Origin of the sequence: Mesorhizobium escarrei (assembly GCF_935825525.1) — a bacterium.
Classification (GTDB): Bacteria; Pseudomonadota; Alphaproteobacteria; order Rhizobiales; family Rhizobiaceae; genus Mesorhizobium; species Mesorhizobium escarrei.
In genome coordinates this window covers 1-56,348 of the sequence record NZ_CAKXZT010000129.1, presented here as the reverse complement: position 1 = coordinate 56,348, position 56,348 = coordinate 1, and the positions used below count along the sequence as shown (strand labels likewise).

General features: G+C 63.1%; 48 protein-coding genes and 1 pseudogene. 22 read left to right on the top strand and 27 right to left on the bottom strand.

The window, feature by feature from the left end; translation table 11 throughout:
* Positions 1-32: 32 nt before the first annotated feature.
* The 5 genes from NMG80_RS17695 to hemP are packed head-to-tail and all read right to left on the bottom strand — an operon-like array spanning position 33 to position 4,221.
* The gene (locus tag NMG80_RS17695) at positions 33-815 is read right to left on the bottom strand and encodes a heme ABC transporter ATP-binding protein (protein ID WP_254019280.1); all 783 of its coding nucleotides are present in this window, start codon (positions 813-815) and stop codon (positions 33-35) included.
* A gap of 58 nt (positions 816-873) precedes the next feature.
* Positions 874-1,974 carry a FecCD family ABC transporter permease gene (locus NMG80_RS17690; protein WP_254019279.1) on the bottom strand — a complete coding sequence of 367 codons (1,101 nt, stop codon included), beginning with the start codon at positions 1,972-1,974 and terminating at the stop codon, positions 874-876.
* An 11-nt stretch (positions 1,975-1,985) separates the two neighbouring features.
* The gene (locus tag NMG80_RS17685; protein WP_436798632.1) at positions 1,986-2,885 is read right to left on the bottom strand and encodes a heme/hemin ABC transporter substrate-binding protein; all 900 of its coding nucleotides are present in this window, start codon (positions 2,883-2,885) and stop codon (positions 1,986-1,988) included.
* A gap of 11 nt (positions 2,886-2,896) precedes the next feature.
* On the bottom strand, positions 2,897-3,958 hold the full coding sequence (locus NMG80_RS17680) for a hemin-degrading factor (protein ID WP_254019278.1): 1,062 nt from the start codon (positions 3,956-3,958) through the stop codon (positions 2,897-2,899).
* Positions 3,959-3,969: 11 nt separating this feature from the next.
* Positions 3,970-4,221: a hemin uptake protein HemP gene (gene hemP / locus NMG80_RS17675; RefSeq protein WP_254019277.1), complete on the bottom strand. Its 252-nt coding sequence runs from the start codon at positions 4,219-4,221 to the stop codon at positions 3,970-3,972.
* Between the two features lie 207 nt (positions 4,222-4,428).
* Here hemP and NMG80_RS37890 point away from each other — a divergent pair.
* The 4 genes and pseudogenes from NMG80_RS37890 to hmuQ all read left to right on the top strand — a co-directional run bounded on the left by NMG80_RS37890 (position 4,429) and on the right by hmuQ (position 8,598).
* Positions 4,429-6,683, top strand: a pseudogene (locus tag NMG80_RS37890) (TonB-dependent hemoglobin/transferrin/lactoferrin family receptor).
* Between the two features lie 5 nt (positions 6,684-6,688).
* A complete protein-coding gene (locus NMG80_RS17660; RefSeq protein WP_254019274.1) occupies positions 6,689-7,132 on the top strand; it encodes a hypothetical protein in 444 nt (147 codons plus the stop codon).
* A 307-nt stretch (positions 7,133-7,439) separates the two neighbouring features.
* Positions 7,440-8,216, top strand: a complete 777-nt coding sequence (locus tag NMG80_RS17655; RefSeq protein WP_254019273.1) for an energy transducer TonB family protein — start codon at positions 7,440-7,442, stop codon at positions 8,214-8,216.
* Positions 8,217-8,283: 67 nt separating this feature from the next.
* On the top strand, positions 8,284-8,598 hold the full coding sequence (hmuQ, locus tag NMG80_RS17650; protein WP_254019272.1) for a heme-degrading protein HmuQ: 315 nt from the start codon (positions 8,284-8,286) through the stop codon (positions 8,596-8,598).
* 386 nt (positions 8,599-8,984) lie between these two features.
* Here the strand turns inward: hmuQ and putA are convergent, their stop codons facing one another.
* Entirely contained in the window at positions 8,985-12,596 is a 3,612-nt protein-coding gene (putA, locus tag NMG80_RS17645) for a bifunctional proline dehydrogenase/L-glutamate gamma-semialdehyde dehydrogenase PutA (protein ID WP_254019284.1), read from the bottom strand.
* Between the two features lie 164 nt (positions 12,597-12,760).
* Between putA and NMG80_RS17640 the strand changes: the two genes are divergently transcribed.
* Entirely contained in the window at positions 12,761-13,213 is a 453-nt protein-coding gene (locus tag NMG80_RS17640; protein WP_254019283.1) for an Lrp/AsnC family transcriptional regulator, read from the top strand.
* A gap of 257 nt (positions 13,214-13,470) precedes the next feature.
* Here the strand turns inward: NMG80_RS17640 and NMG80_RS17635 are convergent, their stop codons facing one another.
* Together NMG80_RS17635 and NMG80_RS17630 are read right to left on the bottom strand one after the other, a co-directional pair.
* Positions 13,471-14,637, bottom strand: a complete 1,167-nt coding sequence (locus NMG80_RS17635) for a cytochrome-c peroxidase (RefSeq protein ID WP_254019282.1) — start codon at positions 14,635-14,637, stop codon at positions 13,471-13,473.
* A gap of 49 nt (positions 14,638-14,686) precedes the next feature.
* The gene (locus NMG80_RS17630) at positions 14,687-15,151 is read right to left on the bottom strand and encodes a FixH family protein (protein WP_436798633.1); all 465 of its coding nucleotides are present in this window, start codon (positions 15,149-15,151) and stop codon (positions 14,687-14,689) included.
* Positions 15,152-15,362: 211 nt separating this feature from the next.
* On the opposite strand from NMG80_RS17630, the gene NMG80_RS17625 reads away from it, so the two are divergent.
* Complete coding sequence (locus NMG80_RS17625; RefSeq protein ID WP_254019270.1) at positions 15,363-16,283, top strand: sugar kinase; 921 nt, start codon at positions 15,363-15,365, stop codon at positions 16,281-16,283.
* A 62-nt stretch (positions 16,284-16,345) separates the two neighbouring features.
* Here the strand turns inward: NMG80_RS17625 and NMG80_RS17620 are convergent, their stop codons facing one another.
* Positions 16,346-17,380 (bottom strand): class I SAM-dependent methyltransferase, encoded by a 1,035-nt coding sequence (locus tag NMG80_RS17620; RefSeq protein WP_254019269.1) that lies wholly within the window; start codon positions 17,378-17,380, stop codon positions 16,346-16,348.
* Between the two features lie 333 nt (positions 17,381-17,713).
* On the opposite strand from NMG80_RS17620, the gene NMG80_RS17615 reads away from it, so the two are divergent.
* Complete coding sequence (locus NMG80_RS17615; RefSeq protein ID WP_254019281.1) at positions 17,714-19,687, top strand: putative bifunctional diguanylate cyclase/phosphodiesterase; 1,974 nt, start codon at positions 17,714-17,716, stop codon at positions 19,685-19,687.
* A gap of 297 nt (positions 19,688-19,984) precedes the next feature.
* Here the strand turns inward: NMG80_RS17615 and NMG80_RS17610 are convergent, their stop codons facing one another.
* From NMG80_RS17610 to NMG80_RS17540, 15 genes are all read right to left on the bottom strand, one after another.
* The gene (locus NMG80_RS17610) at positions 19,985-20,773 is read right to left on the bottom strand and encodes a DUF899 domain-containing protein (protein WP_254019268.1); all 789 of its coding nucleotides are present in this window, start codon (positions 20,771-20,773) and stop codon (positions 19,985-19,987) included.
* A gap of 227 nt (positions 20,774-21,000) precedes the next feature.
* Positions 21,001-22,974: a D-apionate lactonase family protein gene (locus NMG80_RS17605; RefSeq protein WP_254019267.1), complete on the bottom strand. Its 1,974-nt coding sequence runs from the start codon at positions 22,972-22,974 to the stop codon at positions 21,001-21,003.
* Positions 22,971-24,065 (bottom strand): ABC transporter ATP-binding protein, encoded by a 1,095-nt coding sequence (locus tag NMG80_RS17600; RefSeq protein WP_254019266.1) that lies wholly within the window; start codon positions 24,063-24,065, stop codon positions 22,971-22,973. Before NMG80_RS17600 ends, NMG80_RS17605 begins: the two co-directional genes overlap by 4 nt.
* An 11-nt stretch (positions 24,066-24,076) precedes the next feature.
* Positions 24,077-24,925: a carbohydrate ABC transporter permease gene (locus NMG80_RS17595; RefSeq protein WP_128246859.1), complete on the bottom strand. Its 849-nt coding sequence runs from the start codon at positions 24,923-24,925 to the stop codon at positions 24,077-24,079.
* The gene (locus NMG80_RS17590; RefSeq protein ID WP_254019265.1) at positions 24,925-25,866 is read right to left on the bottom strand and encodes a carbohydrate ABC transporter permease; all 942 of its coding nucleotides are present in this window, start codon (positions 25,864-25,866) and stop codon (positions 24,925-24,927) included. The genes NMG80_RS17595 and NMG80_RS17590 overlap by 1 nt, the downstream gene beginning before the upstream one ends.
* 112 nt (positions 25,867-25,978) lie before the next feature.
* Positions 25,979-27,634, bottom strand: coding sequence for an extracellular solute-binding protein (locus tag NMG80_RS17585; protein WP_254019264.1), 1,656 nt, complete (start codon positions 27,632-27,634; stop codon positions 25,979-25,981).
* A gap of 114 nt (positions 27,635-27,748) precedes the next feature.
* Complete coding sequence (locus tag NMG80_RS17580) at positions 27,749-28,801, bottom strand: NAD(P)-dependent oxidoreductase (protein WP_254019263.1); 1,053 nt, start codon at positions 28,799-28,801, stop codon at positions 27,749-27,751.
* A 13-nt stretch (positions 28,802-28,814) separates the two neighbouring features.
* On the bottom strand, positions 28,815-29,591 hold the full coding sequence (locus NMG80_RS17575) for an HpcH/HpaI aldolase family protein (RefSeq protein WP_254019262.1): 777 nt from the start codon (positions 29,589-29,591) through the stop codon (positions 28,815-28,817).
* A 48-nt stretch (positions 29,592-29,639) separates the two neighbouring features.
* On the bottom strand, positions 29,640-29,945 hold the full coding sequence (locus tag NMG80_RS17570; protein ID WP_254019261.1) for a putative quinol monooxygenase: 306 nt from the start codon (positions 29,943-29,945) through the stop codon (positions 29,640-29,642).
* A complete protein-coding gene (gene nanR / locus NMG80_RS17565) occupies positions 29,945-30,652 on the bottom strand; it encodes a transcriptional regulator NanR (protein WP_254019260.1) in 708 nt (235 codons plus the stop codon). Before nanR ends, NMG80_RS17570 begins: the two co-directional genes overlap by 1 nt.
* 273 nt (positions 30,653-30,925) lie before the next feature.
* Positions 30,926-33,394 carry an adenylate/guanylate cyclase domain-containing protein gene (locus tag NMG80_RS17560; RefSeq protein ID WP_254019259.1) on the bottom strand — a complete coding sequence of 823 codons (2,469 nt, stop codon included), beginning with the start codon at positions 33,392-33,394 and terminating at the stop codon, positions 30,926-30,928.
* Between the two features lie 77 nt (positions 33,395-33,471).
* Positions 33,472-34,569: a branched-chain amino acid ABC transporter substrate-binding protein gene (locus NMG80_RS17555; RefSeq protein WP_254019258.1), complete on the bottom strand. Its 1,098-nt coding sequence runs from the start codon at positions 34,567-34,569 to the stop codon at positions 33,472-33,474.
* A gap of 489 nt (positions 34,570-35,058) precedes the next feature.
* Entirely contained in the window at positions 35,059-36,090 is a 1,032-nt protein-coding gene (locus NMG80_RS17550; protein WP_254019257.1) for an aldose epimerase family protein, read from the bottom strand.
* Between the two features lie 81 nt (positions 36,091-36,171).
* Positions 36,172-37,629, bottom strand: coding sequence for an NAD-dependent succinate-semialdehyde dehydrogenase (locus NMG80_RS17545; protein ID WP_254019256.1), 1,458 nt, complete (start codon positions 37,627-37,629; stop codon positions 36,172-36,174).
* A gap of 330 nt (positions 37,630-37,959) precedes the next feature.
* The gene (locus NMG80_RS17540; protein WP_254019255.1) at positions 37,960-38,907 is read right to left on the bottom strand and encodes an AEC family transporter; all 948 of its coding nucleotides are present in this window, start codon (positions 38,905-38,907) and stop codon (positions 37,960-37,962) included.
* 167 nt (positions 38,908-39,074) lie between these two features.
* On the opposite strand from NMG80_RS17540, the gene NMG80_RS17535 reads away from it, so the two are divergent.
* The 6 genes from NMG80_RS17535 to NMG80_RS17510 all read left to right on the top strand — a co-directional run bounded on the left by NMG80_RS17535 (position 39,075) and on the right by NMG80_RS17510 (position 44,694).
* On the top strand, positions 39,075-39,623 hold the full coding sequence (locus tag NMG80_RS17535; RefSeq protein WP_254019254.1) for a histidine phosphatase family protein: 549 nt from the start codon (positions 39,075-39,077) through the stop codon (positions 39,621-39,623).
* A gap of 166 nt (positions 39,624-39,789) precedes the next feature.
* Positions 39,790-40,071, top strand: coding sequence for an acyl carrier protein (locus NMG80_RS17530; protein WP_254019253.1), 282 nt, complete (start codon positions 39,790-39,792; stop codon positions 40,069-40,071).
* Positions 40,072-40,121: 50 nt separating this feature from the next.
* On the top strand, positions 40,122-41,309 hold the full coding sequence (locus NMG80_RS17525; protein WP_254019252.1) for a beta-ketoacyl-ACP synthase: 1,188 nt from the start codon (positions 40,122-40,124) through the stop codon (positions 41,307-41,309).
* Between the two features lie 19 nt (positions 41,310-41,328).
* The gene (locus NMG80_RS17520) at positions 41,329-42,600 is read left to right on the top strand and encodes a beta-ketoacyl-ACP synthase (protein ID WP_254019251.1); all 1,272 of its coding nucleotides are present in this window, start codon (positions 41,329-41,331) and stop codon (positions 42,598-42,600) included.
* Positions 42,601-42,634: 34 nt separating this feature from the next.
* Complete coding sequence (locus tag NMG80_RS17515) at positions 42,635-43,663, top strand: zinc-binding dehydrogenase (protein ID WP_254019250.1); 1,029 nt, start codon at positions 42,635-42,637, stop codon at positions 43,661-43,663.
* 38 nt (positions 43,664-43,701) lie between these two features.
* Positions 43,702-44,694, top strand: a complete 993-nt coding sequence (locus NMG80_RS17510; RefSeq protein ID WP_254019249.1) for a lipid A biosynthesis lauroyl acyltransferase — start codon at positions 43,702-43,704, stop codon at positions 44,692-44,694.
* Positions 44,695-44,842: 148 nt separating this feature from the next.
* On the opposite strand, the gene NMG80_RS17505 is transcribed toward NMG80_RS17510, so the two are convergent.
* Complete coding sequence (locus tag NMG80_RS17505; RefSeq protein WP_254019248.1) at positions 44,843-45,475, bottom strand: TetR/AcrR family transcriptional regulator; 633 nt, start codon at positions 45,473-45,475, stop codon at positions 44,843-44,845.
* 121 nt (positions 45,476-45,596) lie between these two features.
* Between NMG80_RS17505 and NMG80_RS17500 the strand changes: the two genes are divergently transcribed.
* Positions 45,597-46,196, top strand: a complete 600-nt coding sequence (locus tag NMG80_RS17500; RefSeq protein WP_254019247.1) for an SDR family NAD(P)-dependent oxidoreductase — start codon at positions 45,597-45,599, stop codon at positions 46,194-46,196.
* 437 nt (positions 46,197-46,633) lie between these two features.
* On the opposite strand, the gene NMG80_RS17495 is transcribed toward NMG80_RS17500, so the two are convergent.
* Positions 46,634-47,062, bottom strand: coding sequence for a L,D-transpeptidase (locus NMG80_RS17495; protein WP_254019246.1), 429 nt, complete (start codon positions 47,060-47,062; stop codon positions 46,634-46,636).
* A gap of 230 nt (positions 47,063-47,292) precedes the next feature.
* Between NMG80_RS17495 and NMG80_RS17490 the strand changes: the two genes are divergently transcribed.
* The 5 genes from NMG80_RS17490 to NMG80_RS17470 all read left to right on the top strand — a co-directional run bounded on the left by NMG80_RS17490 (position 47,293) and on the right by NMG80_RS17470 (position 53,653).
* On the top strand, positions 47,293-48,573 hold the full coding sequence (locus NMG80_RS17490) for an acetylornithine deacetylase/succinyl-diaminopimelate desuccinylase family protein (protein WP_254019245.1): 1,281 nt from the start codon (positions 47,293-47,295) through the stop codon (positions 48,571-48,573).
* A gap of 103 nt (positions 48,574-48,676) precedes the next feature.
* The gene (locus NMG80_RS17485) at positions 48,677-50,155 is read left to right on the top strand and encodes an ABC transporter substrate-binding protein (protein ID WP_254019244.1); all 1,479 of its coding nucleotides are present in this window, start codon (positions 48,677-48,679) and stop codon (positions 50,153-50,155) included.
* A gap of 23 nt (positions 50,156-50,178) precedes the next feature.
* Positions 50,179-51,126, top strand: a complete 948-nt coding sequence (locus NMG80_RS17480; protein ID WP_254019243.1) for an ABC transporter permease — start codon at positions 50,179-50,181, stop codon at positions 51,124-51,126.
* Positions 51,123-51,992 (top strand): ABC transporter permease, encoded by an 870-nt coding sequence (locus NMG80_RS17475; RefSeq protein WP_254019242.1) that lies wholly within the window; start codon positions 51,123-51,125, stop codon positions 51,990-51,992. Before NMG80_RS17480 ends, NMG80_RS17475 begins: the two co-directional genes overlap by 4 nt.
* A complete protein-coding gene (locus NMG80_RS17470) occupies positions 51,989-53,653 on the top strand; it encodes an ABC transporter ATP-binding protein (protein WP_254019241.1) in 1,665 nt (554 codons plus the stop codon). Before NMG80_RS17475 ends, NMG80_RS17470 begins: the two co-directional genes overlap by 4 nt.
* A 22-nt stretch (positions 53,654-53,675) precedes the next feature.
* On the opposite strand, the gene NMG80_RS17465 is transcribed toward NMG80_RS17470, so the two are convergent.
* Positions 53,676-54,107, bottom strand: a complete 432-nt coding sequence (locus NMG80_RS17465; RefSeq protein WP_254019240.1) for a TerB family tellurite resistance protein — start codon at positions 54,105-54,107, stop codon at positions 53,676-53,678.
* 478 nt (positions 54,108-54,585) lie between these two features.
* Between NMG80_RS17465 and NMG80_RS17460 the strand changes: the two genes are divergently transcribed.
* From NMG80_RS17460 to NMG80_RS17450, 3 genes are all read left to right on the top strand, one after another.
* The gene (locus tag NMG80_RS17460; protein WP_254019239.1) at positions 54,586-54,756 is read left to right on the top strand and encodes a hypothetical protein; all 171 of its coding nucleotides are present in this window, start codon (positions 54,586-54,588) and stop codon (positions 54,754-54,756) included.
* A gap of 100 nt (positions 54,757-54,856) precedes the next feature.
* Positions 54,857-55,690, top strand: a complete 834-nt coding sequence (locus NMG80_RS17455; RefSeq protein ID WP_254019238.1) for a helix-turn-helix domain-containing protein — start codon at positions 54,857-54,859, stop codon at positions 55,688-55,690.
* A gap of 105 nt (positions 55,691-55,795) precedes the next feature.
* Positions 55,796-56,215, top strand: coding sequence for a VOC family protein (locus NMG80_RS17450; protein ID WP_254019237.1), 420 nt, complete (start codon positions 55,796-55,798; stop codon positions 56,213-56,215).
* The last annotated feature ends 133 nt before the right edge of the window (positions 56,216-56,348 follow it).

Here is a 56,348-nt window from a genome sequence, read left to right as displayed (position 1 = left end):
GGCCTCACAAGGGGAGAAGGAAGAAGGGGAACTTACGCCGCTGACTGCGACGACGGCATGTCTCCGGCCGGCAGCACGCCGCCCCGCAGCCGGCAATCGAACACTTTTTCGATCAGATCGTCGCTCAGTACGTCCTGCGGTGAGCCGGTGGCGGCAAGCCTGCCGCGATGCATGACGAAGATCCGGTCGGCATACATGGCCGTCAAATTGAGGTCGTGCAGGATGGCGACAACGCCGCCGCCCCTTCTGACGAAATCGCGGGCGATGTTCATGATGATCAATTGGTGCTTGATGTCGAGGCTGGAAACCGGCTCGTCTAAGAAGAGATAGCGCGGTTTGCCGTCGAGGACCGGCGCCCAGACCTGGCAGAGCACCCGGGCCAACTGCACGCGCTGCTGCTCGCCGCCCGAAAGCTCCTGGTAGAAACGGCCGGCAAAGCCGTCGAGATCGACGCGCGCCAGCGCCCGTTCGGGCAGGCGCTCATCCTCGCCGGGCAGCGCGCCCGAGCGGCCGCCGAGCAGGCCGAACCTGACGATCTCGCGCACCGTGAAGGGAAACGACAGCGTCGTCGCCTGCGGCAGCACGGCGCGCAGCATGGCTGTCTCGACCGGTTTCATCGCCGACAGGTCGCGGCCGTTGATGGTGACCTCTCCGGAATAGGCAAGATCGCCGGACAGCGCCCTCAGGAAGGTCGTCTTGCCCGAACCGTTGGGACCGACGATGGCCGCGATTTCGCCAGGCCGCATGTCGAAATCGACATTGGCGACGATGCGCTTGCCGCCGATCGCCACCGAGACATCCCGCGCTTCGATCATGCCCGCACTTCGATCATGAAAAGTCCTCTCGCGGGTCCGCCACTCACAGGTCCCCCACTCACAGATCAACGACGCCACGCTTGCGCAGCAGGATCCAGAGGAAGAACGGGGCGCCGGCGATCGCGGTGACGATGCCGATCGGCAGCTCCGCCGGCGCCACGATGGTGCGGGCGACGGCATCGGCCAGCAGCAGCAGGCAAGCGCCAAGCAGGGCCGACGCCGGCAGCAGATAACGATTGTCCGGGCCGATGGCCAGGCGCAGCAGATGCGGCACGACGATGCCGACAAAGCCGATGCCACCGCTGACGGCGACAGACGCCCCGACTGCAGCCGAAACGCCGATGATGGCAGTGTATTTCAGCCGCTGCACCGGAATGCCGAGATGGCCGGCGGTGGCTTCGCCCAGCGCCAGCGCGTTGAGGCCGCGCGCCAGGAACGGCATCGCCGCCAGCGCCAGCACGATCACAGGCCCGACGGAGCCGATTTTCTGCCAGGTCGCGCCGGCAAGCGAGCCGAGCTGCCAAAAAGTCAGGTCGCGCAACTGCCGGTCGTCAGCCATGAAGATCAGGATACCGGTCAGTGCCATGGCAAGGGCCGCCAGTGCAATGCCGGCAAGCAGCATGGTGGCGACCGATGTTCGACCTTGCCTAGTGGCGACCTGATAAAGCAGCAATGTCGTCGCCAGCCCGCCGCAGAGCGCCGCCAGCGGCAGAGCGAGTGTGCCCAGCACTGAAATTAGCGGCGCCAGCACCGTTGCGCCAAGCACGATGACAGCCACCGCGCCGAGGCTCGCTCCTGCCGAAACGCCGATGAGACCGGGGTCTGCCAGCGGGTTGCGGAACAGTCCTTGCAGCACCGCGCCGGAGACGGCAAGCGCTGCGCCGATCAGCACACCGAGCGTGACGCGCGGCAGGCGGATGTCGTAGACGATCAGGCGGTCTCGCGCGCTCATCGCCTCATTGCCGGGTGCTGCACCCAACAGCCAATCGCCAATGACGCTGACGGCCGAGGCATCGGATGCGCCTGAGGTCAGCGACAACAGAACGGCAACGGCAAGTCCCAGGCACAAAAGCAGGATGACTATGCGCGCCCGCCGCGAACGGTCGCCATCGGATGCTGTCGCCATAGTGCCCGCACCAGCGATCGATTGATCCACCATCGGGCGCCCGCTCAGTCCGCGGCCTGCCCGCCATAAAGCGAGGCGGCAAGGTCGCGGATGACGTCGGCGGTGCGCGGCCCGAAGCCGAGCAGATAGCCGCCATCCATGCGGACCACCTTGCGCGCCGCACCCGCCGGTGTCGACCGGATGGACGGGTGCGCGAACAATTCGTCGTCCGATACGCCGGGACCGGCATTGTTCATCATCAGGATCACGTCCGGCCTGGCGGTGATGACAGCCTCGTCGGACAGTTGCTTGTAGCCGGAATAGCCGTCGATCGCATTGACGCCGCCAGAAAGCTTGACGATGCCGTCGGCGGCGGTGTCGCCGCCGGAAGCGAGAATCTTGCCGCCCTGCATCGACAGCACGAACAGCACGCGCTTGCGCTCCTTGATCGCGGACGTCTGCTTTTCGCCGGCCTTCAGCCTGGCGTCGATCTCGGCTGCAAGCGCATCGGCCTTGACGTCGGTGCCAAGCGCCTTGCCGACGATGCGGATCTTTTCGAGAATGCCTTCACGGTCGTAACGCTCGGGCACCTCGATGAACGGGACGCTCGTCTTCAGCACGTCGACGGCTTCCTTCGGGCCGCTGCCGTGCAGCGCCAGGATGCCTGACGGATTGACCGACAGCACGCCTTCCGGCGACAGCTGGCGCATGTAGCCGACGTCAGGCAGCCCGAGCGCCGCCTCGGGATAACGGCTGGTCGAATCGCGAGCGACCAGCCGGTCCTGCTCGCTGAGCGCAAAGACGATCTCGGTGATCGAACCGCCGATGGCCGCTATCTTCGACGGATCGGCGAAGACCTCCGTCGCTTCGGCAGCACGGGCCGGCAGCGCAAAGGCCACGCAAAGGCACATCGTGGCCCCAAGCGCCATTCTGAAAACACAGGCCCGTTTAAGCAAAGGAGCCATCGTCGTTTTCCTCAGGCTGACGTCGGGCTTGGAATGCGCGGCAGGTTCTCTGCCAGAAACCGCCAGTCCTCGCGTTCGCTTTCGCCTTCATGGCGCTTGCCGAAGAACTGGATGATCATCTTGCCGTCGGCGCCATAGGCTTCGAGAGACGTGACATGGCCGTCCTTGGTCGGCTTGCGCACGGCCCAGACCTCTTGGATGTGGTCGGTCCGCAGATGCAGGTGGAAGGCCTCGTCCAGCACGTTCATACACGGCCCCATCGGCTTGATCGACTTGATCGGGCCCGAATGGATCTGGATGCAGCCGCGATTGCCGACAAAGCACATGATCGGCATCTCGCCCTCGGCGGCATGATCAAACATGGCGCTGACGGCATCGTTGTCGAGCAGCCAGGCGAAATCCTGGCCAACCATGCGCATCGCCTGGCGGCGGTCGAGCTTCAGCGTCTTCAGCATGCCGAAGAACTGATGCACGTCGGTCAGCCGGCTCCAGCGATCGCGCAGATCGTCGACGTCAGCGGAAGCGTCGGAAGCCTCGGCCCCGCTTTCAAGCCCGCCTTCTGAGATCGAAACGGTCGACTCCTGGTTCGGCGATTCCAGTTCGCCCACCAGCTTCTGATAGGCATAGAGGTTCGACGCCGGCCGCAGATGCACCTTGTGCACCGCCTCGCCTGCCTTATCGAAGAACTGCAGGCTGCGCCTGATATCGCCGCCGTCGCGCTTTTCGACGGCAACGCCGTGCGCCCAGACTTTCGGGAAGATGCGCAGGTCGATGTTCTCGCCAAGCACCATGGCATTGTGGTTACCGGTCACGACCTTGTCGTAGACGCCGATCTTCTCGTGCACAGCGCTTTCATTGCGCGTCAGCGCCATGACCTCGCCGACGGCCTCGAGGCCGGTCAGAAGATCATTGACGCGCGGCTCGACGCGGACGACGCCGTCGCTGCAATGCGCGGCGACCAGCTCGGCCTCCGAAATGCCAAGCTGGGCGGCGAGATCGCGCTCGCGCGTCTTCGGATTGTCTGCCCGCGCCCGCCGGATCTCGTGCGGCGCGGGCTTTACGCGCTGGTCCATATTCTTATTACCTACTTGTTGAGGATGAGCTTGCCCTGGCGGGTGATCTTCAACCGGTAGAGCGCTCCGTGATGCTCGATGCCGATCTCGTGCTCGCCCTGGAACAGGGCGTTGCTGGACAGGGTCCTCACCGTCAACGGGACCCGATCGAAACGAGCCGAATTGTCGTCGGAACGGCGGACGCGATCGCGAAAGTCATTGCGGCGAACGTCTCTGGGCCGAAAGTCATTGGGCCGAAAGTCATTGGGATTGTGCGTGTTCATCTGGTTCGATCCCTTTCCTGGGCCGGGCCTGGTCGGCTGGCTCGACGCTTGCGTGAAATGCCGTTTAATTTCTTGAATTAAATACTCATGTTTATTAGTCAGTGCAATACCGGACTTGTAAAGTCAAGATTTAAGAAGCCGGACACGTCGAAAAGCCGGCAAGCGTCCAGCCAGCCAGCATCGAACCAGGACATTTGGAGTTGGGGCATGGGGTTGGCGAATTGGGGTCGGCCGGGTCTGGCGAATAGCAGCCCGGATCCTTGGCATAGAATTCTGGGGCATGGCGTTCTGGGGCATCGACCGATGCCAAACGGAATGGCGGCATTGCTGGCGGGTGCTGCGGCGATCGCGCTGCTCACCCCGTCAGCCAATGCCCAACAAGCCGCCCAAACCGCACCAGATCAGCAGCAGGCCAAACAGGCGCAGACGCCTGAGCAGGCTGTGCCGGCCGCGGCAGGCGCAACGCTGCTCGACCAGATTCTAGTCATCAGCCGCACCAGCGAGACGGCGATCGATTCCCTGGCCTCCGTCAGCCATGTCGATCAGGAGCAATTGGAACGCCGCATGGCGACGAGGCTTAACGACATGCTGTTGGGTGTGCCGGGTGTGGCGGTCCAGGCCGACGCGAGGCGCGTCAGTTCCTCAATCAACATCCGTGGCTTGCAGGATTTCGGCCGCGTCGCGGTGATCGTCGACGGTGCGCGACAGAATTTCCAGCGCTCCGACCACGGCCCGCAATCGACCTTCTATATCGACCCGGAGCTCATCAAATCCGTCGACGTCATTCGCGGCCCGGTCGCCAACACCTACGGCTCGGGGGCCATTGGCGGCGTCGTCCTGTTCGAGACCAAGGACGCGGACGACTATCTTCGCGACGGCGAGACATGGGCGGCGTCCGCGACCGGACGCCACGAGAGCAACGGCGAAGGCTGGACGACCAGCGCTGCCGGCGCCTACCGTTTCAACGAAAACTGGGATGTCCTCGGCAACATCGTCTATCGCGACTACGACGACTACAAGGATGGCGGCGGCGATACGGTCAACGGCACCGGCTTCGACGTTTTAAGCGGGCTTCTCAAGACCACCATCCGCCCGAGCGAAAACAGCGAGCTGAAGCTGGGCTGGAATGGCACGAGCGACGGCTGGAACGAGGTCAGCGGCGGCACACCGGTGAATGACGTCGACCTGGAGGCGAATACCTTCACGGCGCGCTACAACATCACCGATGAGGACAAGAGCTGGCTCGATCTCCACGTCAACGTCTCCTATAACAAGACCAACATGGAGATGACGAGCCTGGTTCCGCAAAACCGGTTGATCCGGTCACCGGTCTTCCCATCGTCCTGCCGGCGGGCTCGATGTCGACTTTCGATGTCGGCACTTCGGGCATCGACATCTGGAACACCTCGCGGTTCGAGACCGCCGGCATTGCGCACGAGCTGACCTATGGCGGCGACTGGGTTGGCGACGATGTCGAGACGGGTGGCGCCGCAGGCGGCGCCAGTTTCTATACCCCTTCGGGCAAGCGAAACGTTTCCGGCGCCTACATCCAGGACAAGCTCAGCTGGGACTGGCTCGAAATTATCGCCGGCCTGCGTTACGACAGCTACAGGCTCGAAAGCGATGTCGGCGAAACCTCCGGCGACCGGCTGTCGCCGCGCATCACCGTCGGCGTCTCGCCGTTCGAAACCGCCAGCCTTTCGGGACTGCAATTCTACGGCACCTATGCCGAGGGATATCGCTCTCCGTCGCTGTCGGAAACCCTCATCAGCGGCAATCATCCGGCAGGCGTCAGCTTTCCGTTTCTCCCCAATCCTGATCTGAAGCCTGAAATCGGCAAGACCGTCGAATTCGGCGTCAACTACAAGCACGACGACCTCCTCGAAGCCGATGACGCGTTTCGTTTTAAGGCGGCCTACTTCAACAACGATGTCGACGACTATATCGATGGTGTAACGCTTTCGGCATTCGACCCGACCAGCGGCTGCCCGTTCGGCCCCGGCATCCCGATCTGCTTCCAGTACCAGAACTTTGCAGAAGCCAGGATCCGCGGCTTCGAAATGGAAGCCGTCTATGACGCGAGCTGGGGTTTCGCCGGGCTTTCTGCATCGATCATCGATGGCCACACCATCTCTTACGACGGCGAGCGGGCAGACCTCGTCACCGTCCCCTCTTCGCAGGTCACCGGGCAACTCGGCTTCCGCTTTCTGAAGGACAAGCTGACCGTCGGCGGCGAGGTACAGTATAATGGCAAGCCGAAGGGCAACCCGGTGGCCAGGGACTACACGCTGGTCAACGCCTTCGCCAGCTACCAGGCGACCGACAATCTCAAGGTCGACTTCCGCGCCGACAATTTGTTCGACGTCAAATACACCAACCCGTTGAATGCATCGGCCACGAGTGTAGTTTACGAGCCAGGCGTCACGCTCAAGCTGGCGGCGACAATGCGATTTGGAGGCTGACGACAATGACACGCGTGACGGCATCGCTTCGCCTGCTGACCTCGGTGCTGGCCATGCCGCTTGCGATGGGTCCGGCGTGGGCGCAACAGTCCGCGCCGGCCCCTGCTCTCACGCTTGAGCTCAATGGCGCACAACCCTCCGACAAGGGCTGCCGTCTGACCTTCGTGGTCAACAATACGCTCGGCGCCGACCTCTCGAAGGCGGCGTTCGAGATCGCGCTGTTCAACGAGGCCGGCGTCGTCGACCGGCTGACCGTGCTCGACTTCAAGGACCTGCCGGCGGGCAAGACCAAGGTGACGCGTTTCGATCTTGCGGGCGCCGACTGCGCCAAGGTCAGCCGCGTGCTGATCAACAGCGCCACCGAATGCGCCGGCACCGGCATCAAGCCTGACGCTTGCATGCGTGGGCTGAAGACCGAGACCAAGACCGGCATCGCCTTCGGGGTCTGAAAAGGCAGTCTGGAAGCGGGTACGAGGCCGGCCTGTTGCCGCTGGGGCAAATGATGTTGATTTGACAAGTCCGCGCCGGTTGCGGCAGGTCTCGCCGCGAGCCATGCAGAACATCAGTCCCCTCCCCGACGCCGATGGCGAACTGGCGATTGCGCCGACCGGACCGCTTGCGCCTGCCACCCGACCGTCAGCCATGAGCCGCAAATGGACGGCGGCGATCGTCGCCTCCTGCCTGTTTCATGCCGCGGTGGCGGCCGCTTTTCTCATCGCACCTGCCGGCACGTTTGATGCCGGGGACGCTATCGAGATGGAAGGCGCCGATCGAACCGGCGCCAAAGTGGTCGGCAGCGACTTGAATGGTCGCGCCCCGGGCGCGATGGCCGTCACCCTGGTGCCCGACCCGCGGCCGGCCAAACCTGAGGTCAAGCCCGAGCCGCCTGCCGACCAGCCCACCGGGGACCGGCCCATCAGGGAAATGGCCGCGCAACCCCCCGCGCTTTTGCCGCAGATTGTCGAACAACCCACCGCCGTGCCAGAGATGATGGCCGACACCCCGCGCCTGGACGAGCAGAGCGTGGCTCCGAAGATCGAAACGCCGGCAGAGCCGGCTGCTCCGGCCGAAACCACCAAGGCCCCTCCTGCCGATATCGGACAGCCGCCGCTCCCGACGCCAAGGCCGCGCCCGACACCAGGTTCTCGCGGAGCCGGCGAAACGAACGGTGCCCGCGGCGCCGCGGATGGCGAGGAACGCGACGCGGTGGCTTCCAGCAAGGGCAAGAAGCAGGCGGCGTCAGGCAATGCGATAGAATCCCGCTACAGCGGTGAAGTTCAGAACAAGCTTGCCCGCGCTAACCGGCGTGTTTCGAAATCGATACAGGCGAGCGCTCGCAACAATGCCAGGGTCGTTTTCGTTGTCATGGCCGACGGCAGCATCAGCGACATACAGCTTGCCGAAAGCTCAGGTTCTGCGGAGCTTGATCAATTCGCTTTGACACTGGTGCGCAAGCAGGCGCCGTTCCCTCCCATTCCAAGCGAAACTGGCAGGTCAAGTTGGGTGTTTAAAGCGCGGATCGGTCCATTTTAACACCCGGCGCCTCATAGTTTCGGCCACCATCAACCGTCACAATTCACCAATGCTGAAAGGACCGCCAATGTACATCGCCATGAACCGCTTCAAGGTCCAGAATGGCTCTGAGGACGTCTTTGAGGACGTCTGGAGGAACCGTGATTCCAGCCTGTCCGAAATGAAAGGTTTCAAGGAACTTCATCTGCTGCGCGGTCCGCTCAACGAGGCCGAAGGCTACACGCTGTTCGCCTCGCACACGGTTTGGGCGAGCCATGAGGATTTTGTCGCCTGGACCAAATCCGAGAACTTTCGCGCCGCGCACCGCAACGCCGGCTCCACCAAGGTGCACTATCTCGGCCATCCGCAGTTCGAAGGCTTTTCCGTCGTCGAGGGCGCGTAATCAATCTCAGGCGACCCATGGTTCCCTTGGGCCTTTGCCGAACGATCACGGCAGCGCCCCGACCAAATAGGTGCCGTCGGCGAAGCTGCCAATCTCCCCCCTTGTGGGGGAGATGCCCGGCAGGGCAGAGGGGGGTGCTGTCCCGCCGGCCTGCTGATCAAAGGCATGCCTGCTCCCACCATGACTCTGTCGCAGAACTTGACGCGCACAACTCGATCAACTTGCAGACCGCAACGTTCGGCACATGGCGGGCAGAAAAAGCAAAGCCGGCGATCCTTCGCGCCCCCCTCTGTCCTGCCGGACATCTCCCCCACGAGGGGGGAGATTGGCCGTCATCTCGGCCTTCGCCAATCGCGGGAACGCAGAAAAAGTCATGGCCTGAAATCTCACGCCGCGGCCAGCAGGCTGGCATTGCCGCCGGCGGCCGTGGTGTCGACGCAGACGGCGCGCTCATGCGCATAGGCGGCCGGGTTGAGCACTTCGCTGACCAGCGGCACGATCGGCCCGGCGCGGTCGGCGATCACCTTTCGCACGATGCGAGCGGCCTCGGGCGTGCCGGAAAAGGCGACGACGTCGACACGCAGCGCGCGTGCCTCGACCGGGTCGGGCCTGCCGTCGATGGCCGCCAGCGGCAGGCCCTTGCCGGTCAGTGATGAAAGTGCCGCCGGCGCACCCGGCGCGACGGCCAGCACCGCATTGCCAGCGGCGAGCGCCTGGATGGTCTGGGCAAGCAGCGTGTCGGCGTCCGGTCCGAGGCAGAGCACGCGGCCGCGCGGCGACAGCGACAGCGTGTTGGCCTCGCCGGTCGGCCCGGGCAAATCGACCTGGCCGAAATCGATGCTGGCCGCGGCGCCGATGGCCGCGGCACCCTTGCCGCGCAAATGCTTCCTCAGCATGGCAACGCGGTCCGCCCGCGTCGACCAGCCGCCGAGCGCCGGGTCTGGCAGGTTGTCGGCGAGTTCGGTCGCCGTCACCTTGCGGCCGTCAGGAATAGGCATGCCCGCCTGCGGCCCCTTGCGCAACCGCCTGAGATAGTGCGGCCCGCCGGCCTTCGGCCCGGTGCCGGAAAGCCCCTCGCCGCCGAACGGCTGCGAGCCGACCACGGCGCCGATCTGGTTGCGGTTGACATAGATGTTGCCGGCATGGATACCGTCGACGAAATGCTGGGCGCGGCCTTCGATGCGGGTGTGCAGGCCGAAGGTCAGGCCATAACCCTTGCGGTTGATCGCCGCGATCACCCCGTCGATGTCGTCGGCGTCGAAGCTGGCGACGTGCAGCACCGGCCCGAACACCTCGCGCTCGATGTCCTCGATGCCCTTGACCCGAAAGACATGCGGCGCCACGAAGCGGCCATCCTTCGGCGCTTCGAGCTTGGCGATCAGCCGGCCCTGCAGGCCCATCTTAGTGCAATAGTCGCGGATCGATTTTTGTGCCTCCTCGTCGATGACTGGCCCGACATCGGTCGATATCCGCCAGGGTTCGCCGAGGCTGAGCGCTTCCATCGCGCCCTTCAGCATGTCCAGCATCTTCTTCTCGACGTCCTTCTGCACGTAGAGGACGCGCAGCGCCGAACAGCGCTGGCCGGCGCTCTGGAAGGCCGAGGCAAGGATGTCGCGCACCGCCTGCTCGGGCAGCGCGGTGGAATCGACGATCATCGCATTCAGCCCGCCGGTCTCGGCGATCAGCATGGCGTCGGGCGCGGCGGTCTCGGCCAGTTGCTTTTCGATCAGCTTGGCGACCTCGGTCGAGCCGGTGAAGCAGACGCCGGCAATGCGCGGGTCGGCGGTCAGCGGGCCACCGACCGAGGGACCGTCGCCGGGCAGAAGCTGGATGACGTCTTCCGGCACGCCGGCTTGGCGCAGCAATTCGACGGCGCGGAAGGCAATCAGCGGCGTCTGCTCGGCCGGCTTGGCGATGACCGAATTGCCGGTGACGAGTGCTGCCGCAATCTGGCCGGTGAAGATGGCGAGCGGAAAATTCCATGGCGAGATACACGCGATCACGCCGCGCGCCTCGGTTCCCGTTTCGGCATTGGCCGCCTCGGTCGCGTAATAGCGCAGGAAGTCGACCGCCTCGCGCACTTCGGCGACGCCGTCGGCCAGTGATTTGCCGGCCTCGCGGGCGGCGAGCGCGAAGAATTCGATGGCGTTGGCCTCATAGAGGTCGGCCGCGCGGTTGAGGATGGCGGCGCGCTCGGCGACCTGGCGTCTTGCCCAGGCCGGTTGCGCCTCCACGGCGATGCGCACGGCGGTCGCAACCTGCTTGGCGGTAGCCTCGCTGACCGTGCCGACCACTTCCTCGGGCTTTGCCGGATTGACCACCGGACGCTGCTTGCCATAGCCGGCGGCCCGGGTGATCGGCCTGGCGTGCCAGCGGTCCGGCCCCGCGAATTCAGCCCTTGCCTTGTCAATCGCGGCCAGCGTTACCGGATCGGTGATGTCAAATCCCTTCGAATTGCGGCGGGCAGCACCGAAGATCGCCGACGGGCTGGGGATCGCTGGATTGGCGGCCGGGCCCTGTTTCTCGACGGTTTCGAGCGGGTCGCGAGCAATATCCTCCGGCTCGACCTCCTCGTCGGTGAGCTGGTGGACGAAGGAGGAATTGGCGCCGTTTTCGAGCAGCCGGCGGACCAGATAGGCAAGCAGGTCGGAATGCGCGCCGACCGGCGCATAGATGCGGCAGCGCGTGCCCTCGGCCCGCCGCACCGTCTCGTGCAGCGCCTCGCCCATGCCGTGCAGGCGCTGGAACTCGAAGGAGTCGCGATCGCCGGCCATCGATAGGATGGCGGCGACGGTGTGGGCGTTGTGGGTGGCGAATTGCGGATAGATGCGGTCGGTCATCGACAGCAGCTTTTTCGCGCAGGCTAGGTACGACACGTCGGTGTTGGCCTTGCGGGTGAAGACCGGATAGCCGTCGAGGCCGAGCGTCTGCGCCCGCTTGATCTCGGTGTCCCAATAGGCGCCCTTGACCAGCCGCACCATGATGGTGCGGTCGTGCTTCTTCGCCAGCGCATAGAGCCAGTCGATGACAAAGGCGGCGCGCGGACCATAGGCCTGGACGACGACGCCAAAGCCGTTCCAGCCGGCAAGCTCCGGCTCAGCCAGCACCCGCTCGATGATTTCGAGCGACAGGTCGAGCCGGTCGGCCTCCTCGGCGTCGATGTTGAGGCCCATGCGCGAATGGCGCGCCGCCAGCGCCAGCGACAAAAGCCGCTCGGCCATCACAGGCAGCATCTTTTCCTTCTGCGTCATTTCATAGCGCGGATGCAGCGCCGACAGCTTGACCGAGATGCCGTGATTCTGGCGGATGTCGGGGCCGTTGGCGCCGGCGTCGAGCGACGAGATGGCGTCGGCATAGGCCTTGAGATAGCGCAGTGCGTCGGCCTCGGTGCGAGCGGCTTCGCCCAGCATGTCGAAGGAATAGAGATAGCCTTTCTGGGTCATCGGCCGGCCGCGCTTGACGGCCTCGGCAATGGTGCGGCCGAGCACGAACTGCTCGCCCATTTCGCGCATGGCGGCGGCGACCGCCTTGCGGATGACCGGCTCGCCCAGCCGGCGCACCATGGCGCGCAGCGTGCCTTCGATGCCGTCCTCGCCTTCCTCGAGCACTCGACCGGTCAGCATCAGCGCCCAGGTCGACGCATTGACAAAAATCGAGCTTGAGCCGCCCGAATGCGCCGACCAGTCATGCGGCGCGATCTTGTCGGCGATGAGGTCGTCCATCGTCTCGGTGTCGGGTACCCGAAGCAGCGCTTCGGCAAGACACATCAGCGCCACGCCCTCCTTGGTGGAGAGGCCGTAGGCGGACAGGAAGACCTCCATCAGCCGCGGATCGGACGAGTCGCGCACCGCCCCCACCAGATCGGCGGCGCGGGCCGAGATTGCCCTCCGCTCTTTCTCCGAAAGCCCTGTCGCCTCGGCCAGCCGCTTCACGGCCTCGTCTTCGTCAGGCAAATAATTGGCACGGATCTGCTGGCGGATAGCATCGAGCGCTGGCATGACGGTCCTGTAGAGAGCAAGCATCAGGAAGCGGTCCGGCGGTCACCGGACCGAATGGCGCAAGCTAGCACAAAGCTTGGATTCGGTCGGTCCAAAGAAATCGACACGGCAGGTCGATTGAACTATCATGGGCCGGATTTTCCCCCAGCTTGACCACAGACTCGATGAACGAAGACCAATTGGACCGCATCGACAGGAACATCCTGTCGGCGCTCGGCAGCGACGGCCGGCTTTCGATGTCGGAACTCGCGGCAAAGGTCGGCCTGTCGAAGACGCCGGTGCAGGCGCGCGTCAAGCGGCTGGAAAAAGACGGTATCATCCGCGGCTACCAGGCGATCATCGATCGCGAGCGCATCGGCGAAGGCCATGTCGCCTTCGTCCAGGTGAAATTGTCCGACACCCGCTCGGCCGCGCTCGACGCCTTCAACCGCGCCGTGCAAACGGTGCCGGAGATCGAGCAATGCCACATGATGGCGTCGAGCTTCGATTATCTCCTGAAAGTCCGCACCACCGACATCGCCGCCTACCGCCGCGTGCTCGGCGAGCGCATCTCCGCCCTGCCCCACGTCGCCCAGACCTCGACCTTCGTGGCGATGGAGACGGTGAAGGATCAGTAGGAGAGCGCTGATGCGGTGACGAACCTTTGATGCTGGCGGGACAGCGCCCCCCTCTGTCCTGCCCTCTTTGCCACCACTTGGCATCTCCCCCACTTGGGCGGAGATTGGCAGCTTCGGCGACAGCGCCCTTTTTTCAACGTTGAAAATTGGCGAAAGCCGAGGGGACAGCCAATCTCCCCTCTCGTGGGGGAGATGTCCGGCAGGACAGAGGGGGGCGCGAAGGATCGCTACCGAGCAGCCTTTATTCCGAGCCCTTTTCACTCCGCCAGCGTCTTCAAGAACGCCACCAGCGCCGCGCGCTCGCTGTCAGAAAGCTGCAGCGGGTGGATCTCGGATATGCCCTCGACGCTTGCCGGCGCCTTCGAATAATGCGCCACCACCTCGTTGAGCGAGGAAAACTGCCCGGCATGCATGTAGGGCGGACGGGTGGCGGCGCCGCGCAGCGACGGCGTCTTGTAGGCGCGGACGAGTTCCGGCCCGGCCTTGACCATGAAGCGCAGCTCGCCGCAGGCACTGGCGTCGCCATCGCGAAACGCGCCGAAACAGTTGAACGGATCGGCCTCGACCTGCGCCACCGCGTCTATGCGGCCGCGATCCGGAGGAAGACCCCTAACCGGCGGCACGCCGGTGTTGTGAAAACTGCCGTCGGTAAAACGCGGCCCGCTATGGCACGTCACGCAATTGGCCTTGCCGATGAACAGTTTTAGCCCGAGGATTTCTTCGGGCGAAAAGGCATCGTCGCCTTGCGGCGCCTGTACACCGGTATCCAGGGCGGCGGCGAACCGATCGAAGGGCGTCTGCGGTGGCGCGATCGATCGCTCGAAGGCGGCGATCGCCTTGCCAATATTGGCGAAGACGCGATTGACGTCCTCGGCTTGCGCGTCGGACATGGCATTCCAGGCAGCCTTCTCGGCATCGCTGCCGACCGGACTGGCATTGGCCGGCACATTTGAAAGGTCGGGCAGCGGCCCGAAGATGCGCTCGTAGCGCTCGCCGAATCGCGCCTTGATATAACGCGCGTAGGCGGCGCGGTTGCCGGCCTGCTCCAGCGGATTTTCCAGCGGCGCCAGCGCCTGCGCCCAGAGACTGTCGCGCCGCCCGTCCCAGAAGAACCATGAATCATGCGCAACGCCGGCCAGCGGCATGGTGCCCCGGTTGGTGCGGCCGACACCGACCGCTCGCGGCAGGTCGTCCTGGAACTGCCGGTCGATCTTGTGGCAGGTCGAGCAGGAAACCTTGCCGTCGCCGCTCATCCCGACGTCGAAAAACAGCGTCGCGCCGAGCGCGGCGGCGGCCGGCACGTCGGCGAAGCGGTTGGTGGTGTCGGCTTTCAGCGGTGGCAGCGCTGACAGCGCCAGCGAGGCGATGGTCTTCTTTTCGGCATCGGAAAACTCAGGCTTGCCGCAGCCGGCAAGCACAGCCATCGCCAGCAGCGCGAAAAGTCGCGAAAAGCGGTTCAACTTGCTCCAGCGCTCAGAGCAACACATTGAAGACCACCGTGTCTGATCCGGCCGCCGCGGAAATGGCGAAATGCAGCTGCCACAATCCGCTCATTGTGAATTTTACTCCGCCGATGCGATAGCGGCCATCGCCCAGATAATCGGTTGCCTGCGGGCTGGTCGGCAGACCGTGCCTGTGCTGCGGCATGCCGCCGGAAATCGTGATCGCAGCGCCCTCCACCGGGGTTCCCGCCTTTGTCCTCAGGGTCAGCAGCCAGGATTGCAGCTCGCCTTGACGGACAACACCCCGCTCCGGCTCGAAACTGGCTACGAACAGACCGTTCGCCGTCTTTTTCGAACGGGCAATCTCGGAGCCGGCCATCTCGGAACCGGCAAGTCGAGGCGCTTGCGGCGCGGTCAGATAGACGGCGGCGAGAATACCGGCCAGCAAGGCAGCCAGACCAACACCTGCCAGAACGTAGCGCCATAACGATGCCAAACCGGTTCCTCTTCCAGGAAATAACGTCCCGCTGGGCAGATCGCGTCCCGCAGCGCAGCTGAGAAAACGCCGCTGGTGTAAAAATCCGCTGACGCCAAGCATGGCGCTGCCGCTCGCAAAAAGCTACAGCACCGGGTCTTTGGTTTTGTGCATGTCGTTATCCTAAAACCGCCGCGCAAGCTGTGGGCGACATGCACCAGGAGAGAGATACATGGCAGGAAACGGCGTCGCATCGATCGGTGAATGCATGCTCGAGCTTTCAGGCCAGGCCGGGCCGAACTGGCGCATGGGCTTTGGCGGCGACACGTTCAATACGCTCTGGGCGCTGCATGCGCTGAGCGGCGACCGGCCGGCCACCTATGTGTCGGCCTTCGGCGACGACCCGTTCTCGCGCGACCAGATCGATTTCTTCGCGCAAAACGGCATCGGCATCGGCGCCAGCCCGATTATACCAGACGCCCGGCCTGGCCTCTATGCAATCACGCTGACCGGCGCCGAACGCTCCTTCACCTACTGGCGCGGCGATGCAGCCGCGAGGCAGCTTGCCTCCGACGCGGCCGCTCTGGAGAAAAGCCTTGAAAATCAGTCGCTTGTTTACTTTTCCGGAATCACTTTGGCAATTCTCGATCACGCCGCGCACAAGACACTTTTGGCGGCGGTGGCCAAGGCGCGCGCCACCGGCTCGCTTGTCGCCTTCGATCCCAATTATCGGCCGCGGCTGTGGCGCCGGCGTGAGGAAGCACAGACCGCGATCCTCGATGCGCTGGCAGTCACTGACATCGCGCTGCCGACCTTTCCCGACGAGCAGATGCTGTTCGGCGACGCAGCGCCGCAGAAAACCGCGGAACGACTGGGAAAGCTGGTCGGCGAAGTCGTCGTCAAGAACGGCGAGGAGCCGGCGCTGATCGCCGCAAACGGCACCCTGCAACCCGTTCCGGCCGTGCATGTCGCCGCCCCGGTCGACACGACCGGCGCCGGCGATTCCTTCAATGGCGCCTATCTCGCCGCCCGGCTTGCCGGCCATGCCCCGACCGACGCGGTGCTGCGCGCGCATCGCGTCGCCGCGGCCGTCGTCCAGGTGCGCGGCGCGCTGGCGCCATTCGAGACGTTAAGGGCAGCGTTCGAAGATTAGGTCAAAACGCAATCAGACCGGCTGCCGCCAACCGCCGGCAACCTTGCAGCCCAATGCGGTCGCTAGCCGCGCTTTTTGATGACGCCGTACAGGACGTTGCGATTCTCGCCAAAGAACACCTGCGCCTCGACGGTGTTGCGGTCGACGCTGGCATTGATGATGTTCCACATATCGGCCTCCGACCGCAGCAGCAACACCCAGTTCATGAACGTCTCCCGGTAGCCGGCGTCGGGGTTGCCCTCTGCGTAGTTCGCAAAGAGGAATGTCCCGTTCGGCTTCAACATCTGCAGGCAGGTTTTCGTGAGCTTCACGGCGACCTTGTGCACAAGGTAGTCGTAAAGCCCGGAGGCGTAGATGAGATCGAACGAGCCAAGCTTGTGGCCTCTTGTGAGCACGGTTCGTACCGAGCCGTCGATGGCCTCTACCGCGGTCCCCTGGAAGTCGCGGGTGATCAATCCAACGCTCTGCGGATCCTGATCGAGCGCAACCCAGCGCTTGAGACGGCCCTCCTTCAAGGCGGCCGAGCAATTGGCCTCCCTTAAATGGCCGGCCGCAATCGCCAGGACCTCGGCTTCCGGTCCATTCCTGGTCGCAATCTCATCGACATATCGGGTTAAAAGATCGCGTCGTTCCCGGGCCGCGACGCACGACGGCACATCCTTGGTATGGCTATAGAGCGCCTTGCCGATCTCCGAAGCGTTTTCCACGCTCTCGGCCACGTGCGGATCGCAATAGATGTAGTCGAGCAACTGCGCATCGCCGGAATAACCTCTGGGCTTGCTATGGGACCACCGCGTGAGCGGATCCTCGAGAAAGTACTCCAGGACCGGGTGGTTCTGCACGACCGGTATCAATGCCTGCCAGACGTCCGGATGAACCTTGGAACGCGTTGCCTCGAGGTACGACATCAGGCGGCGAATGATCTCCGCGGGATCCTTTCGCTTCTCGATTTGCTGGTGTGTCGCGTGGAGAATGAGCGCAAGCTCTACGCGGGCGGTTTCGAACGCTTCGCTATGAGGCTCGATATTTTTTCGAGGAAGACTGGCGGCGATCGTCTCGGCAGTAATCAGACTTTTGCCATCGAGGATGGTGGCCACCGCACAACTCCATAATCACAATTAACTAGATATAGTTAGATATTGCCTAAAATTTTATCTTTGCCAAGACACATCCTTGGCATTTTAGCGGTGTCGTTAAATTCCCGCCAACCATGCTGGTTTTTTGGACGCCTTGCGGGTCGGATTCCAGATACGAGTTAACGCAAACCTATATGCGCGACTGCATATTGCTTGCGAGGCGCCGCAATCGCTGTCGCGCCTGAGGAGTCGGCCGGCGTGGGGGCAGAAGCTAGAAATGAGTTCGGGATACAAAGCCCCGTTCAAATGGGGCTTAGGGTGACGAACGAATACGCGTCATCCGCATTGGCCGATATGGCCCATGCGGAACCGCTTGGGCCGCGCTACCAGCCGCGGTCAGACGAGCTCCGCAATCTCTACCGAGAGGAAGGCCAGGCGAAGCGAAGAATGGATGCCAGGCCGGGCCTTTGGATCGCCGTTGCCATCTATCTCATGTTTTCGGCAACGGATCTGCTGCTGATTCCGGATGTCGCGCTCTATACGATCATGGCACGCTTCGCCGTCGGAGTGACCGCTCTGGTTACCCTGGAAGCACAACTTCGCCGGGGGGTCGCCACGGAATGGATTGACGTGACTTGCGCCGCAGCCATCATCTTTGGCTATGTCGGCTGGTTGTCGCCAGCGGTTATGGGCGCGGACAAGGAAACCGTCTCTTATTATATGGTCTTCGGCACCATCTTTATGATGAGCGCCAATCTATTTTTCACGTTTAAATTCAGCCTATCTATTGTAACTTCAAGTATAATTTTGGTAATATTGTACATTGTTAACTATTTCGTGCCTTCCACATTAACGTACAAAATGGTATTTGGAACTTTCTACATATCGTGCTTCACATTTACATCCTACGTAAACTGGAAGCTGAACGAGGAACGTTACAATGTCTTCCTGAATGCCCTCGAAGCCAAGATCCAGCACAAGGAAGCCACCGAGCGCGGACAGGCGCTGTTGAGCCTGTCGAGAACCGATCCGCTTACGGGCCTGGAGAACCGGCGCGCGATCGACGAGAAGCTGCGCGACTACTGGAGCGACTGGCAAAGGCATGGCAGCGGTTTTGTGGCGATCCTCATCGACGTGGACTTCTTCAAAAGGTTCAACGACTATTACGGACATCAGGAAGGCGACCGCTGCCTGATACGTGTCGCCAATGCCCTCGCCGAAATGATCACGCAGCACAATGGCTCAATCGGCCGCTACGGCGGGGAAGAATTCATTGTTCTGGCTCGCATGGAGAAAAGGGAACAGGTCGCAGGTCTTGCGGAAGCCATTCGAAGCACGGTGGAGAACCTCGCGCTTCCCCACCAGCAGCGCAGGGACGGCACCTCGGTGGTGACGGTGAGCGTTGGCGCTGCCTTCACCAGGCCGCAGACCGGCGCCAAGCTGGAGAAAATCATCCACGAGGCCGACCGTGCGCTCTATTTGGCAAAAGCAGGCGGACGCAATTGTACCTGGCTGTTCGATCCAAACGATCCCCAGAGCAGTGACGAGAGCGAGAATATTGCGGCTTTGCTGAAGATCGCGATCGGCCAGGATCTCGTTTCACTCGTCTATCAGCCGATCCAGAATGTGGCGTCCGGCCGAGTAGAAGCCGTCGAGGCTCTGATGCGCCTCAAAATGCTGGACGGTACATCGGTTCCGCCGAGCCTGTTCATTCCTGTTGCGGAACGAACTGGGGCGATCCTGGAACTCGGGCGCTGGGCCATAAGGACAGTGTGCAACGAGCTCCTGGCGGACGATCATGTCCGTGTGGTCAGCGTCAACGTCTCTCCAATTCAGCTCAAGACGCCCGGCTTCGCAGCTTCGGTTGCGACGATTTTGAGCGAGACCGGCGTCGCCGGCAGCAGGCTGGCCCTCGAAATCACCGAAGGGCTGGAGATGGAGATGCATTCCGACATTCTGCGCTGCATCAGCGACCTGAAGCTGCTGGGGGTCAGAGTATGGCTTGATGACTTCGGGACGGGCTTCGCGGGCCTCTCATGGCTTCGTCTCATCGATTTCGATACGGTGAAGATCGATCGCTCGTTTCTGCATGACTGCGGCACCCCAAGGGGCAAGGCGATGCTGCAAGACATTATTGCCCTGGTGCGAAATCGCGGCCATAAAATCCTGGTCGAGGGCGTGGAAACCGACGAGCAGCTGGCCCTTATACGCGAATTTGACATAGATAAAATCCAGGGCTTTCACGTCGGCCGTCCTGCTCCCGCCGCGAGTTTCCGGACGAGACCGATCACCTACAAACGCCCATTTTCGGTCGTCAAGTCCGCATAAACAGCGGCGGAGCGATCTGAGCCCTGCAAGCGATCGTCGCCGCTTCCAGCGGGTTTGTCCCAGCCGAATGCGTGCATCCAATTTGCTGGGGTCTCATCGAGCCGATCCCGAAAGATGTCGCCAAAAATGCCGCAGCTCGACTTCGGCGAGGCGGAAGCGCGCGCTGGAACCGGGCGGGAAGGGTTCGCCCGGTATTCGCAAGACGGGACTAAACTGACACTCACTCAGGGAGCGCGCGGCGGTCGCGGCGGCTCAGACCGACCGTCGCCGCCCGTCTGACCCACCGGAAGGTCTGGCTCATTGTTTCGTGCTCGCCTCCCGGAACGCCGCCTCTCCGGCCTCCGACACCTCGGCCCACTTCTTGTCGGCTGCCGGATCCGCGGCGTAGCTGTCGTGCCAGTTCCACCACTTGTAGGTCGGGGTCTGGGGATAGCCCTCGGGCGAGTCCTCCCAGACCTCCTGCCGGCCCAGCGGCGTGATGTCGAGATAGTTCCAGGTGCCGCCCATCTGCTCGTCGCCGCGGTTGTTGATGAAGTAGGTGCGGAACACGCGGTCGCCGTCGCGGATGAACACGTTGTGGCCGTGCCACTCGTCGACGCCGAAGTCGGCGTCGAAGCTATCGGTTAGGGTGAACCATGGTATCTCCCAGCCCATCCGCGCCTTCAACCGCGCGATGTCAGCCTGAGGCGCACGCGAGACGAAGACGAGAGTGGTGTCACGGGCGTGCAGATGGGCAAGGTGGGCGACCTGGTCGGCCACCATCGAGCAGCCGCGGCAGGCATGGTCGGGCCAGCCGAACACGCCCGGCTCGAAGAAGGCGCGGTAGACGATCAGCTGACGCCGACCGTCGAACAGGTCGAGCAGGCTCACCTTCCCGTCAGGCCCCTCGAACGCATAATTCTTCTCCACCGCCATCCACGGCATCCGCCGCCGCTCGGCGGCCAGCGCGTCACGGGCGCGGGTCTGGGCCTTTTCCTTCACGAGCAGCTGCTCGTGGGCCGCTTCCCACTCCTGCGGCGATACCACCGGTGGTGTGCGCATGGCAGTCTGTCCGCTTTTGCGTCCGCTCTCGGCTGCTGAAGTCATGGCTTCCTCCTGATCTGGGCGCGCGCCTCGTCGCTGAAGCGCGGCTCGTTCGCTGCTCATCGCTCGTTCTTGGGTCTGAGATAGTCTGGCATCGGAAAACGACCAGTGGGAGTAACAAGTGTGGCGCTATTCCGATGGAGCGCCGATCAAACCCGGCGGGGTGCGCCGGAAGCGGGATCCCCTCGGCGCGTTGAACGCGCGACCCCACCAATCTACCGTCCACCGGGCTATGTCGAAGACGAACGGTGGAGATCGACTCGCGCCACGGCGTAGGCGTCAAGAGAGATGAATTGGTCATGCAACCGTCTTCCGGCACTTTCCATGAAGTTCGGATCGGCTGCCGCCCGCTCGAACTGGTCGGCAGCAAGAAGAGCAATGCGGGCGCTGATCGGCGTATCCGAAAGCTGCACGGATTGCTTTTTGGCAGTGAGATTCGAGAGCCACAGCGTCGTGCGCCCATCTTTTTCGGCCGCGATCGCCGCGATGCAGTCAGCTCCGGAAGTTCCCACGGACAGCAGGGTGGCCCCGCTGAGTTTTGAGAGGCCTGCCATGACATGGAAAGCGGGATACACCATCCGGCCATCCTGTTCGTCAAACCACGGCTGCACGAAATCGGCCTTCCTGTGGACGTATCCGAACGGGCCGGTGAAGTCGCCGAATGCGACGGCCTCGATTCCCTCGCGCGCGCAGGCCGCGAAATAGCCAACTGTCCAAGCCGCATTGAACAGGCCGCGCTGCCGAGGATCGATGCGGCTCAGACAGACGCGACCGTTCGCTTCATTCGGCGCAGTGGACTTGCCGTAGGGGTTCTCGCGGCAGCCCAGCTGACTGGGACCTATACGCAGGGGCAAGCGGTCGCCCATGAAAGCACGGGTAGAGCGGATCAGATGGGGGATAGCCTGAAGCGTCTCCATCACGGAGACATCATCTGCTGCGTGCACGCTTGGACAGGTGGTGAAGGTTGCGTAGTCGAGCGCTCCGGTTGGCGGACGCTTGCGGTTTAGCTCGGTGAAGTATGCGGCCATGCCGCCGCCCAGCGGCGCCCCGGGGAAAGCCCGGCGGGCGGCGGCGTAGTTTTGCTCGAAGGTGGGCATCGCCGGCCACGGTGCTCCCGGCTGCACCGACTTCATGTCCTGCGCCGGAAAGACGGAGACAGCTTCTGGATTGAGGCTTTGGACAGCATCCGCGAGAGGCGCCAATTCGCCGAAGGGATCGAGCGTGCCGGTGGTGATGATCTCAAGCACGACGCCAGCGCCGGTCAACTGTGCCAGGGCCGTGTAACTTTCAAGTTCATCCTGGCCGTGCCCGAACCTGAGATCGACTTGGCAGACCATCCACTGCGGAGCCAATCGTCGAATGAGCTCGGGGACTTCGAGCGCGTGCTTCGCCTCGTCGGCAGCGACGCCGATGCCAATGCGGGGCACTCGACCGATGGCTCTGCCGATCGTCAGGTTGATGGATGGATTGGGGTTTTTGGAAGACCCGGCAGGGAGCGTTCCCAACAGCTGAAGTCGCACGGCCTGCGTGAATTTCTCGCCTTTCGGCAATCTGTACGGCCACGGGCGACGCAGGGGACGGACATAGGTTTTGTAGGAGGCGTCGGACCAATTGCGCTGATCCTCCATCTCAAAGGCGTCACCTTCCATGGTGCATGTGGCCCAGATTCCAGGGACGATCTCGTGCGAAAGCGCGCGAATGTCGGTGAACGGACATCTAGGATCGATGTAGTCCGGAAAAAGCGAGAGTTTTTCGCGACCGTCCTCGTGCAGCACCTTTACCGGCTTGCCGGCCAAACCCTCGATCGGATGCAGCACGACGAAGCCGGTTCTGTTGGTCAACACGTCAGTTTCGGGCTCTGCCTCCACCACAAACGACAGCGCACCGTCGCTCCCGCCTGCGATCCGCGCCTGGTAGACCAGCCGACCGCACGCACCGGCGCATGTTCCACGGTAGGCGACGCTGAACGCATCCGGCTTTTCATCGATCTGGAGGTCATCGAGAACGGGCGTTTCGGTTCCCCAGTTCTCGTCGCGTACGAGAAATGAGATCCCGCGCAGAACCTCGACCCCGCCGATACGCACATAGCGTATCGCCCCGTTGCCAAACTCGAGCGACAAGGGTCCCGCGCGCAGTGTCCGCAACTGCGGATCGACCTGTTCGGTCCCACACAAGCGGATTGCTCGAGATGCTGCCGTGGTCAAATCGCTCTCTCGGTCTTGGCGTCGAAAATCGAGGCTCGGTTCATGTTGATGTCGATCGGCAGCCTCTCGCCGGGACGACTGACGTCGTGCGCCTGCAGTTCCGCCATCACCGGCGCGCCGGCCAGGCGGAAGGTCGCATAGCTGCGCGAGCCGGTCGGCTGCAGCAGGTCGATCGTTGCGTCGTAACGAAACGTGCCCTGCGCAGGTGTCGCAGCATGCGCGCGCGTCAGATGTTCTGGCCGCAGTCCAAGCAGCACCGCCTGTCCGTCAACGGCGCCATTCAGGCTCCGGCCGGGGGCGACCGGAAGCAGCGCCTCGGAGAGCCGGATGGCGGCAGCGCTGCCGTCCAACTTCAGCGTGCCCGGCAGGAAGCTCATGCGCGGCGAACCGAGAAAGCCAGCGACGAAGGTCGAGGCGGGGCGCTCGAACAGCTCGAGCGGCGCGCCCTGCTGCTCGATCATCCCGTCGCGCATCAGCACGATGCGGTCAGCCAGAGTCATCGCTTCGATCTGGTCATGGGTGACGTAGATCATCGTTGTGGCAATGTCCTGGTGAAGGCGCTTGATCTCGCCGCGCATCTCGTCGCGAAGCTGCGCGTCGAGGTTGGACAGCGGCTCGTCGAACAGGAAAATGCGCGGGCTGCGGACGATGGCGCGGCCGATGGCGACGCGCTGGCGTTGCCCGCCGGACAATTGGCGCGGAAAGCGCCCGAGCAGCGGGGTGATGCCAAGCATGCGCGCCGCCTCGGCGACGCGCGCCTCCACCTCCGATTTCGGCATTTTTCGCGCCTTCAGGCCGAAGCCAATGTTTTTCGCCACGTTCATGTGGGGATAAAGCGCATAGTCCTGGAACACCATCGCCACGTCACGGTCGCGCGGTCGGAAATCGTTGACCACTTCGCCGCCGATCTCGATCGTGCCTTCCGAACTCTCCTCCAGCCCTGCGATGGTCCTCAGCAGCGTGCTCTTGCCACAGCCGGACGGGCCGACCAGCACGGTGAACTCGCCGTCGCGAATGTCCAGGTCGATGCCGCGCACGGCATGGAAGGCGCCGTAGCGCTTGTGCAAGCCGGTGATCCTGACTTCGGCCATGCCGACCCTTTCTATCCGCGAACAGCACCGAGCGTGAGCCCGCGCACGAGATGTCGTTGGGCAAGTACCCCCAGCGCGATCGACGGCACGAGGGAGACGATGGCCAGGGCTGCCGCCTCGCCATATTGCGCGCCCTGGAAACCGATGAAGGCGCGAAACACCGTTGGCAGCGTGAAAGCAGTGCGGCTGGTCAGAATCAACGCGAAGAAGAACTCCGTCCAGCAGGCGATGAAGGCGAAGACCGCCGCCGCGACGATGCCTGGCGCGGCGAGCGGCACGGCGACGCGCCAGAACGCCTCCCAGCGCGTGCAGCCGTCGACAAGGGCCGCCTCCTCCATCGATTTCGGCATGCCGCGGAAATAAGCGAACATCATCCATACCGACACCGGCAGCGTGAACACCGTATAGGCGATGATCAGGCCGATATGCGTGTCGTAGAGGCCAACGCCGCGGTAGATCAGGAACACCGGCAGCACGATGCCAATGGGCGGCAGGAAGCGCTGCGACAGCACCCAGAACGACAGATGCTGGCCGCCGGTGTTGTAGCGCGCCAGGCTGTAGGCCATCAGCGTGCCGAACAGGGCCGAGAGCACCGTTGCCGACAGCGAGATGATCAGGCTGTTGATCAGCCCGTCGAGGCCGCGATAAGCGAACAGTGCAGCTTCATAGTGGACAAGGGTGGGTGCGGTTGGGAACCAGACGGGCGGCACAGTGAGATAGTCGTCGCTCGGCTTGATCGAGGTGTTGAACATCCAGTAGAGCGGCCACAACACGAAGACCAGGAAGAAGCCGAGCAGCAGGATGCGGCCGACCGGTATCGACCGGCGTTTCGGGCGACGGACAGGCGCGACGGCTGCCATCAGACCGGCTCCGTCTTCAAAAGCCGCCGCACCAGCAGCATCACTACGAGCGCAGTGAAGATCAGGAACAACCAGCTTCCGGCGGTCGCCTGCGACAGATGGAACTGGGTGAAGCCGACGGTGTAGAGATAGTACGACGCGGTGTAGGTCCGCGTGCCTGGCCCGCCGCCGGTCATGATGAAGATAGTATCGAACATGCGGATTGCATCGAGCAGCCGAAAGGTCAGCGCCAGCAGCATCATTGGCGCGAGATGCGGCAGGGTTATCGCCCAGAACGCTTGCCAGGCATTGACCCCGTCGAGTTCCGCCGCCTCGTAAAGGTTCGGGGGAATGGCGGTAAGCCCAGCGAGCAGGATGACGAACATGAACGGTGTCCACTGCCAAACATCGGCGATAATCAGCGAAACATAGAGCCATGGCGATTCGGTCATCCAGCCGATCGTCACTTCCTGCCCCAGAAGTTGCGTCAAAATGTAGTTGGTCGGCCCGAAAGGCCGCTGCAGCAGCAGCGTCCAGGCCTGGCCGACGATGACCGGGCTGATGAACAGCGGCACGATCAGGATCGACATGATCACGCCGCGGCCCGGAAAGCTGCGAACCATGGTCAGCGCCACCAGAAGGCCGAGAACGAATTCGATAGCGACGCTAATCCCCGACAGCCACGCTGTCAGCAAAAGCGACCAGCGCGCGACGGGATCGAACACGACGCGCTCGAAATTCTTCAATCCGACAAAGGCGTGGCCCGGCACCTGGAAATCATAATTGATGAAAGACACGACCAGCGAGAACAGCAGCGGATAGACCGACAGCGCCAGGATCAGCAGTACTGCTGGCGCCACCAGCAGCCATTTGAAGTGGCGGTCCGCCCATTGTGCGAGGCCCGACAGTCGTGGCGGGGCGCCAGCTGCCTTCAAGCGACTGATGGTTGCGGTATGCTGCATCGATTACATCCCAAAACCTGCCTGGCGGTTGCGACGAGGTGTTGCGGACCAAGCGCCCGCAACACCGATTTTGGTCAAGAATACCGGCCGGCGTCCCTGATGCAGGCCGAGCTCAGAGGGTGACCGCCATGCCGAGCTTCTCCACCGTGTTGTCGGCAGTAGCGCCCGGCAGTTTCAGGAACTCGGTGTAGAATGCCTTCTGCGAATCGACGCCGAGCCGGTCGGTCGTCTCATTCCACTCGGCCGCCGCTGTTTCTAGCGACGCCTTCGGATCCGCACCGGCCCACACAGCCGTGCACATGCGGTCGATGCTCAGGAAATAGTCCTGCGCGCCGGGCATGATCGGGTCGAGGAGGCCGACATTGGCCGAGTTGTTAAGATTACTCAGATACTCCTTGGCGCTCGGGAACAGCGCGCCGTAAAGCTCGGATTTGAAGTGGGAGATGCGGTAGGGATCGCGCAGGGCGTAGGGCAGCATGCAGCGCGCAAGCGAGACCGGCGGCGAGCAGGCCCATTGCATGAACAGGTAGGCCGCTTCGGGGTTCGCCGAATCCGCCGACAGCGCCTTGTTGTAGCCGGTTGCATGTTCAGGATTGCCGGGCACGACCGCGTAGCCGACCTTGCCGGCGATCTGTGATTGCGGGATGAAGTTGATTGCGGTGGCCGATTGCGAATAGTTCGCGGCCATGCGGCCAGACGGCGGCCAGGAGTAGATCATCGCTACCTTGCCGGTCAGGAACGCCGCCCACAGCGAGACGGCGTCGAGTTCATTGTTGCCGGGAATCGACGCCGCATTGGCTGCAATCATGTTTTGCAGCGTCTTGACGCCGGCATCCGAAACCAAGCCGGCCTTCATGTCGTCGCCGAACAGTTTTCCACCGTTGGCGCGGTACTGCTGTAGAAAGTCGAACTGGTTGCCGGGACTGCCCGCCTTGCGGAAATGGCCTGCGCCATAAATGTTCGGCGCCATCTGGTCGGTGATGAACTGGGCGATCTGGGCATATTCCTCCCAGGTCTTCGGCGGCGCCAGCTTGGCGTTGAACTTGGCCTGGTAGGCCTCCACCATTTTGGGATCCTCGAAGATGTCCTTGCGGTAGTAGAGAGCGAACATGTCGCCGTCATCGAAGAAGCCCCAGATCTTGCCCTTGTAGGTCGGCAGCGCCTTGTAGAGCGGATGATAGTCCTCGAGGTCGGCCGGGTTCATGTATTTGGCGATGTAATCGTCGAGGGGTGCGATGACGCCGCCATCGGCTAGCGACGGCGTCCAGGCTGGCGAGATGTCGAGGACGTCATAGGCGCCGGAGCCGGCAATGTGCTCGGCAACGGCCTTGGAGTACTGGTCCGGGTTCGACAGTTCGACCACGTTCGACTTCATGCCCGTAAGCTGCTCCCACATCGGTCCACTGAAATTGCGCGGATCGAGAGCCTGCAGGCCTGCCTCGTAGGTCATGTTCAGCGTGACGCCCGAATGCGCCTTGGCCGCCTCGACGGCGCGGAAGGCGGAACCATCCGCCGGGCCTTCCATCGACGCCTTCATGGCCGCCGCCTGCGCCTGGCCGAGCGGTGAACCGGCGTCTGCCAGTTCGAGCTTCTGCTGCGCCAGCGCCCAATCCGTCATCATGGCGAGGATCGGTCCAGACGCCGCCAGCATGCCGGTCATCTGGCCGAAGCGGGTTATGAAAGTTCGGCGGGTGGTTTCACCGCGCATAAAGGCGTCGACCTCTGCTTCGAGGCCTGCCTGAAAGTCACGTTTTTCATGATCGTTCATAGTGCTTGGTCCTCCCATTTTCGTTTGCCTTCACTCGTCCGCGGGCGCGGCGGTCGAGCATTCCTCTCGTGAAGCCGCCGCGAAGGCGCGGCGGCGCGCCGAATGCTCGTACTCCTATGTCCCGAAGCGGGCGGCGAAACCGGCCAGCCGATTCTTCCATGCCTCGCTTGAAAGCACCTCGCGATTGACCACGCCGCGCGGCTCGCGGCCGTGCTGCACCTCGATGACCGCCTTGACGTCCGCAGCACCGTTTCCGGCAAAACACTGGTCGGTCCAGCAGAGCGCGTGCGGCGTCAGGATAACGTTGTCGAGCTTGAGGATCGGATCGTCGGCATCCGGCGGCTCCTGCTCCAGCACGTCGAGCCCCGCGCCGGCGATGCGGCGCTCCTGCAGCACTTTCGTCAGCGCCTCCTGGTCGACGATCGGACCGCGCGCGGTGTTGATCAGGTAAGCCGTCGGCTTCATCAAGGCGAGCCGCTCGGCATTTACGATGTGATGGGTCTGAGGCGTTAGCGGACAGCTCACCGACAGCACATCGGCACGGCGGAACAGATCTTCCAGCCCGATCAGTTCGATGCCGAGTTCGGCAGCGACCTTGCTATCTACGAACGGGTCATGGGCGATGAATTTCATGTCGAAGGGCTTGGCCAAGCGAAAGACCTCGGCGCCGATGTTGCCGATGCCGAGCGACCCCAACGTACGCCCGACGAGACCAACGCCCATATGTTCCGAACGCTGATTGAACCCGGCAGGTCCCTTGCGGGTCAGCGCGTCCTTGGTGAGCAGTTTGCCGGTCAGTGCCAACATGAAGGTGATGACGGATACGGCGACCGGCCGCCGCACCCCATCGGGCGTGATGACCAGGGCGATGCCGGCGGCGGTGCAGGCCTCGACGTCGACGGTGTCGTAGCCGACTCCGAAACGGGCAACGACGGCCAGGCGGCCGCTCTTAGGGACACTGACCGCATCGAAGCGATGGGTGAGCAGGATCAGTGCATCGAAGTCCTCAAGCTGATCGCCGCGCAGCGGATTGTTCGATTCCAGGAATGCCATCTCGATGCCGGGCGCATTGCGCAGCAGCTCCAGGTCGAAGTCGGGATAGGTCGGCGCGCCGTCCGGCTTGCGGAAATCACCGGAGAGCGCCACCCTGAACATTGCGTTGGCCATCGTCTCCTCCGCCTCACTCGCACCCGGCCCGGATCTTTGAGACCGCGTCGGCCATCGCATCGTGCAGAACCCAGACGTCGCCCGAATAGCAGATGAAATCGAAGCCTTGCGCGTAGAAGTCGTGACCCTGCTGGACGCTGGGTACCAGGCGTCCAAGCGATTTGTTGTGCTTCTTGGCGGCGGCAACGATCTTGTCCATCGCCGCGGTGAAGGTGGGATGGGCGAAGTCCCCGGGAACGCCGAGTGAGACCGACAGATCGAAATGTCCGACCCACAGACAGTCGACCCCGTCCAGTCCCGCGATGCCGTCGATGTTCTTGACGCCGTCGGCGGTCTCGATCAGGCAGATGAACACCGAGCGCTGGTTGGCCGTTTCGAATTTATCTGTGACCGAGCCCGGACGGTAGCGGTCATGCGCGATCTGAAGCGCTACGCCGCGAGCGCCAGCAGGATGGTACTTCATCGAATTGATGATGTGCCGAGCCTGTTCGACCGTACTCACCATCGGCGCGATCAGACCTTCAGCCCCCATGTCCATCGCGCGGGCGAGGAAATGATAGTCCTGCGACGGCACACGCACCATAACCGGCAGGTCGGCCGCCTCGAAATAGCGGATCGCGCTCTTCACCGTTTCCAGGCTGAAGCCCGAATGCTCCATATCGAAGAAGACGAAGTCGCAGCCGGCGGATTTCAGAATGTGCCCGATTCCCGGCGTCGCGAATTCGGCGACGAGCGTGCCGAGCTTGACCCGTCGGTGCGCAGCCAACCCCTTGAGACTAGACTCTGACATGCGCTTCCCTCCCTTCGCCCCGAAGGGCGCAATCCAATTATGCTCTGTTCAAGGCGTTGCCTCGAGAACGAGGTCGCAGATCGTCACCAATTTGATGTCAACGAGCGGCGCGCTTTGCGTGTTGAATTCGTCGAAATGCGCCGTCCGGCAGTGTTCGTCGAAGGCGGCCTCGCTGTCGTAAATCTCGTAGAGCACGACCCGGTCCGGTTCGCCGCGCGCCTCTGTCACGTCAAAGCGGCGGCAGCCGGCCTCGTTGCGAGCCGACGCGGTTGCATTGGCATCGACGAGCTTTCGGAAGCTGTCTCGGGCGCCCGGCTTGAGGCGGAAATCGACCCAGACGACGAAGCCGGTCATTACTTGGGCCTCGCAATTTCCAGATAGCGCTTTGACACGTATTCCAGATGTCTGCGCATCGCTGCTTCGGAGCGGTCCGGATCGCGCGCGGCAATCGCCTCGAAAATTTCCCGATGAGCCTCGTAGGCCTTGCGGTCTTCACCTTCGGCCAAAGTCGTCCGCCGCTGTTCGAGCAGCCATTCGGCCAACGCCGCATGGATAGCTGTGAAGATCCGATTGCGAGTGATCATCGCCAGCACGTAATGGAAGTCCACGTCCGTGCGTTCGAAGCGCGTGAGGTCGCCGATCGACTGTCGGTTCATCTCGAGCGCCTCCCTGAGGCTTTCAATGTCCTCTGGCGTGGCATTCACAGCGGCGTTGCGGGCAAGCCCGACCTCGAAAAATAAACGCGCGCTCTGGAAGTCGTGAACCCCGCCCGGGGCCGAAATCATGTGCCGCGCCGGCCCTGAGAGGGCGTCGAGTACGAATTGGGGTGTGGGGCGGGTGACGCGGGCACGCTCGCCGGACCTCACCTCGACAAGGCCCATCTTGCTCAGATGCAGCAGCGCCTCACGGATTGAGGGGCGGCCGACCCCGAATTGCCGCATGAGTTCCCGTTCCGACGGCAGCCGCTCGGCTTCGGCCAGTTCCCCCTTGCGGATCATCCGCTCGAGGTGTTCTGCGACCTCGTCAGAAAGTTTCCGCTGCTTGATCTGAACACCAATCACTTGGCATACCTTTGATACCAGTTAAGCACGCTATTGCCATAGTGCCCCCGTGTCAAACACAACTCAAATCGACAGACGCCCGCCTTCAAGCGCAAACAAGGAGCGAGGCTTTGGCTCTTTTTCTCCAAGCACCTTGCTCACTAGCTGAGCGATCAGCCACAGCGCGGGGTGCCTGTCAGTTCGCGTCAGGACCATTTCCGGTCGAACGAGATTGGGGCGGGGTCAGCTGTGGTTGGTCGACGAGGTGAGCGCTGTAGGAGGCGACTATCCCTCCTACCCAGGCTTGTGACAAAGTCGATCGAGCACGTCTCGAAGCGCAGTTGCGGCTTGGTCACGCTCGTCAGCAGACATCAGCTCGGGCTCAGCTTCTAGTCTGAGATGCGGCAGTTCGGTTCGAACGGCGCGACGGGCAGCGACAAGATTGGTCTTCACATCGATGACGCGATAAGTGGCGACCGGATAGGCGATCCCTTTGACGTGGATGCGCCCCAGTTCGTCGCAGTCAATCGTGTCCTTCACTTGCGCAAACGTCTCATAAGAAATGAGCACGGCACCCGGCGGCGCCTCCTGCTCGAGACGCGAGGCGAGGTTCACGGCGCCGCCGATTATCGTGTAGTCCATCCGGTCCTCGCTGCCGAAGTTGCCGACAGTGCAGTAATCGGTGTGGATACCGATGCGGCAGCGCAGTGGTGTTTCAATTCCAATGTCGCGCCAGATTTCGGCAAGTTCGCTCATCCGCTTCTGCATGGCGAGAGCCATCTCAACGCAGGCGAGCGCGTCCTCCTTGACGCCGCGAGTCTCCGGGTCGCCGAAAAACATGAGAATCGCGTCGCCGACATACTTGTCGATCGTCGCGCCATGATCCGAAGCAATTTTCGACATTTCCGTCAGATAGTGATTGAGGAGTTGGGTGAGGTCCTCCGACTCCATCTTGTCGGTGGTCTCGGTAAAGCCGGCGATATCAGTGAAGCATATCGTCAGCTTCTTCCGCTGGCTGGCGATCCTGACGTCCTGGCGGCCCGTGAATATCGAGTTGTACACCTGGGGCGCCAGATACTTCGCCAGTTTGCTGGAAAGCGCCTCGAGGGCCGCGGATTTCTCGGCTAGGTTCTCCTCCCGTTGCTTCAGCTCGGTGATGTCCGAGTAAACCGCGACCGTGCCGCCGCCGGTGATCCGCCGCTCGCTTATCAGGACCCACCGCCCGTCGCCTCGCCGCTGCACCCACGGTTCGGCAGGGTTGCGGTGCCGGGAGAGCCGCTCGGCGACCCATTCCTCGAACCGCCCCTCGGCATCCTTGATGTAGCCGCGCTCAGCGGATCGGCGAATGATGTGCTCGAATGTCGTGCCGGGCGTCAGTTCGATCGCGAGGTCGCTGTAAAGCAGTTCTCGGTAGCGGCTGTTGCTTAGGACCAGCCGGTCCTCCCCGTCGTAGAGAGCGAATCCCTCGGAGATGCTCTCGATGGCATCGACGAGTCGCTGGCGGGCCTCGGCGACCTCGCGCAGGTTCTTTTCCTCGACCTCGACCGCGGTGTCCCGGAAGAGCCTGAGCGCCTCGGCCATGCGGCCGATTTCATCGCGGCCCGCGGCAGGCAGCGGCGCACGAAGATTGCCGCCGGCGATTGCGAGCATGCTTTGGCTCACCCCTCCCAGGCGGGCGAGAAGGTTGCGGTCGACATAGAGCCAGGCGATCAGAACCGAGCTCAAGAGGCTGAGAAAGGCGGAACCAAGGACAACCCCGGTGCCGTAGCGCTGGACGACCGCGGCTTCGAGACCGGACGCGGTGATCTCGTGGTCTGCCTTGGCGACCAGGCGATCGACGGCAGCGGTAAGAGTGCGCGACAGCTGATTGTTTTCGGCCAGAAGCTCTTCGCCCTGCGCCAGGACGGCGAGCTCGTCCTGTCGCGCCTTCGGGACACTGTTCTCACCATCGATCAGCACCTTCAACTCGTCCACCAGCTGTCGGAACCGGACCCGCAGCCTCTCGTCGATCTCGGTGGAAATCGTTTCGAGCGCGGCGAGCGACCGGCGCAGCGGGAACAGCAGCAACGCAAGATCGCCTGGTGTCGGCGCGTCCGCCGTCCTCGCCAGTGCGTCATTGACCTCCGAGATCTCCTCCTGCGCCTTCTGCTGCGGGATGTAGGCCGCAATCGCCTCGACCAGGTCGACCGTCGCCGCAGCGCCTCGATCCGACGCTAGCGACGTGTCGGCCGTGACCGTCCGCCATTGCTGAAGCTTGGAGTTCATCACTAGGATACCGGGCGCCACAAGGCGCTGGCTTGCACTTGTCGTAGCCGACAGGCGGCGTAACAGTTCCTCCTTGCGCGCGACCACGGTGAGGCGTGCGGCGACAAGGTCGTCGAGAGCGTTCAGATTGTGCCGCAGACCAAGCACCGCGGCCTCGATCTCAGCCACCACCGCCGTGCTGGGCCTGGCGCCTTTGAAAGCGGCAAGCAGTTCCTCGAGGCGCGTCATCTCGACCCCGATCGCAGTCGATACCTCGTTGTGCTGAGCCTTGCTGGTCGAAGTCAGCACGGCGGGCGCACTGGCGGCGACCCGCTCGGCCTGGCGCGACAGCTGGAGGGACGCGAGCGCCGACGGCACCCGATCCCTGGTGATCCGGTCGACGACCTCTCCTACCTCCAGGAAGGCAAAAAGTGCTGCTGCTGTCGCGAGCACCGCGAAGGCGCTGATGCCGAAAAAGGCCAGCAACAGGCGTCCGCGTATGCCCAGGCGTTCAAGCATTGCAGCGACGCTTGATCTCAACGATCGCGCTGATTTGCCCTGCATCAGATGCCCTCGAGCAGCGCGCCGGCGGATTCTCACTCGACCGGCACGTACTCTCCACTCCGCCAGACGTACCAAACCCAGCTTTGGGTCGTGAGATCGCCCTTGTCGTCAAAGTCGATACGGCCCAACACGGTGTCGAATTGATTGTTACGCAGCGACGCGATCACGGCCTGGGGTTCCAGCGAGCCCGCCTTCTCGACCGCCTGCGCCCAGGTCTGGGCGGCTCCGTAGCTGTGCAGCGTCCAGGAATCAGGCTCGAAGTTCTCGGCGCGGAACCGTTCGACGACATCAGCAGCTTCGGAATTTCGGCGCGGGTCGGGGACAAAGGTGAAGAGCGTGCCCTCGGCGGCAGAGCCGGCAATGAGCCCGAATGCCTCGGTCGCCGTATCATCGCCCGAGATCAGTTGAACCGGATAGCCCCGGTCGCGCGCCGCGCGAACCATGAGCGCGGCCTCGGTATGATACCCGCCCATGTACAGCACGGCGATATCCGCAGCCTGCAGCGAGGCGATCTCGGCCGAGTAATCGTCTTTCCCGGGAGCGTAGGCTTCATAGATCGATTCGGTCGTGCCGCGCTTGTTCAGCTGCTTCCTGGTTTCATCGGCGAGACCTTTCCCGTAGGTCGTGTTGTCGTGGAGGATCGCGATCTTCTTGCCGCCCCAATGATCGGCCAGGAAGTTGCCGGCTTCGAAGCCTTGCGCATCGTCGCGACTGCAGACCCGGAAAACGTTGGCGCGGCCCTGCTCGGTCAGCAGCGGATTGGTCGAGGACGGCGAAATCTGCAGAATTCCCGCCGCCTCGTACACCTCCGATGCCGGAATCGAGGCTCCAGAGCAGTAGTGCCCGACGACAAACACTACACCGTCAGCCACCAGCTTGTGGGCAGCAGCCACCGCTTGCTCGGGATCGCAGAAGTCGTCGACCGTGATGAGCCGCACCTGCTCGCCGAGGGCGCCGCCCGCCGCATTGATGTCGGCCACAGCCACCTCTGCGCCGCGCTTCAACTGCGTGCCAGTCCATTCGAGCTTCCCGGTCATCGGGCCCGCAACACCGATCAGCACCTCCGCCCGCGCCGGGCAGATGAACAGGGCCGCGAGCGCGGCGATAGCAATGGTGACCACGCGGTGCATGACTGCATCCCCAAACTTTAGCTTACGCTAATCCAGCTGGCGCCGACAGTCCTTTCCGCAAGCACGGATACCTCGGCGGGTTCTGCGGCGCGCACCCGGCTCTTTTCTGCACGAGCGACCAGGGACCATTCGCCATCTGGCCTTGTGCGGTACGAAATTCCTGATGACTGGCTGAAGCGCTGGCTTGCTGAGCTCTCAACAAAATCGGTGACTGAGCGGTAGATCTTGCCTCTTGCGACGAGCCGAATTGTCCCCTTTGCAGACATTCCGGCCTCCCTATGAAGATCACCTACGGGTCAGCTTGCGTCATCCCGGCTATCGGCCTTCAAATGTCCGAGAAGGGTCCGAACTCGATAGCTGAGAATATTCGGGTTTCAATCCGAGAGCGTTACGCGCCCAATGCAAGCGCAAGGACGCTCTTTGAACTTTGCGCATGATCCTTCCGGACCGAAGGTCAGCACAGCAAAAGGCCGGTACCGGCTTCCGGCGTCAGGCGCCAGGCAGTCGGAACCGGTATTCCGTCACATGATGGTAGATCTGGCCCGGCCATAGCGTGGCCTGCGGGAAATACGGCCGGTTCGGTGCGTCCGGCCAGACCTGCGGTTCCAGGCAGAAGCCCGAATAAGCCTTGTAATGATGTCGTTCGAGCCCCGGCGAAGGCGGCGCCAAATACTGGCCGGTATAGAGCTGGACGCCCGGTTCCGTGGTCCAGAGCTCCATCTCGACGCCGGAAGCCGCGCCTTGCGCCCATGATGCCAGCTTGAGCGGCCCGCGCGTCGAGGCAAGGCAGAAATTCTGGTCGTAGGGGAGTTGCTTGCCCTCGCTCTCTATGCGCAGCAGCCGCGCCTGACGGAAATCGAACGGCGTGCCGTCGACCGGCTTCACGACGCCGGTCGGGATCAGGTCGCCATCGACCGGAAGATAGGCGCGAGCGTTCAGCATCAGCCGGTGGTCGAGGACATCGCCGGCGCCGCCATCGTCCAGGTTGAAATAGGAATGCTGGGTAAGATTGCACAGCGTCGGCTCCTCGCAGGTGGCGGTCAGCTCGACGCTGAGCGTGCCTGGGATCTTCAACCTGTAGGTGCAGGTCACGTCGAGCGCGCCGGGAAAGCCCATCGTGCCGTCGGGATCATGCAGCGTCAGCGTGACAAAATCCCTGCCATGCAGCGAAACCTCCCATGGCCGGTGCGAAAAACCTTGCGAGCCGCCATGCAGCGTGTGCTTGTCGAGGAAGTTGCGCTCGGTCTGGTAGCGCTGGCCGGCGATGGTGAAGCGGCCATCGCGGATACGGTTGGCATAGCGTCCGACGACGGCGCCGAAGAAGGCCGTATCCGTCTCATAGGGCTCGAAACTGTCATAGCCGAGCACCAGCGGCGCGTCATGCCCGGCCAGGCGCAGATCCTGGATGATGGCGCCCAGCCCGATGATGTTGGCAGTGAGGCCGCCGCCGCGGATGCTGAAACGACGGATGGCGTCGCCCGCCTGCGTCGTGCCAAAAACCTCGCCGTCCTTCATCGCCATGCCCGAAACGCCAGTTGGTTGATCGATCCCGGCCGACCTCTGGGCCGGCTTGGTCTGTTGACGGTCGACAGGCCCTACCGATCAGAGGCCGAGGCCGCCGATGCAGACATATTTGGTGTCGAGATAGTCCTCGATGCCCTGATGTCCGCCTTCCTTGCCAAGGCCCGATTCCTTGACGCCGCCGAACGGCGCCTCAGGCGTGGTGATCAGCCCTTCATTGACGCCGACCATGCCGTATTTCAGCCCTTCCATGACCCGAAAGGCGCGGCCGAGATCGCCGGTGTAGAAATAGCAGGCGAGGCCGAACTCGGTATCGTTGGCGAGTGCGATCGCCTCCTCTTCGGTTTCGAACTTGAACACGGGTGCTACCGGGCCAAAGATCTCTTCCTTCATAAATCGCATCTTCGGCGTCGCATCGGCGATCACCGTCGGCTGGAAGAACGAACCGCCGAGCGCATGGCGCTTGCCGCCGGCGACGACCTTGCCGCCCTTGGCAGTGGCGTCGGCGATCAGTTCCTCGACCTTTTCCACCGCCTTCTCGTCAATCAGCGGCCCCTGCTGCACGCCGTCATCGAGGCCGGAACCGACCTTCAGCCCGTTGCTGGCAGCGGCGAGCTTTTCGACGAATTTGTCGTAGACACCAGCCTGGACCAGGAAGCGATTGGTGCAGACGCAGGTCTGGCCGGAATTGCGGTATTTGGCGGTGATCGCGCCGGCGACGGCGCGCTCGATATCGGCGTCGTCGAAGACCAGAAACGGGGCGTTGCCGCCGAGTTCCATCGACACCTTCTTGACGGTGACGGACGACTTCTGGATCAGGATCTTGCCGACCTCGGTCGAGCCGGTGAAGGTGATCTTCTTGACCAATGGGTTGGCGCAGATCTCGTCACCGATCTCGCCGGCGGCGCCGGTCAGGATGTTGATGACGCCTTTGGGGAAGCCGACTTCTTCGGCGAGCGCGCCCCAGGCAAGGCCTGAATAAGGCGTCTGCGACGCCGGTTTGACGACCGCGGTGCAGCCGGCGGCAAGCGCCGGGCCGAGCTTGCGGGCCAGCATCGAGGACGGGAAATTCCACGGCGTGATGGCGGCGATGACGCCGACCGGCTCCTTCGTCACCAGGATGCGGCGGTCCGCCCAGGGCGACGGCACGACATCGCCATAGGTGCGGCGGCCTTCTTCGGCGAACCACAATATGTAGGACGCCGCCGAACCGATCTCGCCCTTCGATTCGAACAGCGACTTGCCCTGTTCGATGGTCAGCAGCTCGGCCAGCACATCCTGATTGTCCATCATCGCGTCATGCAATTTGCGCAACAGCTTCGAGCGCTCGAGCGCGGTGGTCTTGCGCCATGTCTGGAAGGCGGCGTCGGCTGCTTCGATGGCGCGGCGCGTCTCGAGCTTGCCCGACTTCGGCACGGTGCCGATCTTGAGGCCGGTGGCCGGATTGTTGACGTCGACCGTCTGGCCGCTGTCGGCCTGCACCCACTCGCCATTGATGAGATTGGCCTGGCGCATGAAATGGCTGGTTTTCTGAAGCATGGTCTAGCCTCCGTTCGGCGCGCTGACGGGCCGCTGTCTGGATTTCCTTGATGGGCGTGCGCATCGATGCCGGCACGCCTGGAGCCACTGCTCTTTACCTAGGGCAAGCCCCGCAATCAATCGCAAGATGGCATATAGGGTTTGGGCCAGCCAAAGCGAGGCCGATTTTGCGCTTCGATGTAGCTGAGCTGTGTCGAGATCCCGGTCAGGCGCGGGTCGAGAATGATGGTGGGTTTTGAAACGAAACGCTGCGTGTTTATGGGCACGTGGGTGCCGAAAGCGCACGACACTACCGTTCACAGGCCGGCCTCACCTGAATATCGACATACCCTATCCGAACACGTGAACCACCACCGTCAGCCAGAACGCCGTGGTGACGACTGCACAGGCGGTGGCGATGGTCATCTGGTTCGATGCCAATGCCTGGCCGGTGTTGAACTGCGTCGCGATCAGGTAGGAATTCACCCCGGATGGCAGCGCAGCCGCCACGACCGCGACCTTCGCCGACAGCGGCGGCAGGCCAAGCAGCCAGACCAGGCCGAGCGCGACGGCCGGCATCAGCATCAGCTTCAGCGCCGACAGCGCCAGCGCCGGCCGCACATTACCGGAGATGCCGAAACGGCACAGGCCCAGCCCCATGGCAAACAGCGCGACCGGCCCGGCGATGTCGGCCAGCGCGTCGACCAGCCGGACGGCCAGCGCCGGCAATGGCAGGCCGGTGATGCGCCACACCCATCCAGCCAGGATGCCGACGATCAGCGGATTGGAAAACATCTTGTAAAGGAAGCGCCGGATGATGCGCAGCGGATGCACATGCTCGTCACCGCGGCCAAAGATTTCAAACAGGATGATCGATGCCATGATCATCGTCGGCAGATGCACGGAAATCAGCAGCGACAGCACTTCGAATCCACTTGGCCCGAACGTGCCGAGGACGAACGGGATGCCGAGCAGGACGAGGTTGGAAAAAGCCGACGACACGCCGCCAACGACCCCGGCACGCGCGTCGCGCCCGAACACCCGCGTGGTGACCAGGTGGCCTGCGGCCCAGGTCACTGCGGCGGCCGCGAAATACGCGGCCCAGAACAACCAGGGTGCGGTGCCGTGGAAATCGGCATTGACCATGGTGCGGAACAGAAGCAGCGGCATCGCCACCCCGACGGCGAATTCGGCGATGGCCTCGCCCGCCTCGGCTTTCAGATAGCCGGTGAGCCCGGCCAGATAGCCGAGCGCGACAAGGCCGAAGACGAAAAGGACGGTTTCGATGAGTGGAGACATTCTTCTCCTGATAGGCGAGCCTGGATTGCAGCGCAATCGCCCCACCTTCCGAAGCGGGCCTCTCTTCGCAGACAACCAGGGCTAGGTCCTTGTCTTTCAACTGACTTTGCCGTCCCTATATGCCGATCACCGGAACCCACCTGCCGGTCACCGGAAAAGGACGCTTGATGATTCGATCTGCCCTGGCTCTGTTTCTGCTCGTCATCCCCGCCGCGGCGCATGCGACTGAGGCCGGCTGGGCGCTGCTGCGCGACGGCGGACACGTGGTGATGCTTCGCCATGCCATGGTCACCGGCACCACCGACCCGGCGAATTTCGACATCGAGAAGTGCGCGACGCAGGTCAATTTGTCGGTGCGCGGCAAGCAGCAGGCGCGCAAGATCGGCGCGCTGTTCGCCGCCCGCGCGGCACCGGTCGAGCGCGTGCTGTCCAGCCGCTATTGCCGCGCCCTCGACACGGCTCGCACCGCTTTCAGGGAAGAGCCCGAGCCCTTCGCCCCGCTTGACCTGCTGAAGACCGACGCGAGCGAGAAAGCCGCCCAACTCGAGGCAGTCATGAACGAGATCCGCGCCTATTCCGGCTCCGACAATGTCGTCATGGTCACCCATCTGGAGAACATAATGGCCCTCACCGGCATCTCGCCGCGCGAAGGCGAAGCCGTGATCGTCGAGCCGCAAGGCGATCGCCTGCGCGTGCTCGGCCGCGTCACCTTCTGACCGATTCATTGCCTGATTAAGAGGCCAGCCAACGGCTCTTCTTGCGTTTACGGAGTGGGTATCCCATCTGCGCCCGGCGTTCAGGCCTTTTCCTGCCCGGAAAAACCGATTAGACAGCGCGCAAACACATGCGGACAGATTCCGCCCGCCACCGAAGGAAAAGCCCTTGTCCACCACGTTCGACAAAGTCGCCAAGATCATCGCCGACACCAGTGAGATCGATATCGACACGATCACCCCTGAAAGCCACACCATCGACGATCTCGGCATCGACAGCCTCGACTTCCTCGACATCGTCTTTGCCATCGACAAGGAATTCGGCATCAAGGTGCCGCTGGAGAAGTGGACGCAAGAGGTCAATGACGGCAAGGCCTCGACCGACGATTACTTCGTCATGAAGAACCTGTGCGCCAAGATCGATGCGCTGGTCGTGGCCAAGAACGCCTGAATGGTTCGTTTTCAAGCCTGACCACAACAGCGCCCCATGAGCCCTCGCCCATGAGCCCCCACGACGTCGTCATATCAGGCATCGGCCTTGTCTCTTCGCTGGGAGAAGGCCCGGATGCGCATTGGCGCAAGCTCGTCCAGCCCGGCCTGGAGCCGGTGCTCGAAGCGGCGCGCTTCTCGCCCTACACCATCCACCCGCTGCCGGATATCGACTGGAACCTGCAGATCGCCAAGCGCGGCGACCAGCGGCAGATGGAAACCTGGCAGCGGCTCGGCACCTACGCCGCCGGCATGGCGCTGGACGATGCCGGCATCAAGGGCAATGACGATCTCTGCACGACCATGGACATGGTGGTGGCTGCCGGCGGCGGCGAGCGCGACGAGGCGGTCGACGCCGACATTCTCGCGGCTTCGGAAAGCCGCAACGACCGCGACGTGCTGCTCAACGAGAAACTGACCACCGAATTGCGGCCGACGCTGTTTCTGGCGCAGCTTTCCAACCTGCTCGCCGGCAACATCTCGATCGTCCACAAGGTGACCGGCTCGTCGCGCACCTTCATGGGCGAGGAAGGTGCCGGCGTCGCCGCCGTCGAGACAGCCGCCGCGCGCATCCGTTCCGGCCAGTCGACGCATATCCTGGTCGGCGGCGCCTTCCAGACCGAGCATTCCGACATGCTGCTTGGCTATGAGCTGGCCGGCTACCTGCATCGCGGCCCCTGGAGACCGGTCTGGCAGAGACAGGGCGCGGAAGGCGGCGGCGTGGTGACTGGATCAGGCGGCGCGTTTCTCGTCCTGGAACAGCGCGAGCACGCGATCAGCCGCGGGCGGAAGATCTATGCCGAACTCGGCCCGGTCGTATCCGGACGCGCCATACGCCGGCAGGGCGAGCTCGATGCCGAGATTGCCGCGCTGCTCAGCCAGGCGGCATTGCCGAACGGCGAGCTACTGACGATTTCAGGCGCTTCGGGTGCCCATGCCGCGACTGCTGCCGAGAAATCGGCGCTCGACGCCAATCCGGCGATTGCCGCACGCGGTTTTTCGACGCTGACTGGCCACATGAAGGAAGCGCAGTTTCCCTTCGCCGTGGCGCTTGCGGCACTGGCTGTCGAACGCAAGGCCGCCTACCCGGCTTTTGACGCCGCCACCGAGAAGCCGTTCAACAGCGTTCCCAGGACCGTGCTTGCAACGGCGATCGGCTATCACCAATTCGAGGGCATGGCGTTGGTCAACGCCGCCTAGGGGGTGTCAGGGTAAAAATATGGCCAATCTGAACGACCACATGGGCAGGCCGATCGTCGCCGTCACCGGTATCGGCGTGGTGACGTCGCTGGGCGTCGGCAAGGCCGACAATTGGGCAGCGCTCACCGCGGGCGTCTCCGGCATCCATCCGATCACCCGCTTTCCGGTCGACCATCTGAACACCCGGATCTCCGGCATGGTCGATTTCCTGCCGTCGAGCTCCAGGGGCGCTTCGCTTCTTACCTACGACCTCGCCGAGATCGCCGCGCAGGAAGCCGTTGCCGAAGCCGGCCTTGATTGGGGCGATTTCGGCGGGCCGCTTTTCCTTGCCTCGCCGCCGGTCGAGCTCGACTGGAGCGAGCGCTTTTCGCTCTACAATTCCGACAAGCACGACGCCGGCGCCGAACGGCTGCTTCGCGTGGCGCGCGGCCTGAAGGGGCTCGACGTTTTCGAGACCACCCAGTTCGGTTCGATCGCCGACCGGCTCGCCGACCGTTTTGGCACGCGCGGCCTGCCGATCACGCTGTCGACGGCCTGCGCCTCGGGCGCCACCTCGATCCAGCTCGGCGTCGAGGCGATCCGCCGCGGCGAATGCGACCGGGCGCTGTCGATCGGCGCCGACGGCTCGGCGACCGCCGAGGCGCTGATCCGTTTCTCGCTGCTTTCGGCGCTCTCCACCCACAACGACATCCCCGAAAAGGCGTCAAAGCCGTTTTCCAGGGATCGCGACGGTTTTGTCCTCGCTGAGGGTTCTGGCGCGCTGGTATTGGAATCGCTGGAGGCAGCACTCGCGCGCGGCGCGACCATTCTCGGCATCCTGCGCGGCTGCGGCGAGAAGGCCGACGACTTCCACCGCACCCGCTCGAAGCCGGACGGCTCGCCGGCGATCGCCGCGGTTCGCGCCGCGCTGGCCGATGCCGGCCTGGGCGAGGACGAGATCGATTATGTCAACGCCCACGGCACCTCGACGCCGGAAAACGACAAGATGGAGCATCTGTCGCTGTCGACCGTGTTCGGCGAGCGGATCGGCTCGATGCCCATCTCGTCAAACAAGTCGATGATCGGCCACACGCTGTCGGCCGCCGGCGCCGTCGAGGCGGCATTTTCGCTGATGACCATGCGCGAAAGCGTCATTCCGCCGACCATCAATTACGACAATCCCGATCCGGCGATCGTGCTCGACGTGGTGCCGAACCAGAAGCGCAACGCCGAGGTCGGCACGGTGCTGTCGAACTCCTTCGGCTTCGGCGGCCAGAACACCTGCCTTGTCATGGCGCGGGAACCGGTCTAAGCGACCGTTCTTCGCAACAGAACCGACAGGCCTAATGCGCGCATTGCAACTTATCGAGGACCGCCGCCTTGAAACGGTGGACCTGCCGCCCCCGCCGCAGCCCTCGTTGGGGGAAGTGACGCTGCGCATCAAGGCGGTGGCGCTCAATCATATCGACGTCTGGGGCTGGCGCGGCATGGCCTTCGCCAAGCGCAAATTGCCGCTGGTCGTCGGCGCCGAAGCTTCGGGCGAGGTCGAAGCGGTCGGCCCCGGCGTCTCCAGCCTTGTCCCCGGGCAGCTTGTGTCGATCTACGGTGCGCGCACCTGCGGGCTTTGCCGTGCCTGCCGCGAAGGCCGCGACAATTTGTGCGAACATGTCTCGGGCGTTCACGGCTTCCATCTCGACGGCTTTGCGCAAGAGAAGATAAACCTGCCGGCACGCCTGCTGGTCCCTGCCCCCCCCGGCGTGACCGACATCGGCGCCGCCGTCGCGCCCGTAACCTTCGGTACGGTCGAGCACATGCTGTTCGACAATGCCAGGCTGCAGCCCGGCGAAACCATCCTGATCCATGCCGGCGGCTCGGGCATCGGCTCCGCCGCGATCCAACTGGCTAAGAAAATGGGCTGCACCGTGATCACCACGGTCGGCTCGAACGACAAGATCGACAAGGCGAAAGTGCTTGGCGCCGATCACGTCATCAACTATCGCGACGACCGTTTCGAAGGCGTCGTGCGCAAGCTGACGAGGAAGAAGGGCGTCGACGTCGTCTTCGAGCATGTCGGCGCCGACACCTTTGCCGCCTCGATGCTGTGCCTGAAACGCGGCGGCCGCCTGGTGACCTGCGGCTCGACCTCGGGCGTGTCGACGCAGATCAATCTGATGCAGTTGTTCCAGCAGCAGCTGAAGCTGCTCGGCTCGTTCGGCTGCCGCATGCAAAACATGGCCGACGCCATGCAAAAAATGGCAGCGGGGATGGTTTCTCCGGTCATCGACACCGAAGTCGGCTTCGGCGACATCGACGCCGCGCTGAAGCGCATGGAAGGCCGCGACGTGTTCGGCAAGATCATCCTGCGCGTCGGTTAGACCATGATGCTGCCATCTGAAAACATCATGGTCTAGGAATGGTCGGCAACGCCTTCAAGAAGCTCCGGCGGGACTTGGCGTTCCGCCACGGCAGGCGGCTGAGCCAGTTCAACTACTGGCTGCTGGCGCGCCTCGCGATGACGATGATTTGGCTGCTGCGCCTGCTGCCGGTCGACAGCGCGCTCAATTTCGCCGACCGCGCCGCCCGCCGCATTGGTCCGTGGGTGGGGCGTCACAACGTCGCCATCGCCAATCTGCGCAAGGCTTACCCCCAGAAGAGCGACAGCGAGATCCAGACCATCGCTTTCGACATGTGGGGCAACATGGCTCGCCTCGCTGCGGAATACATTTTTCTCGACGACCTGTTCGATTACGATCCCGCCGCGACCAAACCGGGCCGCGTCGAGGTCAAGGGGATCGAGCACTTCGTGCATATCGCCGGCGAGCAAAAGCCGCATATCATCTTCACCGGACATCTCGGAAATTTCGAACTGCTTCCGGTGGCGGCAGCCACTTTCGGCATGAACATCACCGCGCTGTTTCGTCCGCCCAACAACCCTTACCTTGCCGACTACATCCTCTCGACGCGTCGCTCGACCATGGGCTCGCTTCTGCCCTCCTCGACCGGCGCTTCATTCGCGCTGGCGGCCATCCTGGAGAAGGGCGGCAATATCGGCGTGCTCGTCGACCAGAAATTCTCGGGCGGGCTCGAAACGACGTTCTTCGGCCGCCCCTGCCAGAGCAACCGGGTCCTGGGCACCCTGGCTCGGCACTATGACTGTGACGTCTATCCGGCGCGCTGCATGCGCTTGCCAGGCAACCGCTTCCGGCTCGAGATCGAGGACAAACTGAACTTGCCGCGCAGCGCCGGCGGCAGTGTCGACGTCCATGCCACCACCCAGCTGCTCAACGACGTGGTCGAGCGCTGGGTGCGCGAGGATCCCGGCCAGTGGATGTGGTTCCACAAAAGATGGGAAATCAGCGGCCGGCGCAAAAAGCGCAAGCGGGCGAGACAGCGCGGCGAAGCCTGAGCGGCAGGACGAGAGGCAGCGCCAGTCGACTTGACAAATGACGGCAGCTATGCTAGGAATTTAAGCATAGTGTTGATCTGCGCTCCGCCCTCTGAGGCGGGTTTTTTTGTTTCGGTTGGATCGCTCGACCGTCGCCCCTCCGTGAAGCCTAGATGTCCGAACCAACCGAAGGGGCGCCATAGCGAAGCCCATCCACCAGCAAGCCAACCATGCGTCGTGCTTGCTCGGGGCCTCCGCCGTAGCGGTCTGGTGAGCAGAGCCTGGCAATCGCGAACAATAATTCTTTCGCATCAACGTCCGAGCGAACATCGCCCGCTTCGGTCGCGGCATCCAGCAAGCTCTGCAGCGCGGGCCGAAGTTTCTCAAGAAAATACAGCGGCAAGGACTCATATGCCGGATCGCCTGAGGAGAAGGCCGCGGCGAGTCCACGCTTGGCAGCGATAAAGTCCACGTAACGCTGCATCCATCGGGCGAGCGCTTCGCCGGGTTCATATTCGGCCGCAATGGCGGATGCAGCATTTGCGCAGGCATCCACTTCGTTACGGAAGACCGCCACGATCAGATCCGAGCGCTGCGGAAAATGCCGATAGAGCGTACCCACGCCAACGCCGGCCTTATCGGCGATCTCTCGCACCGGAGCATCGACCCCCGAAGCTGCAAACACTGCCATTGCTGCTTCGAGCAGCGCCTTGGAGTTGCGTTGCGCGTCCGCACGCACGCGCCGATCCGTCGAGTTTACGGGCTCCAAGCCACCACCCCGCTCCTGCGATTTGTCGTCCATGATTTTTCCACTTGATAAACGGAACTATGTTCCGTATAAAACGGAATGCGGTTCCGATTTGGAAAATTAGCACAGCATGGCGCCCTTGCCTACACCGTCAATGCAAAAAGAGGAGATCACCATGCGGGTCAAACCCATTGCCCTGGTCACTGCGGCCAACACGGGAATCGGTCTCAAAATCGCCAAGGATCTGGCGACGCACGGCCTCACCGTGCTCGTAGGGTCGCGTAAGCTCGAGCATGCGGAGGCGGCTGCAAAGAGCGTCGGAGCGCATGCCCTTGCCCTCCAACTCGATGTCACGAACCAGGCCTCGATCGCCGCCGCGAAAAAGCGCATCCGTAACGAATTCGGTCGCCTCGACGTCCTGGTGAACAATGCAGGCATTTCCCAGGGAAAGCAGGGCATCTCGCATGCGGCGTCCCTCGACGAGCTAGGCGCGGTGTTCGAGACCAACGTGTTCGGCGTCGTCGCCGTCACGCAGGCGATGTTGCGGCTCCTCAGTGAAGCGCCAGCGGCACGCATCGTCAGCGTCGACCCGTCCAATCCACAGCGCGCATTGTTCGGCTCTGTTTACAGCCCTTCGAAGACTGCCCTGGATGCGACGACGCTCGCCTTCGCCATCGAATTTGAGGACGCTGGCGCCGACGCTGCCTGCCCCGGCTTCACTTCGATGAACCTCAACAAATTCGAGGGTACCCGCACGGCCGAACGGGCCGCGTGAGCCCTTCGCCTCGCGCTCCTCGACGCGAACGGGCCCGATGGGCACGTTCCCGAACCAGGACGCGCCGTTCCCGCGGTGGCGCAGACCCTGGGGACCCATTCCGTTACCTCGGAGCGCTGCTGCGGTGCAGAACCTTTGATCGCGGAGGGACAGCGCCCTGGACAGCGCCCCCCTCTGTCCTGCCGGACATCTCCCCCACTTGGGGGGAGATCGGCAGCTTCGCGGACAGCGTCCTTTTTGCAAGGTTGGTGGTTGGCGAAATCAGTGATGAAGGCCAATCTCCCCCCTCGTGGGGGAGATGTCCGGCAGGACAGAGGGGGGCGCGAAGGATCGCTACAGAGCGCCTTTATTCTGAGCCGCAGCATCTTCGGCTGATGAGCGCTGCTGCGGTGCAGAACCTTTGATCGATTGGCCTTCATTCTCGGGCCTCGCTGGACTTAGTTGGTCACCACGATCCGCGTGTTGCGGAAGCCGGCTTGCCGCACCATCGCATAGAACGCGGCGGCATTGCGGGGATGCAGCCGCACGCAGCCATGCGACGCCGGGCGCCCGAGAGATTTTACCGCGCCGGTGCCGTGGATGGCGTAGCCGCCGCGGTAGAACACCGAATGAGGCATCGGCGACATGTCGTATTTGCGCGAATACCACATCCGTGCCGTTCGTTGCGGCCGGTAGCTACCGCGCGGCGTGATATAGCCTTTGCGCGCCGTCGATACGCGCCATCGGTAAACCGCCTGGCCGTATCTTACAGTCATCGTCTGTGATGACACGTCGATCCTTGCAACCAGCTTGGCTGCCCAGCCCTCGACCGAAGAACCGAGCAGCATCGTTGCCAGTAACGCTGCCATGAGAACGGTCTTTTTCATGCGATCAAACCCCCTTTGATTGCTCTTGCCTGCCTGCCTTCACGCTATCCTTCATCTTTTAATCGCAAGTGAATGAGGTAACCACACACCTCTGACGAATTCACCAATCCAAAGCAGCGAATTTGAACGATTTCCCGCGATAGTTGCTATGACGGCACGTAACCAAGTAACTAGGGCGCGACCCGCAAACAGGCTTGCCAAAACGCACCGTTGGCTGCTCAATTCGTCGAATGAACGATCTCCTGCTGAAAGCGGTCGATTATCGGGTCGACGACCTGGTCGCGCTGACCGCGGACCTGATCCGCTTTCCGACCATCAATCCGCCCGGCGAAGCCTACCGGCCATGCGCCGAATATGTTGGGGCGCGGCTGAAGAAGCGCGGTTTCGAAGTTGAATTCATCCGGGCCGAAGGCACGCCCGGCGACACCGACCGCTACCCGCGCGTCAACGTCGTCGCCCGCTTCGCTGGCCGCTCGCCCGGCGCCTGCGTGCATTTCAACTCGCATATCGACGTGGTCGAAGCCGGCGACGGCTGGAGCCTCGATCCCTTCGCCGGCATCGTCAGGGATGGCAAGGTCTATGGCCGCGGCGCCTGCGACATGAAGGGCGGCCTGGCCTCCTCGATCATCGCCACTGAAGCCTTCATGGAGGTGTTCCCCGATTTCCCCGGCGCCATCGAGATTTCGGGCACGGTCGACGAGGAGTCCGGCGGCTTCGGCGGCGTCGCCCATCTGGCCAAGCTCGGCTATTTTTCCAAGCCGAGAGTCGATCACGTCATCATTCCCGAGCCGTTGAACAAGGACCGCATCTGCCTGGGCCATCGGGGCGTGTGGTGGGCGGAGATCGAGACCAAGGGCGAGATCGCGCACGGCTCGATGCCGTTCCTCGGCGACAATGCGGTGCGCCACATGGGCGCCGTGCTAAGGGCTTTCGAGGACGAGCTGTTCCCGGCGCTCGACCGCAAGGTGACGCGCATGCCTGTCGTGCCCGAGGGGGCAAAGCGCTCGACCATGAACATCAACTCGATCCATGGCGGCCAGACCGAGGATTTCCGGCCCGGCCTGCCCTCGCCCAATGTCCCCGATTCCTGCCGGCTGACCATCGACCGCCGCTTCCTGCTCGAGGAGGACCTTGGCACGGTCAAGAGCGAGGTGACCGATATCCTCGACCGGCTGAAGCGCGAGCGCAAGAAATTCGACTACGAGATCCGCGATCTCATGGAGGTGCTGCCGCTGATGACCGAGCGCGATGCGCCGGTGGTCAAGGCAGTGGCGCAGGGCATCTTGGAGATATTCGACCGCGAGCCCGACTACGTGATCTCGCCCGGCACCTACGACCAGAAGCACATTGCCCGCATCGGCCACATCTATGACTGCATCGCCTATGGCCCGGGCATTCTCGACCTCGCCCATAGGCCCGACGAATGGGTTGGGATATCAGACATGGTCGAATCGGCCAAGGTGATGGCGATCGGGCTCAACGTACTGCTCAGGGGCGCGGGCGCTCGGTAGTCGGTGACGGGCGGAAACACGAAACGCAATTTACTCCTTGGCGAAATCACGCTTCTATCCACCGGGTTTCGAGCATGTTTTTGAGCATATCGGGAGTTGCACGATGAAATTGTGGAAAACCATTCTCACCGCTGCGGCCCTGGTGCTGGCCAACGGCGCCTCGGCGCTTGCCGCGCGGACCGATCTGGTCATCGGCATTACGCTTGAGCCTCCGCATCTCGATCCTACCGCAGGCGCTGCGGCCGCGATCGACGAAGTGCTTTACGCCAATGTGTTCGAGGGGCTGACCCGCATCGGTGCGGACGGCGAGGTTCTGCCGGCTCTGGCCGAAAGCTGGACCGTTTCCGACGACGGCAAGGTCTACACTTTCAAGCTGCATAGCGGCGTTAAATTCCATGACGGCACCGACTTCAATGCCGACGACGTCAAATTCTCGCTCGACCGCGCCCGTGCCGACAACTCCGTCAACGCGCAAAAGGGCCTGTTCGCCGCCATCGATACCGTCGAGGTGGTCGACCCGGCGACGGTCAGGATCACGCTGAAGAACCCGCAAAGTTCCTTCCTCTATAATATGGGCTGGGGCGACGCGGTCATCGTCGCGCCGGAGACAGCCGACACCAACAAGGAAAAGCCTGTCGGCACCGGCCCGTTCAAATTCCAGAACTGGGCCAAGGGCTCGTCGATCACGCTGATCAGGTCCGACGCTTACTGGGGTGCCCCGGTGTCCCTCGACAAGGCCGAGTTCCGCATCGTCACGGATGCCGCAGCCGCCGTGCCGGCGCTGCTTTCCGGCGATGTTCAGGCCTTCCCCTTCTTCGATCCCGACAGCGTCGCCCAGATCCAGGGCGACCCGCGCTTCAAGGTGGTGATCGGCGCGACCGAGGGGGAGACCATCCTTTCGATGAACAACAAGAAGCCGCCTTTCGACAGACTGCAGGTCAGGCAGGCGATTTCGTTTGCGCTCGACCGCAAGGCGATCATCGACGGCGCCTCGGCCGGCCTTGGCGTGCCGATCGGCTCGCATATGTCGCCCGCCAACAAGTCCTATGTCGATCTCACCGGCCTCTATCCGCACAATGTCGACAAGGCCAGGGAACTCTTGAAGGAAGCCGGCCTGGAGAACGGCTTCAAGGCGACGCTTAAACTGCCGCCACCCCCCTATGCGCGACTTGGCGGCGAGATCATCGCGTCGCAGCTTCGCGATGTCGGCATCGACCTGCAGATCGTGCCCGTGGAATGGGCGCAGTGGCTGGACCAGGTCTTCACCAAGAAGGACTACGACCTGACCATCGTTTCCCACACCGAGCCCAACGACATCGATATCTATTCGCGCAAGGATTATTACTTCAACTATGACAACCAGACCTTCGACAAGATCATCGCCGATCTGAACCTCACCTCCGACGAGGCCAAGCGCATGACGCTGCTCGGCGAGGCGCAGAAGATACTGACCGATGATGCCGTGGTCGGCTTCCTCTACGAACTGCCGAAAGTCGGCGTCTGGGACGCCAAGCTCGAGGGTTTTTGGGAAAATGCCCCGATCCAGGCCAATGATCTGACCAAGGTGAAGTGGACGGAGTGAGGCGGCGCAGCGGTCCTGCCGTCATGACCACCTATCTTCTCAAACGTCTTACCATCGCCCTCATCACGCTGGTTCTGGCCTCGATGGTGGTCTTCGCCGTGCTAGAGATCATTCCCGGTGACCCAGCGCGGCTGATGCTGGGCATGAACGCCAGCGCCGACCAGGTCGAGTTGCTGCGCAACCAGATGGGTCTCAACGCGCCCGTTGCGCTGCGCTATCTGCACTGGGCCGGCGGCTTGCTGAGCCTCGATTTCGGCCGTTCCTACACCTATTCGGTGCCGGTCATTGACCTGGTCCGCGAGCGCATCGTGGTCTCTTTGCCGCTGGCGCTGATCGCGCTGGCGCTGTCCACCGTCATCGCCATTCCGGTCGGGCTGTTTTCCGCCGGCCGGCACGGACGGGCCGGCGACACTATCGCGATGGGCGCCGCCCAGCTTGGTGTCGCCGTGCCGAACTTCTGGTTTGCGCTGATGCTGATCTACCTGTTTGCCGTCTGGCTGCGGCTGGTGCCGGCCGGCGGCTTTCCTGGCTGGAGCGCCGGCGTCTGGCCGGCGCTGAAATCGCTGGTCCTGCCGGCGATCGCGCTCGCTCTGCCGCAAGCGGCGATCCTCGCCCGCGTCACCCGTTCGGCGCTGATCGACGTGCTGAATGAGGACTATATCCGCACTGCCCGCGCCAAGGGCCTGCCCTATCGCGCGGTGTTGTGGCGGCACGCGCTGCGCAACGCGATGATCCCGGTGCTGACCATTCTCGGCCTGCAGTTCGCCTTCCTGCTCGCCGGCACCATCATCATCGAGAACGTCTTTTATCTCCCCGGCCTCGGCCGGCTGGTGTTCCAGGCGATCACCCAGCGCGACCTGATCGTCGTCGAAAGCGTCGTCATGCTGCTGGTCGCCGCCGTGATCGCCGTCAACCTGCTTGTCGATCTCTCCTATGCGGTCGTCGATCCGCGCCTGAGGAGCCGCCAATGACGTTGCGCTTCCACATCCCGGAGGAAAATTTTGCCGACATCCTCGTCAAGGCTTTCACCAACCGATCGTTCCTCACCGGCTTCGTCATCACTGCACTGGTGGCGGCGGTCGCCATCGTCTCGTTCTTCTGGACGCCTTTTGACGTCACCAGGCTGATCATCGCCGACAAGACCCAGGCACCCTCGCCGGCGCACTGGTTCGGCACCGACCATTTCGGCCGCGACATTTTTTCCATGATCATGGTCGGCGCCCGCAATTCGATCGCCGTGGCGCTGGTGGCGGTCGGTATCGGCATGGGCGTCGGCGTGCCGCTCGGCGCCCTTGCGGCGGCGCGCGGCGGCATCGTCGACGAAGCGGTGATGCGGCTGAACGATCTCGTCTTCGCCTTCCCTGCCCTTTTGTCGGCGATCATGATCACCGCTATCTTCGGCCCGGGCGCGCTCAACGCCATCATCGCCATCGGCATTTTCAACATCCCGGTCTTCGCCCGCGTCGCCCGGGCCGGCGCGCTGGCGATCTGGCCGCGCGAATTCATCCTCGCCGCGCGCGCCGCCGGAAAAGGCAAAGCACTGATCACCATCGAACATGTGCTGCCCAACATCGTCACTTTGCTCCTGGTGCAAGGCACCATCCAGTTCGCGCTCGGCATCCTGGCCGAAGCTGGGCTTTCCTATGTCGGGCTCGGCACACAGCCACCGATGCCGAGCTGGGGACGGATGCTGTTCGACGCGCAGACGCGCATGGTGGCGGCGCCGTGGATGGCGATCTTTCCAGGCATGGCGATCGTCGTCACCGTGCTTGGACTGAACTTGCTCGGCGACGGTATTGCCGACATCCTCGACCCGAAATCGCGGCGGCAGCGATGAGCCTGCTCGAAATCGAGAAATTGTCGCTGACGATCGGCGACACGCCGATTCTGAGGGATGTCGAACTCTCCGTCGCGCCCGGCGAGGTGATGGGACTGGTCGGCGAATCCGGCTCGGGCAAATCGATCACGGCATTGACGGTGATGCGGCTTCTGCCCTGGGCGGCGCGCGCCAGCGGGCGCGTCGCCTTCGACGGCATCGACATCCTTGCGGCCAGCGAAGACCAGATGTGCGCGCTGCGCGGCGACGATATCGGCATGGTTTTCCAGGAACCGATGACGGCGCTGAACCCGGTCAAGACCATTGGCGAGCAGGTCGCCGAAGGCATCCGCTGGCACACCAGGGCAAGCCGCGCCGACGCCGAGGACCGCGCCCGAAAAATGCTCGACCGGGTTGGCCTGCCCTCAGCGCAATTCCCGCTGTCGCGCTATCCGCACGAGCTTTCCGGCGGCCAGCGCCAGCGTGTCGTCATCGCCATTGCCTGCGCGCTGAAACCAAAACTGCTGATCGCCGACGAGCCGACGACGGCGCTCGACGTCGTGCTGCAGGCGCAGATCCTCGATCTGTTGCGCGACCTGGTCGCCGAAAACCGCATGGGCCTGCTGTTGATCTCGCACGACCTCGCGGTGGTGACCGAAATGGCGGAGCGCATCACGATCCTGCGCCACGGCGAAGTGATGGAGGCCGGCGACACGGCGCGCACTTTATCCGAGCAGCTTCATCCCTACACGCGGCAGCTGGCGCAGGCCTCGATGCATGTGCCGGCGCGTGCCAGGACGCACGAAGTCGGCCAAGGCAACCCCCTGCTCCAGGTTGCCAATCCTCTTCTTCAGGTAGCCAAACCTCTTCTTCAGGTAGAGAGCGTGACGCGGGACTATCCGGGACGGCGCAAATCGCTGCTGAAGCGCGCGGCCCCGATCCGCGCCGTCGACGATGTCTCGTTGTCGATCGATCCCGGGCAGTCGGTGGCGCTGGTCGGGCGCTCCGGTTGCGGCAAGTCCACGCTTGCCCGCATGGTCCTGGCGCTGGACGGGCCGACATCGGGAACGATCCGGTTTCGCGGCGAAGTCATCTCCGGCAAGAGCGAGGCGGAGCTCAAGCCGGCGCGCCGCGACATGCAGGTGGTGTTCCAGGATCCATACGGCTCCTTCGATCCGCGCCAGAAGGTCGAAAAACTGGTCGCCGAACCACTGCATGTCCTGGAGAAAAAGCCGACGAATGCGGAGCGGCGCGAGATGGTGGCAAAGGCCTTGCACGAGGTCGGTCTCAGTCCACGCGACATGGACAAATATCCGCACGAATTTTCAGGTGGCCAGCGCCAGCGCCTGTCGATCGCCCGCGCCATCATCACCCGCCCCAAGCTGGTCGTCGCCGACGAGCCGGTCTCGGCGCTCGACGTCTCGATCCGCGCCCAGATTCTCGATCTGTTCGCCGAGCTCAACCAGAAGCTCGGCGTTGCCTATCTGTTCATCACCCACGATCTGACCGTTGCCCGCGCCATCACCGACCAGGTGATGATCATGCATGACGGCAAGATCGTCGAGCGCGGCAGGACGAGCGCGGTTCTCGACCATCCGCAGTCCGAAGCCGCGAAGGCGCTGGTCGCTGCGGTCCCGGACCTGCACCGCGCGATTACCCGGCGGTTACAGGAACAGGGGTGAACAGACGACCGTTGGGAGAGGCTTACTCTTCGGCCTTCACCACATCGGCTGGGCTGATGTCGAGCAAGTCGAGCGTGCGGCGCAAGAGCTGCATCTCTGTCCCGGCAAGTTGCGAATCGGCCTTGGCAATCTCGGCCATATGGCGGGCAAGCAGGCTGCGCCTCTCGACGTCGAGGTCACGGAACTGCGCGATGGCTTGCGAGCCGTTGGTCTCGTAGCCGAACTCGTTGAGATATTCGATGACGCTGTCGATGCTGGCTTCCGGAATGCCGAAGGCTTCCCGGCAGATGCGCCTGAAGGCGGCCATTTCGCTCTCGCTGACCGTGCCGTCGGCCAAAATCATGCGAAACAGCATCAGTAGTTCCGCCGACAGCACAGGATCGTCCGCGACCTTGCGCACGCCGGGGTCGCCTTCGAAGATCGAACGTATCTGGTCCAGCAATGCGAATGCCATCAGCGTCCCCTTTCCGATTCGTTGCAAAATAGGTAGCGCGGAATCGGCCTTGCGCAAACGGGTCGGCTGTGGTTCGAACGGGGCAAATCGCTTCACCGCCACTTCTCCCGTCACTATACGGGCAGGGCAATCGCGTTTGGATTCTTGCGAAGGTAGACCCCCACCCTAACCCTCCCCACAAGGGGGAGGGAACGCTGCCGCGCGCCTTCAACTCCCCTTTGCGCCGAAAGGCAGGCGATTTGCCAAGGTCAGCGCCAACGGAAGTCTCCCTCCCCCTTGTGTGGAGGGGTTAGGGGTGGGGGTACATCGTAGAGCGAAAGCCTCGGATTCCCAGCTGCGATAGCCCTGCGCCGCATCCTTTCTGGCCGTTCCATCATGCTGCTGGCCGACAGGGCGAACCCGCTGCGCACGCTGATTGGTGTGTGAACGGCGCGCCTGATAGGATGCGGTTGTACGAATCATGTCGGAGGAGCCACACATGAATCTCAGTGCGCCTACGCAGCTTATTTTTATCATATCCCTTGTTATCGCCATCATCGGCCTGCTCGCCGCTCTCGGCGTTTTTGCGTTCATTCCCCTGGCCTCGGTGTGGATCGTCCTCATCGCTTATATCGTGCTTGCCGGCGGCTGCCTGGTTCGCGGCGCTTAAGCACTCAGACCTCAGGCAACTCGGAGCGCCCGGCCCACAAGCCGGGCGCTTTTGATTCTGAGGGCTGGTCTGCTACCATCCGCGGACGGAAGGAAAGCTCATGTCTGCCCACAGCGAAGACGGCAGCAAGCACCACAGTCCTGGCCTCGACCAGTTCGAGATGGTGCGGCGTGCGCCCGGGCCTTGGCTCCAGGGTTCAGTCACCGACATCTGCGGTTACCGCGAAACCATGCCCGGCCGGTTCCGCAACGTCGAATATGCATCGCTGACCGTGCCGCTGGTCATCAGCTTTGCCGAACCCTTCGCCATCGGGCTCGGCAAGGAGCCGGGCGACAACGACCGCTTCGCCAGTTTCGCCGCCGGCCTCTATGCCGGTCCGGTGGTGATCGAATCCCTCGGCGGCGCCTGCTGCGTCCAGGTCAATTTCGCCCCGCTCGGCGCCCGACGCTTCTTCGGCCTTGCGATGAGCGAACTGACCGACCGCATGGTCGGCCTCGACGATGTGCTCGGGATTGAAGGCATCGCGCTGCGCGAAAGACTTGGCAATGCGCACGGCTGGAGCGCACGTTTTGCCATCGTCGAGACATTCGTCGCCGCGCGGCTGGCCCAGGCCCGTGAAACGCAGGCCGAAATCGCCTGGGCCTATGACCGGATCATCGTCTCGGGCGGCCGCATTCGCGTCGCATCGCTCGCCGACAGGCTGGGCTGGAGCCGCAAGCATCTCTTGGGAAAATTCTCCAACGCGATCGGCGTCGGCCCCAAGACGCTTTCGCGCATCGTCCGCTTCAACCGGGCGCTCGGCCTGTCAAGGCAGGGCAAATCCGATTGGGCTGATATCGCCGCCGATTGTGGCTATGCCGATCAGGCGCATCTGGTGCGCGAATTCCGCGACCTTGCCGGCGAAACGCCGACGGCGCTCGCCGCCCCGGCATAGAGGCGCAGGGTTCTTTTTCAGGCGCACAGGTAACATTTCTTCAAGACGTGGGAACAGCCTTCGCCCAGACTGGATTATCGTCCAATCCAATTGAAGGAGATCGTCATGACCATGTCAGTCGAACCGCCCAGGCTCTATCCCACCTTGCGCTACCGCAATGCCGCGAAAATGATCGACTGGCTGGGTGAAGCCTTCGGCTTTAGCGTTCATGCCCACTACGGCGAAGGCGACATTGTCCAACACGCCGAACTGACTTTCGGCTCCTCGATGATCATGCTGGGCACTGCACGCGACGACAAGTTCGGCCAGATGATCGGTGCGCCGGGCCCGGGTGGCGGCAAATCGATCTATGTTGCCGTCGACGATGCCGATGCCGCTTATGCCAGAGCAAAAAAGGCCGGCGCCGAAATACTGGAAGAGCTCACCGACCGCGATTATGGCAGCCGCGAGTTCATCTGCAGCGATCCGGAAGGCAATGTCTGGTCGTTTGGCACCTATTGGCCGAACGTTGGTGAGAAAGGCTGAACTGTCAGCTGCACAGGGAATGTGACGGTTGGGGGCACAGAGGCGGCCAAGATTTCACCGTTCGTTTCGGTGGGCTATGCTATCGCAACAATCGGGTTGACCGAAGCCGCCGCCCCCTTCGGTCGAGTAGAGG

What these genes read in the sequence shown, in the direction of transcription:
- NMG80_RS17695 (WP_254019280.1), bottom strand. Translation starts at nt 815, where the DNA reads ATGATCGAAGCGCGGGATGTCTCGGTGGCGATCGGCGGCAAGCGCATC.
- NMG80_RS17690 (WP_254019279.1), bottom strand. Translation starts at nt 1,974, where the DNA reads ATGGTGGATCAATCGATCGCTGGTGCGGGCACTATGGCGACAGCATCC.
- NMG80_RS17685 (WP_436798632.1), bottom strand. Translation starts at nt 2,885, where the DNA reads ATGGCTCCTTTGCTTAAACGGGCCTGTGTTTTCAGAATGGCGCTTGGG.
- NMG80_RS17680 (WP_254019278.1), bottom strand. Translation starts at nt 3,958, where the DNA reads ATGGACCAGCGCGTAAAGCCCGCGCCGCACGAGATCCGGCGGGCGCGG.
- hemP (WP_254019277.1), bottom strand. Translation starts at nt 4,221, where the DNA reads ATGAACACGCACAATCCCAATGACTTTCGGCCCAATGACTTTCGGCCC.
- NMG80_RS17660 (WP_254019274.1), top strand. Translation starts at nt 6,689, where the DNA reads ATGACACGCGTGACGGCATCGCTTCGCCTGCTGACCTCGGTGCTGGCC.
- NMG80_RS17655 (WP_254019273.1), top strand. Translation starts at nt 7,440, where the DNA reads ATGGAAGGCGCCGATCGAACCGGCGCCAAAGTGGTCGGCAGCGACTTG.
- hmuQ (WP_254019272.1), top strand. Translation starts at nt 8,284, where the DNA reads ATGTACATCGCCATGAACCGCTTCAAGGTCCAGAATGGCTCTGAGGAC.
- putA (WP_254019284.1), bottom strand. Translation starts at nt 12,596, where the DNA reads ATGCCAGCGCTCGATGCTATCCGCCAGCAGATCCGTGCCAATTATTTG.
- NMG80_RS17640 (WP_254019283.1), top strand. Translation starts at nt 12,761, where the DNA reads ATGAACGAAGACCAATTGGACCGCATCGACAGGAACATCCTGTCGGCG.
- NMG80_RS17635 (WP_254019282.1), bottom strand. Translation starts at nt 14,637, where the DNA reads ATGGCTGTGCTTGCCGGCTGCGGCAAGCCTGAGTTTTCCGATGCCGAA.
- NMG80_RS17625 (WP_254019270.1), top strand. Translation starts at nt 15,363, where the DNA reads ATGGCAGGAAACGGCGTCGCATCGATCGGTGAATGCATGCTCGAGCTT.
- NMG80_RS17615 (WP_254019281.1), top strand. Translation starts at nt 17,714, where the DNA reads ATGGCCCATGCGGAACCGCTTGGGCCGCGCTACCAGCCGCGGTCAGAC.
- NMG80_RS17610 (WP_254019268.1), bottom strand. Translation starts at nt 20,773, where the DNA reads ATGACTTCAGCAGCCGAGAGCGGACGCAAAAGCGGACAGACTGCCATG.
- NMG80_RS17600 (WP_254019266.1), bottom strand. Translation starts at nt 24,065, where the DNA reads ATGGCCGAAGTCAGGATCACCGGCTTGCACAAGCGCTACGGCGCCTTC.
- NMG80_RS17595 (WP_128246859.1), bottom strand. Translation starts at nt 24,925, where the DNA reads ATGGCAGCCGTCGCGCCTGTCCGTCGCCCGAAACGCCGGTCGATACCG.
- NMG80_RS17590 (WP_254019265.1), bottom strand. Translation starts at nt 25,866, where the DNA reads ATGCAGCATACCGCAACCATCAGTCGCTTGAAGGCAGCTGGCGCCCCG.
- NMG80_RS17585 (WP_254019264.1), bottom strand. Translation starts at nt 27,634, where the DNA reads ATGAACGATCATGAAAAACGTGACTTTCAGGCAGGCCTCGAAGCAGAG.
- NMG80_RS17580 (WP_254019263.1), bottom strand. Translation starts at nt 28,801, where the DNA reads ATGGCCAACGCAATGTTCAGGGTGGCGCTCTCCGGTGATTTCCGCAAG.
- NMG80_RS17575 (WP_254019262.1), bottom strand. Translation starts at nt 29,591, where the DNA reads ATGTCAGAGTCTAGTCTCAAGGGGTTGGCTGCGCACCGACGGGTCAAG.
- NMG80_RS17570 (WP_254019261.1), bottom strand. Translation starts at nt 29,945, where the DNA reads ATGACCGGCTTCGTCGTCTGGGTCGATTTCCGCCTCAAGCCGGGCGCC.
- NMG80_RS17560 (WP_254019259.1), bottom strand. Translation starts at nt 33,394, where the DNA reads ATGCTTGAACGCCTGGGCATACGCGGACGCCTGTTGCTGGCCTTTTTC.
- NMG80_RS17555 (WP_254019258.1), bottom strand. Translation starts at nt 34,569, where the DNA reads ATGCACCGCGTGGTCACCATTGCTATCGCCGCGCTCGCGGCCCTGTTC.
- NMG80_RS17550 (WP_254019257.1), bottom strand. Translation starts at nt 36,090, where the DNA reads ATGGCGATGAAGGACGGCGAGGTTTTTGGCACGACGCAGGCGGGCGAC.
- NMG80_RS17545 (WP_254019256.1), bottom strand. Translation starts at nt 37,629, where the DNA reads ATGCTTCAGAAAACCAGCCATTTCATGCGCCAGGCCAATCTCATCAAT.
- NMG80_RS17540 (WP_254019255.1), bottom strand. Translation starts at nt 38,907, where the DNA reads ATGTCTCCACTCATCGAAACCGTCCTTTTCGTCTTCGGCCTTGTCGCG.
- NMG80_RS17535 (WP_254019254.1), top strand. Translation starts at nt 39,075, where the DNA reads ATGATTCGATCTGCCCTGGCTCTGTTTCTGCTCGTCATCCCCGCCGCG.
- NMG80_RS17525 (WP_254019252.1), top strand. Translation starts at nt 40,122, where the DNA reads ATGAGCCCCCACGACGTCGTCATATCAGGCATCGGCCTTGTCTCTTCG.
- NMG80_RS17520 (WP_254019251.1), top strand. Translation starts at nt 41,329, where the DNA reads ATGGCCAATCTGAACGACCACATGGGCAGGCCGATCGTCGCCGTCACC.
- NMG80_RS17515 (WP_254019250.1), top strand. Translation starts at nt 42,635, where the DNA reads ATGCGCGCATTGCAACTTATCGAGGACCGCCGCCTTGAAACGGTGGAC.
- NMG80_RS17510 (WP_254019249.1), top strand. Translation starts at nt 43,702, where the DNA reads ATGGTCGGCAACGCCTTCAAGAAGCTCCGGCGGGACTTGGCGTTCCGC.
- NMG80_RS17505 (WP_254019248.1), bottom strand. Translation starts at nt 45,475, where the DNA reads ATGGACGACAAATCGCAGGAGCGGGGTGGTGGCTTGGAGCCCGTAAAC.
- NMG80_RS17500 (WP_254019247.1), top strand. Translation starts at nt 45,597, where the DNA reads ATGCGGGTCAAACCCATTGCCCTGGTCACTGCGGCCAACACGGGAATC.
- NMG80_RS17495 (WP_254019246.1), bottom strand. Translation starts at nt 47,062, where the DNA reads ATGAAAAAGACCGTTCTCATGGCAGCGTTACTGGCAACGATGCTGCTC.
- NMG80_RS17490 (WP_254019245.1), top strand. Translation starts at nt 47,293, where the DNA reads ATGAACGATCTCCTGCTGAAAGCGGTCGATTATCGGGTCGACGACCTG.
- NMG80_RS17485 (WP_254019244.1), top strand. Translation starts at nt 48,677, where the DNA reads ATGAAATTGTGGAAAACCATTCTCACCGCTGCGGCCCTGGTGCTGGCC.
- NMG80_RS17480 (WP_254019243.1), top strand. Translation starts at nt 50,179, where the DNA reads ATGACCACCTATCTTCTCAAACGTCTTACCATCGCCCTCATCACGCTG.
- NMG80_RS17475 (WP_254019242.1), top strand. Translation starts at nt 51,123, where the DNA reads ATGACGTTGCGCTTCCACATCCCGGAGGAAAATTTTGCCGACATCCTC.
- NMG80_RS17470 (WP_254019241.1), top strand. Translation starts at nt 51,989, where the DNA reads ATGAGCCTGCTCGAAATCGAGAAATTGTCGCTGACGATCGGCGACACG.
- NMG80_RS17465 (WP_254019240.1), bottom strand. Translation starts at nt 54,107, where the DNA reads ATGGCATTCGCATTGCTGGACCAGATACGTTCGATCTTCGAAGGCGAC.
- NMG80_RS17460 (WP_254019239.1), top strand. Translation starts at nt 54,586, where the DNA reads ATGAATCTCAGTGCGCCTACGCAGCTTATTTTTATCATATCCCTTGTT.
- NMG80_RS17455 (WP_254019238.1), top strand. Translation starts at nt 54,857, where the DNA reads ATGTCTGCCCACAGCGAAGACGGCAGCAAGCACCACAGTCCTGGCCTC.
- NMG80_RS17450 (WP_254019237.1), top strand. Translation starts at nt 55,796, where the DNA reads ATGACCATGTCAGTCGAACCGCCCAGGCTCTATCCCACCTTGCGCTAC.